General features: G+C 68.8%; 55 protein-coding genes, 4 tRNA genes and 1 pseudogene (2 of these 60 running past the window's edge). 12 read left to right on the top strand and 48 right to left on the bottom strand.

Annotated features, from left to right (window positions below):
- From rpsE to rpsL, 23 genes are all read right to left on the bottom strand, one after another.
- A protein-coding gene (rpsE, locus tag AHOG_RS02920) for a 30S ribosomal protein S5 (RefSeq protein WP_093939980.1) crosses the window boundary here: on the bottom strand, positions 1-6 show its 5' end (the start). The gene continues 600 nt to the left of window position 1, outside the view; 6 of the gene's 606 nt are visible here — the first part of the coding sequence; its start codon is at positions 4-6; the stop codon falls past the left edge of the window.
- A 40-nt stretch (positions 7-46) separates the two neighbouring features.
- Positions 47-457, bottom strand: coding sequence for a 50S ribosomal protein L18 (gene rplR / locus AHOG_RS02915; RefSeq protein ID WP_169725800.1), 411 nt, complete (start codon positions 455-457; stop codon positions 47-49).
- Between the two features lie 2 nt (positions 458-459).
- Complete coding sequence (gene rplF / locus AHOG_RS02910) at positions 460-999, bottom strand: 50S ribosomal protein L6 (RefSeq protein WP_093939978.1); 540 nt, start codon at positions 997-999, stop codon at positions 460-462.
- A 16-nt stretch (positions 1,000-1,015) separates the two neighbouring features.
- Positions 1,016-1,414: a 30S ribosomal protein S8 gene (gene rpsH / locus AHOG_RS02905; RefSeq protein ID WP_093939977.1), complete on the bottom strand. Its 399-nt coding sequence runs from the start codon at positions 1,412-1,414 to the stop codon at positions 1,016-1,018.
- 111 nt (positions 1,415-1,525) lie between these two features.
- A complete protein-coding gene (locus AHOG_RS02900) occupies positions 1,526-1,711 on the bottom strand; it encodes a type Z 30S ribosomal protein S14 (protein WP_075738702.1) in 186 nt (61 codons plus the stop codon).
- Positions 1,712-1,732: 21 nt separating this feature from the next.
- Entirely contained in the window at positions 1,733-2,308 is a 576-nt protein-coding gene (gene rplE / locus AHOG_RS02895) for a 50S ribosomal protein L5 (protein WP_093939976.1), read from the bottom strand.
- Positions 2,309-2,310: 2 nt separating this feature from the next.
- Positions 2,311-2,625, bottom strand: coding sequence for a 50S ribosomal protein L24 (gene rplX, locus AHOG_RS02890; protein ID WP_093939975.1), 315 nt, complete (start codon positions 2,623-2,625; stop codon positions 2,311-2,313).
- Entirely contained in the window at positions 2,625-2,993 is a 369-nt protein-coding gene (gene rplN, locus AHOG_RS02885; protein WP_075738696.1) for a 50S ribosomal protein L14, read from the bottom strand. The genes rplX and rplN overlap by 1 nt, the downstream gene beginning before the upstream one ends.
- Positions 2,994-3,170: 177 nt before the next feature.
- Positions 3,171-3,449, bottom strand: a complete 279-nt coding sequence (gene rpsQ, locus AHOG_RS02880; protein ID WP_093939974.1) for a 30S ribosomal protein S17 — start codon at positions 3,447-3,449, stop codon at positions 3,171-3,173.
- Positions 3,446-3,700 carry a 50S ribosomal protein L29 gene (rpmC, locus tag AHOG_RS02875; RefSeq protein WP_069846398.1) on the bottom strand — a complete coding sequence of 85 codons (255 nt, stop codon included), beginning with the start codon at positions 3,698-3,700 and terminating at the stop codon, positions 3,446-3,448. The genes rpsQ and rpmC overlap by 4 nt, the downstream gene beginning before the upstream one ends.
- The gene (gene rplP / locus AHOG_RS02870) at positions 3,700-4,119 is read right to left on the bottom strand and encodes a 50S ribosomal protein L16 (protein ID WP_093939973.1); all 420 of its coding nucleotides are present in this window, start codon (positions 4,117-4,119) and stop codon (positions 3,700-3,702) included. The genes rpmC and rplP overlap by 1 nt, the downstream gene beginning before the upstream one ends.
- Positions 4,120-4,122: 3 nt before the next feature.
- The gene (rpsC, locus tag AHOG_RS02865) at positions 4,123-4,956 is read right to left on the bottom strand and encodes a 30S ribosomal protein S3 (protein WP_093939972.1); all 834 of its coding nucleotides are present in this window, start codon (positions 4,954-4,956) and stop codon (positions 4,123-4,125) included.
- Positions 4,956-5,387 (bottom strand): 50S ribosomal protein L22, encoded by a 432-nt coding sequence (gene rplV / locus AHOG_RS02860; RefSeq protein ID WP_093939971.1) that lies wholly within the window; start codon positions 5,385-5,387, stop codon positions 4,956-4,958. The genes rpsC and rplV overlap by 1 nt, the downstream gene beginning before the upstream one ends.
- 52 nt (positions 5,388-5,439) lie before the next feature.
- Positions 5,440-5,721 (bottom strand): 30S ribosomal protein S19, encoded by a 282-nt coding sequence (gene rpsS / locus AHOG_RS02855; RefSeq protein WP_093939970.1) that lies wholly within the window; start codon positions 5,719-5,721, stop codon positions 5,440-5,442.
- Between the two features lie 18 nt (positions 5,722-5,739).
- Entirely contained in the window at positions 5,740-6,573 is an 834-nt protein-coding gene (gene rplB, locus AHOG_RS02850; RefSeq protein ID WP_093939969.1) for a 50S ribosomal protein L2, read from the bottom strand.
- A gap of 45 nt (positions 6,574-6,618) precedes the next feature.
- Positions 6,619-6,918 carry a 50S ribosomal protein L23 gene (gene rplW / locus AHOG_RS02845; RefSeq protein WP_093939968.1) on the bottom strand — a complete coding sequence of 100 codons (300 nt, stop codon included), beginning with the start codon at positions 6,916-6,918 and terminating at the stop codon, positions 6,619-6,621.
- Positions 6,915-7,625: a 50S ribosomal protein L4 gene (rplD, locus tag AHOG_RS02840; RefSeq protein ID WP_093939967.1), complete on the bottom strand. Its 711-nt coding sequence runs from the start codon at positions 7,623-7,625 to the stop codon at positions 6,915-6,917. The genes rplW and rplD overlap by 4 nt, the downstream gene beginning before the upstream one ends.
- Positions 7,625-8,275: a 50S ribosomal protein L3 gene (gene rplC, locus AHOG_RS02835; protein WP_093939966.1), complete on the bottom strand. Its 651-nt coding sequence runs from the start codon at positions 8,273-8,275 to the stop codon at positions 7,625-7,627. The genes rplD and rplC overlap by 1 nt, the downstream gene beginning before the upstream one ends.
- A 34-nt stretch (positions 8,276-8,309) precedes the next feature.
- Positions 8,310-8,615, bottom strand: a complete 306-nt coding sequence (gene rpsJ, locus AHOG_RS02830) for a 30S ribosomal protein S10 (RefSeq protein WP_016698486.1) — start codon at positions 8,613-8,615, stop codon at positions 8,310-8,312.
- A 475-nt stretch (positions 8,616-9,090) separates the two neighbouring features.
- A complete protein-coding gene (gene tuf, locus AHOG_RS02825) occupies positions 9,091-10,284 on the bottom strand; it encodes an elongation factor Tu (protein WP_093939965.1) in 1,194 nt (397 codons plus the stop codon).
- A gap of 229 nt (positions 10,285-10,513) precedes the next feature.
- Complete coding sequence (gene fusA, locus AHOG_RS02820) at positions 10,514-12,613, bottom strand: elongation factor G (protein WP_093939964.1); 2,100 nt, start codon at positions 12,611-12,613, stop codon at positions 10,514-10,516.
- A gap of 142 nt (positions 12,614-12,755) precedes the next feature.
- Positions 12,756-13,226 carry a 30S ribosomal protein S7 gene (rpsG, locus tag AHOG_RS02815; RefSeq protein ID WP_093939963.1) on the bottom strand — a complete coding sequence of 157 codons (471 nt, stop codon included), beginning with the start codon at positions 13,224-13,226 and terminating at the stop codon, positions 12,756-12,758.
- A gap of 2 nt (positions 13,227-13,228) precedes the next feature.
- Complete coding sequence (gene rpsL, locus AHOG_RS02810) at positions 13,229-13,603, bottom strand: 30S ribosomal protein S12 (protein WP_025361387.1); 375 nt, start codon at positions 13,601-13,603, stop codon at positions 13,229-13,231.
- 381 nt (positions 13,604-13,984) lie between these two features.
- Here rpsL and AHOG_RS02805 point away from each other — a divergent pair, with 381 nt between their 5' ends.
- The gene (locus tag AHOG_RS02805) at positions 13,985-14,362 is read left to right on the top strand and encodes a hypothetical protein (protein WP_093939962.1); all 378 of its coding nucleotides are present in this window, start codon (positions 13,985-13,987) and stop codon (positions 14,360-14,362) included.
- Between the two features lie 437 nt (positions 14,363-14,799).
- Here the strand turns inward: AHOG_RS02805 and AHOG_RS02800 are convergent, their stop codons facing one another.
- The 9 genes from AHOG_RS02800 to rplJ form a co-directional block, all read right to left on the bottom strand.
- On the bottom strand, positions 14,800-15,042 hold the full coding sequence (locus tag AHOG_RS02800) for a hypothetical protein (RefSeq protein WP_093939961.1): 243 nt from the start codon (positions 15,040-15,042) through the stop codon (positions 14,800-14,802).
- 381 nt (positions 15,043-15,423) lie between these two features.
- Positions 15,424-16,029 carry a response regulator transcription factor gene (locus tag AHOG_RS02790; RefSeq protein ID WP_093939959.1) on the bottom strand — a complete coding sequence of 202 codons (606 nt, stop codon included), beginning with the start codon at positions 16,027-16,029 and terminating at the stop codon, positions 15,424-15,426.
- Positions 16,026-17,204, bottom strand: coding sequence for a sensor histidine kinase (locus AHOG_RS02785; protein WP_093939958.1), 1,179 nt, complete (start codon positions 17,202-17,204; stop codon positions 16,026-16,028). Before AHOG_RS02785 ends, AHOG_RS02790 begins: the two co-directional genes overlap by 4 nt.
- Before the next feature lie 514 nt (positions 17,205-17,718).
- Positions 17,719-17,961, bottom strand: coding sequence for a DUF397 domain-containing protein (locus AHOG_RS02780; protein ID WP_245856527.1), 243 nt, complete (start codon positions 17,959-17,961; stop codon positions 17,719-17,721).
- Positions 17,962-17,974: 13 nt separating this feature from the next.
- Positions 17,975-18,835 carry a Scr1 family TA system antitoxin-like transcriptional regulator gene (locus tag AHOG_RS02775; protein WP_093939956.1) on the bottom strand — a complete coding sequence of 287 codons (861 nt, stop codon included), beginning with the start codon at positions 18,833-18,835 and terminating at the stop codon, positions 17,975-17,977.
- A gap of 389 nt (positions 18,836-19,224) precedes the next feature.
- Entirely contained in the window at positions 19,225-23,136 is a 3,912-nt protein-coding gene (locus tag AHOG_RS02770) for a DNA-directed RNA polymerase subunit beta' (protein WP_093939955.1), read from the bottom strand.
- Between the two features lie 117 nt (positions 23,137-23,253).
- Entirely contained in the window at positions 23,254-26,748 is a 3,495-nt protein-coding gene (gene rpoB, locus AHOG_RS02765) for a DNA-directed RNA polymerase subunit beta (RefSeq protein ID WP_093939954.1), read from the bottom strand.
- 390 nt (positions 26,749-27,138) lie between these two features.
- Positions 27,139-27,525 carry a 50S ribosomal protein L7/L12 gene (gene rplL / locus AHOG_RS02760; protein ID WP_093939953.1) on the bottom strand — a complete coding sequence of 129 codons (387 nt, stop codon included), beginning with the start codon at positions 27,523-27,525 and terminating at the stop codon, positions 27,139-27,141.
- A gap of 71 nt (positions 27,526-27,596) precedes the next feature.
- Positions 27,597-28,157 carry a 50S ribosomal protein L10 gene (gene rplJ, locus AHOG_RS02755; protein WP_093939952.1) on the bottom strand — a complete coding sequence of 187 codons (561 nt, stop codon included), beginning with the start codon at positions 28,155-28,157 and terminating at the stop codon, positions 27,597-27,599.
- Positions 28,158-28,738: 581 nt separating this feature from the next.
- On the opposite strand from rplJ, the gene AHOG_RS02750 reads away from it, so the two are divergent.
- Positions 28,739-29,866: a hypothetical protein gene (locus AHOG_RS02750; RefSeq protein ID WP_093939951.1), complete on the top strand. Its 1,128-nt coding sequence runs from the start codon at positions 28,739-28,741 to the stop codon at positions 29,864-29,866.
- A 459-nt stretch (positions 29,867-30,325) separates the two neighbouring features.
- On the opposite strand, the gene rplA is transcribed toward AHOG_RS02750, so the two are convergent.
- From rplA to AHOG_RS02730, 4 genes are all read right to left on the bottom strand, one after another.
- A complete protein-coding gene (rplA, locus tag AHOG_RS02745; RefSeq protein ID WP_093939950.1) occupies positions 30,326-31,045 on the bottom strand; it encodes a 50S ribosomal protein L1 in 720 nt (239 codons plus the stop codon).
- Between the two features lie 117 nt (positions 31,046-31,162).
- Positions 31,163-31,960, bottom strand: coding sequence for a transcription termination/antitermination protein NusG (gene nusG / locus AHOG_RS02740; protein WP_093939949.1), 798 nt, complete (start codon positions 31,958-31,960; stop codon positions 31,163-31,165).
- Between the two features lie 73 nt (positions 31,961-32,033).
- Positions 32,034-32,444, bottom strand: a complete 411-nt coding sequence (secE, locus tag AHOG_RS02735; protein ID WP_093939948.1) for a preprotein translocase subunit SecE — start codon at positions 32,442-32,444, stop codon at positions 32,034-32,036.
- 34 nt (positions 32,445-32,478) lie between these two features.
- A tRNA-Trp gene (locus AHOG_RS02730) sits at positions 32,479-32,551 on the bottom strand.
- Positions 32,552-32,768: 217 nt separating this feature from the next.
- Between AHOG_RS02730 and AHOG_RS02725 the strand changes: the two genes are divergently transcribed.
- Positions 32,769-34,010 carry a pyridoxal phosphate-dependent aminotransferase gene (locus AHOG_RS02725; RefSeq protein ID WP_093939947.1) on the top strand — a complete coding sequence of 414 codons (1,242 nt, stop codon included), beginning with the start codon at positions 32,769-32,771 and terminating at the stop codon, positions 34,008-34,010.
- Positions 34,011-34,282: 272 nt separating this feature from the next.
- On the opposite strand, the gene AHOG_RS02720 is transcribed toward AHOG_RS02725, so the two are convergent.
- The 7 genes and pseudogenes from AHOG_RS02720 to AHOG_RS02690 all read right to left on the bottom strand — a co-directional run bounded on the left by AHOG_RS02720 (position 34,283) and on the right by AHOG_RS02690 (position 39,957).
- The gene (locus AHOG_RS02720) at positions 34,283-34,708 is read right to left on the bottom strand and encodes a MaoC family dehydratase (protein WP_093939946.1); all 426 of its coding nucleotides are present in this window, start codon (positions 34,706-34,708) and stop codon (positions 34,283-34,285) included.
- An 86-nt stretch (positions 34,709-34,794) separates the two neighbouring features.
- Positions 34,795-35,247: pseudogene (locus AHOG_RS02715) on the bottom strand (FAS1-like dehydratase domain-containing protein); the annotation flags it as partial.
- 201 nt (positions 35,248-35,448) lie between these two features.
- Entirely contained in the window at positions 35,449-35,613 is a 165-nt protein-coding gene (gene rpmG, locus AHOG_RS02710; protein ID WP_069846347.1) for a 50S ribosomal protein L33, read from the bottom strand.
- Between the two features lie 75 nt (positions 35,614-35,688).
- Positions 35,689-35,764 (bottom strand) — tRNA-Met (locus tag AHOG_RS02705).
- A gap of 68 nt (positions 35,765-35,832) precedes the next feature.
- Positions 35,833-35,908 (bottom strand) — tRNA-Thr (locus AHOG_RS02700).
- Between the two features lie 79 nt (positions 35,909-35,987).
- Positions 35,988-38,612, bottom strand: coding sequence for a putative bifunctional diguanylate cyclase/phosphodiesterase (locus AHOG_RS02695; RefSeq protein ID WP_093944098.1), 2,625 nt, complete (start codon positions 38,610-38,612; stop codon positions 35,988-35,990).
- A gap of 853 nt (positions 38,613-39,465) precedes the next feature.
- Positions 39,466-39,957 carry a YajQ family cyclic di-GMP-binding protein gene (locus AHOG_RS02690; protein WP_093944097.1) on the bottom strand — a complete coding sequence of 164 codons (492 nt, stop codon included), beginning with the start codon at positions 39,955-39,957 and terminating at the stop codon, positions 39,466-39,468.
- 145 nt (positions 39,958-40,102) lie between these two features.
- On the opposite strand from AHOG_RS02690, the gene AHOG_RS02685 reads away from it, so the two are divergent.
- Positions 40,103-40,184, top strand: a tRNA-Tyr gene (locus tag AHOG_RS02685).
- A gap of 268 nt (positions 40,185-40,452) precedes the next feature.
- On the opposite strand, the gene AHOG_RS02680 is transcribed toward AHOG_RS02685, so the two are convergent.
- Both AHOG_RS02680 and AHOG_RS02675 read right to left on the bottom strand, forming a co-directional pair.
- Complete coding sequence (locus AHOG_RS02680) at positions 40,453-40,962, bottom strand: anthrone oxygenase family protein (protein WP_093939944.1); 510 nt, start codon at positions 40,960-40,962, stop codon at positions 40,453-40,455.
- 9 nt (positions 40,963-40,971) lie between these two features.
- A complete protein-coding gene (locus AHOG_RS02675; protein ID WP_093939943.1) occupies positions 40,972-41,889 on the bottom strand; it encodes an NAD(P)H-binding protein in 918 nt (305 codons plus the stop codon).
- Between the two features lie 88 nt (positions 41,890-41,977).
- Here AHOG_RS02675 and AHOG_RS02670 point away from each other — a divergent pair, with 88 nt between their 5' ends.
- Both AHOG_RS02670 and rfbA read left to right on the top strand, forming a co-directional pair.
- A complete protein-coding gene (locus AHOG_RS02670) occupies positions 41,978-42,919 on the top strand; it encodes an AraC family transcriptional regulator (RefSeq protein ID WP_093944096.1) in 942 nt (313 codons plus the stop codon).
- Between the two features lie 277 nt (positions 42,920-43,196).
- Positions 43,197-44,087, top strand: a complete 891-nt coding sequence (gene rfbA / locus AHOG_RS02665) for a glucose-1-phosphate thymidylyltransferase RfbA (RefSeq protein WP_093939942.1) — start codon at positions 43,197-43,199, stop codon at positions 44,085-44,087.
- 313 nt (positions 44,088-44,400) lie between these two features.
- On the opposite strand, the gene htpX is transcribed toward rfbA, so the two are convergent.
- Both htpX and AHOG_RS28215 read right to left on the bottom strand, forming a co-directional pair.
- The gene (htpX, locus tag AHOG_RS02660) at positions 44,401-45,273 is read right to left on the bottom strand and encodes a zinc metalloprotease HtpX (protein ID WP_093939941.1); all 873 of its coding nucleotides are present in this window, start codon (positions 45,271-45,273) and stop codon (positions 44,401-44,403) included.
- Between the two features lie 734 nt (positions 45,274-46,007).
- The gene (locus AHOG_RS28215; RefSeq protein ID WP_157736601.1) at positions 46,008-47,087 is read right to left on the bottom strand and encodes an ADP-ribosylglycohydrolase family protein; all 1,080 of its coding nucleotides are present in this window, start codon (positions 47,085-47,087) and stop codon (positions 46,008-46,010) included.
- A gap of 587 nt (positions 47,088-47,674) precedes the next feature.
- On the opposite strand from AHOG_RS28215, the gene AHOG_RS02650 reads away from it, so the two are divergent.
- The 4 genes from AHOG_RS02650 to AHOG_RS02630 all read left to right on the top strand — a co-directional run bounded on the left by AHOG_RS02650 (position 47,675) and on the right by AHOG_RS02630 (position 51,569).
- A complete protein-coding gene (locus AHOG_RS02650; protein WP_093939939.1) occupies positions 47,675-49,252 on the top strand; it encodes an alpha/beta hydrolase in 1,578 nt (525 codons plus the stop codon).
- 338 nt (positions 49,253-49,590) lie between these two features.
- On the top strand, positions 49,591-49,815 hold the full coding sequence (locus AHOG_RS02645; protein WP_157736600.1) for a hypothetical protein: 225 nt from the start codon (positions 49,591-49,593) through the stop codon (positions 49,813-49,815).
- A gap of 530 nt (positions 49,816-50,345) precedes the next feature.
- Positions 50,346-50,903 (top strand): AAA family ATPase, encoded by a 558-nt coding sequence (locus AHOG_RS02635; RefSeq protein ID WP_245856526.1) that lies wholly within the window; start codon positions 50,346-50,348, stop codon positions 50,901-50,903.
- Positions 50,904-51,164: 261 nt separating this feature from the next.
- Positions 51,165-51,569 (top strand): RidA family protein, encoded by a 405-nt coding sequence (locus AHOG_RS02630; protein WP_093939935.1) that lies wholly within the window; start codon positions 51,165-51,167, stop codon positions 51,567-51,569.
- 518 nt (positions 51,570-52,087) lie between these two features.
- Here the strand turns inward: AHOG_RS02630 and AHOG_RS30315 are convergent.
- On the bottom strand, positions 52,088-53,806 hold the full coding sequence (locus AHOG_RS30315) for a PP2C family protein-serine/threonine phosphatase (RefSeq protein ID WP_483855345.1): 1,719 nt from the start codon (positions 53,804-53,806) through the stop codon (positions 52,088-52,090).
- A gap of 204 nt (positions 53,807-54,010) precedes the next feature.
- Here AHOG_RS30315 and AHOG_RS02620 point away from each other — a divergent pair, with 204 nt between their 5' ends.
- Together AHOG_RS02620 and AHOG_RS02615 are read left to right on the top strand one after the other, a co-directional pair.
- Positions 54,011-55,849: an N-6 DNA methylase gene (locus tag AHOG_RS02620; protein ID WP_093939934.1), complete on the top strand. Its 1,839-nt coding sequence runs from the start codon at positions 54,011-54,013 to the stop codon at positions 55,847-55,849.
- 67 nt (positions 55,850-55,916) lie between these two features.
- Positions 55,917-56,331, top strand: partial view of a serine/threonine-protein kinase gene (locus AHOG_RS02615; protein WP_093944095.1) — the start only. The gene runs 488 nt beyond the window's last position; 415 of the gene's 903 nt are visible here — the first part of the coding sequence; the start codon lies at positions 55,917-55,919; its stop codon lies off the right edge, out of view.

The raw sequence follows: 56,331 nt of genomic DNA, 5'->3' as shown, positions 1-56,331 counted from the left end.
TGGCATCAGACGACCCTCTCGCTCTGCTTGATCTTCTGCATCTCTCTCAGAACTCCAGCCCCGCCTCGCGCGCCGCGTCAGCGAGTGCGGCCACCCGACCGTGGTACTCGTAGCCGCCGCGGTCGAAGACGACCCCTTGGATGCCCGCGCCCTTGGCCCGGTCGGCGACCAGCGCGCCGACCTTGGCCGCCCGGGCCTTCTTGTCGCCGTCCAGCCCTCGGACGTCGGCCTCCAGGCTCGACGCGGAGGCCAGCGTGACGCCCGCGAGGTCGTCGATCACCTGGGCGACGATGTGCCGCGAGGACCGAGTGACGACCAGACGAGGACGCTCGGCAGTGCCCGCGACCTTCTTCCGGATACGGAAGTGCCTGCGCGCCCTGGCCACCCGACGCACCGTGGAGACGTCCTTGCCAACAGGCTTGCGCTTGGCAGCGGTGGTTGCAGTGCTCTCGCTCATGCTCACTTACCCGTCTTTCCGACCTTGCGGCGGATGACCTCACCCGCGTACCGCACACCCTTGCCCTTATACGGGTCAGGCTTGCGCAGCTTGCGAATGTTGGCCGCAACCTCGCCAACCCGCTGCTTGTCGATGCCCTGGACGGAGAACCGAGTGGGGCTCTCCACCGCGAAGCTGATGCCCTCCGGGGGCGTGATCTTCACCGGATGGCTGTAACCGAGCGCGAACTCGAGCTCGCCGCCCTTGAGCGCGACGCGGTAACCCACGCCGTGGATCTCGAGCTTCTTCTCGTAGCCCTGGCTGACCCCGGTGATCAGGTTGGCCACCAGCGTGCGGCTCAGTCCGTGCAGCGCACGGCTCTTCCGCTCGTCGTCCGGACGCTTCACCACAACCGCGCCGTCCTCCGACCGCTCCGCGGTGATCGGCTCGGCAAGGGTGTGCGACAGGGTGCCCTTGGGACCCTTGACCGTCACCATGCGGCCGTCGAGGGTGACCTCGACGCCGGAGGGCACGGTTACCGGCAGTTTTCCGATGCGCGACATTCCGATACCCCCTTTCTCACCAGACGTAGGCGAGGACTTCCCCGCCCACACCCTGCTTGCCTGCCTGCCGGTCGGTCACGAGACCACCGGAGGAGGAGATGATCGCCACTCCGAGACCGCCCAGCACCTTGGGCAGGTTCGTCGACTTGGCGTAGACCCGAAGACCGGGCTTGGACACACGCCGCAGACCCGCGATGCTGCGCTCGCGGTTCGGGCCGTACTTCAACTCGACGACCAGGTTCTGGCACTTCTCACCCTGCTCGACGCGATGCCCCGCGATGTAACCCTCACGCTTGAGGATCTCCGCGATGTTCGCCTTGAGCTTGGAGTGCGGCAACACGACCTCGTCGTGGTATGCCGAGTTGGCGTTACGCAGACGAGTCAGGAAGTCTGCGATCGGGTCGGTCATGGTCATGGTGACCTGGTCAACCTTTCTCGCCCTGGTTCCCAGCCTGTCGACTGGGCCTGGAGCGAACTGGATGGTCAGTGTGCCGGTTCGTCACCCGCGCCGCGAGGCGCGGACGGATCACCAGCTGGACTTGCGAACGCCCGGCAGCTCGCCCGCGTGCGCCATCTCGCGAAGGCACACCCGGCAGAGACCGAACTTGCGGAACACGGCGTGCGGGCGACCGCAGCGCTGGCAACGGGTGTACGCCCGCACCGCGAACTTCGGCTTCCGCGCCGCCTTGGCGACCAGTGACTTCTTAGCCATCGGCTCTCCTCGTCCTTGTCCTCATCGTCCGCTGTCAGCGGACTTGAAGGGAAAACCGAGGTGCCGCAGCAGCGCCCGCCCCTCCTCGTCGTTGATCGCGGTGGTGACGATCGTGATGTCCATGCCCCTGGGGCGATCGATCGAGTCAGGGTCGATCTCGTGGAACATCGACTGCTCGCTCAGCCCGAAGGTGTAGTTGCCGTTGCCGTCGAACTGACGGTCCGACAGACCGCGGAAGTCACGGATACGCGGCAGCGCGATGGTCAGCAGCCGGTCCAGGAACTCCCACATCCGGTCGCCGCGCAGCGTCGCCCTGGCGCCGATCGGCATGCCCTCGCGCAGCTTGAACTGCGCGATCGACTTGCGCGCGCGCCGCACCTCGGGCCGCTGACCCGTGATGGTGGCCAGATCGCGCACCGCGGGCTCGATCAGCTTGCCGTCGCGGGCCGCGTCGCCGACGCCCATGTTGACGACGACCTTCACGACGCCCGGCACCTGCATCACGTTCGAGTAGTCGTACTGCTCACGCAGAGCGCCGACGATCTCCTCGCGGTAGCGGAGCTTGAGCCGGGGGACGATCTTCTCAGCAGTCGTCATGATCAGATGTCCTTACCGTTGCGGCGCGAGATGCGAATCCTGCGCCCGTCCTCATCCGTCCGGTAGCCGACCCTGGTCGGGGTACCGTCCGAGTCCACCACCTGAACGTTGCTGACGTGGATCGGCGCCTCCTGGGTCACGATGCCACCAGACTGCGCGCCACGCTGAGTGCGGCTGATCTTGGTGTGCTTCTTGATCCGGTTCACGCCCTCGACCAGGACCTTCGACGTCTGCGGGTAGGCCTGGATGACCTTGCCCTTGGCGCCCTTGTCCTTGCCTGCGATGACCACGACGGTGTCGCCCTTGTGCACCTTCATCAGAGCACCTCCGGCGCCAACGAGATGATCTTCATGAACCTCTTGTCACGCAGCTCGCGGCCCACCGGGCCGAAGATGCGCGTCCCGCGCGGCTCGTTGTCCGCCTTGATGATCACGGCGGCGTTCTCGTCGAACCGGATGTACGAGCCGTCCGGACGACGGCGCTCCTTCACGGTGCGCACGATGACGGCCTTGATCACGTCACCACGCTTGACATTGGCGCCCGGGATCGCTTCCTTCACGGTCGCGACGATGATGTCGCCGATGCCCGCGTACCGCCGCCCCGAGCCGCCCAGCACACGGATGCACAAGATCTCCTTGGCTCCGGTGTTGTCAGCGACGCGGAGCCGCGACTCCTGCTGAATCACGTCAACTCCTGACCTGCGTGTTGCCCGCCGGATTTCCGACCCGACGGGCGCGGTCGTCTCTAGTGGTGCCTCTGGTCGGCCCGGACCTCATCGAGATCCGAACCCGGCGCCGCCGCCGCACCTTACTGACCGGCGCGGCTTCGGCAGGGAACCACCCCTGCCGAAGCGCCGTGATTCCTACCTGGCCTTCTCAAGGATCTCGACAAGACGCCAGCGCTTGGTCGCCGACAGCGGTCGAGTCTCCATGAGCAGCACTCGGTCGCCCACGCCTGCGGAGTTCTGCTCGTCATGCACCTTGACCTTGGTGGTGCTCCGCAGAACCTTGCCGTACAGCGAGTGCTTCTTACGGTCCTCAAGCTGCACGACGACCGTCTTGTCCATCTTGTCCGAGACCACGTAGCCCTCGCGGACCTTGCGGTTGTTCCGCGTCTCGGTGTTCTGCTCGTTCTCGCTCATGCCGCACCTTCACTCGTGGTCGCGTCCGCCTGGTCCGGCGAGACGGACAAGCCCAGCTCGCGCTCACGCATCACGGTGTAGATCCTGGCGATGTCATGCCGCACGACGCGCAGCCGACGGTTGTTCTCCAGCTGTCCGGTCGCCATCTGGAAGCGGAGGTTGAACAGCTCCTCCTTGGCCTCCCGAAGACGCTGAACGAGCTCGCTCTCGGTGAGCTCACGCAGCTCGGCTGCGGTGCTGACCGCTGCCATCAGAACTCACCACCCTCACGTGTGACGATGCGGCACTTCATCGGAAGCTTGTGAATCGCGCGCAGCAACGCCTCGCGGGCGACCGTCTCGTTCGGGTAGGTCATCTCGAACAGCACCCGACCGGGCTTCACATTGGCGATCCACTGCTCCGGCGAACCCTTACCGGAACCCATGCGGGTCTCGGCAGGCTTCTTGGTCAGCGGACGGTCCGGGAAGATGTTGATCCAGACCTTGCCACCACGACGGATGTGCCGGTTGATGGCGATACGAGCGGATTCGATCTGCCTGTTGGTGACGTAAGCGGGCTCCAGCGCCTGGATACCGAACTCACCGAAGGTGACCCGCGTCCCGCCCTTGGCGGCGCCGCTCCGGTCGGGGCGGTGCTGCTTACGGAACTTGACCTTACGCGGGATGAGCACTTCTCAGCCCTCCGTCTTCTCACCGGCGGACGGCGAGCTCGCGACCGCCGTCTTGTCCGCCGTCTCGGCCGCGGCGCGTCCGGCCTCGGTGCCCGCCGCGGTCGTCCCGGAAGCACCGGAGCGACGACGGTTCGGACGGTCCGGGCGGTCCGAACGATCCCGGCGAGGTGCCCGAGACTCGGCAGCCTGGGCCTCACGGGCCTTCAGGCCGCCGACCAGCTCACCCTTGTAGATCCAGACCTTCACGCCGATACGGCCGAAGGTCGTCTTGGCCTCGAAGAAGCCGTAGTCGATGTCCGCACGCAGCGTGTGCAGCGGGACGCGACCCTCGCGGTAGAACTCCGAGCGCGACATCTCCGCACCGCCGAGGCGGCCGCTCACCTGCACCCGAATGCCCTTGACCTGCGGCGAGCGCATGGACGACTGCATCGCCTTGCGCATCGCACGCCGGAAGGAGACCCGGTTGGAGAGCTGCTCGGCGACGTTCTGCGCCACCAGCTGCGAGTCGGACTCGGAACCCTTGACCTCGAGGATGTTGAGCTGGATCTGCTTCTTGGTCAGCTTCTCCAGCTCACCGCGAATGCGGTCCGCCTCCGCGCCTCGGCGGCCGATGACGATGCCGGGCCGTGCGGTGTGGATGTCGACGCGGACCCGATCCCGGGTGCGCTCGATCTCCACCTTGGAGATGCCTGCCCGCTCCATGCCCTTGGAGAGCATTCGGCGGATCTTGACGTCCTCCGACACATACTCGGCGTACTGCTTGTCGGCGTACCAGCGGGACTTCCAGTCGGTGGTGATCCCCAGCCGGAAGCCGTGCGGGTTGATTTTCTGACCCACTACCGGGCACTTCCCTTCACGCTGGACTTGCGAGCCCGGCCCGTGGCCTCCGGCCGGGACTCGACCTCGACGGTGATGTGGCTGGTCCGCTTGCGGACCCGGTACGCGCGGCCCTGAGCCCGCGGCCGGATGCGCTTGAGCGTCGGCCCCTCGTCCACGTAGATGCTGCTGATCCAGAGCGTCTCCGGATCAAGGTCGAGGTTGTTCTCGGCGTTGGCGATGGCGCTCGCAAGCACCTTCTCCACCGGCTCGCTGGCAGACTGCGGCGCGAACCGGAGCACGGCCAGGGCCTCCTGCGCGTGACGGCCCCTGACGAGATCGACCACGCGGCGCACCTTCATCGGCGTGGCGCGGACATAGCGGGCCCGCGCCACGGCGCGCGATGGCGTCTCTTCGCCTTCCGGCGCCACAGCGTCGTTTCGGGCGTTCATCGCTGTTTCCCCTTGCTCTTGCTAGTCCGTGAATCTCGCGTCGAAGCCCGCGTCAGCGGCGGCGAGACCTGCGGTCTTCCTTGACGTGACCTTTGAAGGTGCGGGTCGGGGCGAACTCGCCCAGCTTGTGACCCACCATCGCCTCGGAGACGAACACCGGGACGTGCTTGCGACCGTCGTGCACGGCGAACGTGTGCCCGAGCATGTCCGGAATGATCGTCGAGCGCCGGGACCAGGTCTTGATCACCGTCTTCTTGCCGGACTCGTTCAGTGCGTCCACCTTCTTGAGCAGGTGGTCGTCGACGAACGGGCCCTTCTTCAGGCTGCGTGGCATCCTTCACTCCCTCCCTGCTCAGCGCTTCTTGCCGGTGCGGCGTCGGCGGACGATGAGCTTGTCACTCGGCTTGTTACGACGTGTGCGTCCCTCGGGCTTACCAGCCGGGTTCACCGGGTGGCGACCACCGGAGGTCTTGCCCTCACCACCACCGTGCGGGTGGTCGACCGGGTTCATGGCGACACCGCGGACGGTCGGGCGCTTGCCCTTCCACCGCATCCGGCCTGCCTTGCCCCAGTTGATGTTCGCCTGCTCGGCGTTGCCGACCTCACCGATCGTGGCGCGGCAGCGCACGTCCACGTTGCGGATCTCGCCGGACGGCATCCGAAGCTGGGCGTAGGGCCCGTCCTTCGCGACCAGCTGCACACTGGCACCCGCCGACCTGGCGATCTTGGCGCCGCCGCCGGGCCGAAGCTCGATGGCGTGCACCACGGTGCCGGTCGGGATGTTGCGCAGCGGCAGGTTGTTACCCGGCTTGATGTCAGCCCGGGGACCGCTCTCGATCGCGTCGCCCTGGCGCGTCTTCTCCGGGGCGATGATGTAGCGCTTCTCGCCGTCCGCGTAGTGCAGCAGCGCGATGCGGGCGGTGCGGTTCGGGTCGTACTCGATGTGCGCGACCTTGGCAGGCACGCCGTCCTTGTCCGACCGACGGAAGTCGATCAGACGGTAGGCGCGCTTGTGGCCACCACCCTTGTGCCGGGTCGTGATCTTCCCGTGCGCGTTACGGCCACCGCGGCCGTGCAACGGACGGACCAGCGACTTCTCCGGCGTCGACCGAGTGATCTCGGCGAAGTCGGCCACGCTGGCACCACGACGACCCGGTGTCGTCGGCTTGTACTTGCGGATGCCCATGTCTGTGCAGTCCTCAGTCGTTCAGTCCGGTTCGGTCCGGCCGCGTCACGCGGTCGGTCCGCCGAAGATCTCGATCGGCTTGCTCTCCGGGTGCAAGGTCACGATCGCCCGCTTGGTGTCCTTGCGCTTGCCGTACCCGGTGCGGGTGCGCTTGCGCTTACCCTGACGGTTGAGCGTGTTCACGCTCGCGACCTTCACGCCGAAGACCTGCTCGACGGCGATCTTGATCTGCGTCTTGTTGGCGTCCGGAACCACCACGAAGGTGTACTTCTTGTCCTCGAGAAGGCCGTAGCTCTTCTCGGAGACGACCGGAGCAACCAAGATGTCGCGAGGGTCGGGGATCACTTCCCAGCCTCCCCATCTGAGTCGGACTCGGTAGCGTCGGCGCTCGCGCCGGACCGAGCGGTGGCCTTGCCGGACCGCCGGACCGAACCGGAGAGGAAGCTCTCCAGAGCCGCCTTCGTGAACACCAGGTCGTCGTTGACCAGCACGTCGTACGTGTTGAGCTGGTCGGGCGCGATCAGGTGCACGTCGGGAAGATTGCGCAGGCTCTGCCAGCCGAGGACGTCCTCACGGTCGAGGACGACCAGCACCCGACGGGCCTCGGTGATCGTCCGCAGCGCCTGACGAGCGAACTTCGTCGAGGGCTTCTCGCCGTCGACCAGCGAGGTGACGACGTGCAGCTGTCCCTCACGGGCCCGGTCGGAGAGGGCACCGCGCAGCGCGGCGGCCTTCATCTTCTTCGGCGTCCGCTGGGCGTAGTCGCGCGGAGTCGGGCCGTGCACGACACCGCCGCCGACGAACTGCGGCGCACGAACCGATCCCTGACGGGCGCGGCCGGTGCCCTTCTGGCGGTACGGCTTGCGCCCACCGCCGCGGACCTCGCCGCGGGTCTTCGTGTCGTGCGTGCCCTGCCGGGCCGCCGCCTGCTGTGCGACCACGACCTGGTGCATCAGGGCCACGTTCGCCTGGACGTCGAAGACGTCCGCAGGCAGCTCGATGCTGCCGTCGGCCTTGCCCTCCGGGGTCTTGATCTCAACGTTCGCGCTCATCAGACACCGCCCTTAGCAGCGCTCTTGACCAGCACGAGGCCGCCCTTCGGGCCGGGAACGGCGCCCTTGAGCAGGATGAGACCCGCCTCGAGGTCGACCCGGTGCACGGTCAGGTTCTGCGTGGTGACCCGCACGTTGCCCATGCGCCCAGCCATCCGCACGCCCTTGAAGACGCGACCCGGAGTGGCGCAGCCGCCGATAGAGCCGGGCGAGCGGTGCTTGCGCTGAGTACCGTGGCTGGCGCTCAGGCCGGCGAAGCCGTGCCGCTTCATGACACCGGCGGTGCCCTTGCCCTTGCTCGTGGCCACGACGTCGACCAGCGTGCCCTGATCGAACACGTCGGCCGTCACCTCCTGGCCGACCTCGTACTCACCGGCGTTGCTGCTGCGCAGCTCGACCAGGTGGCGGCGAGGGGTCACCTTCGCCTTGGTGAAGTGGCCCGTCTCGGGCTTGTTGACCTTGCGAGGGTCAACGGCGCCGTAGGCCAGCTGGACGGCCGAGTAGCCGTCCTTCTCGTCGGTCCGGATCTGCGTGACGACGTTCGGGTCGGCCTTGACGACCGTGACCGGAACGATCCGGTTGTTCTCGTCGAAGACCTGGGACATACCAAGCTTGGTACCCAGGATCCCCTTGATCTGCCTGTCAGACATGGGTCTCGTTATCTCCGCCGCTCTAGCGCCCGATTCACTGAATGTTGACGTCGACACTGGCCGGCAGGTCGATGCGCATCAGCGCGTCCACCGTCTTCGGCGACGGGTCGAGAATGTCGATCAGACGCTTGTGCGTGCGCATCTCGAAGTGCTCGCGCGAATCCTTGTACTTGTGCGGCGAGCGGATGACGCAGTACACGTTCTTCTCGGTGGGCAGCGGCACAGGTCCGACGACCCGAGCGCCGGTGCGCGTCACGGTCTCGACGATCTTGCGCGCGGACGCGTCGATCGCCTCGTGGTCGTAGGCCTTGAGCCGGATGCGGATCTTCTGTCCCGCCATAGTGGCTTGCCGTTCCTCTAATCTCGTGCCGCTTCTGACTAACACGCTGCGGTTGCCTCGCGTTGATCCCCGACCTGGAGATCCTCCCGGCCCGTGCTGCTCCCCTGCGTAAGGAGACACCCTATTCAGGAAAAAACACTGCCAGTCGTCACCGCCACCCGGTCCACGCGGTCGGGCGTGTCGCGCCCAATGCTCAGACCGATGCCAGTGACGTCATCGGTGGTGTGGATCTCTCGACCCCATGCACCCCGCAGAGCCCGTCAACGAACCGGCGGCTCGCGCGACCTCGGCCGACATCGAACTCACGTCGACCCACGAGGCCTCGGACACGGGGTGCTCGCGCCGAGGCTGCCGGTTCGCACTGCTTCACCGACAGCCTCCGACGAGCAACCGTTACAGGATGCCATACCCCGAGGTAGGCCTCCAAATCGGGGGTGGGGAGGGCTCCTGAGTCAGGAGCCCTCCCCACGGTGAGTCACTTGTTGATCTTGGTGACGCGACCCGCGCCGACGGTACGACCGCCCTCGCGAATCGCCAGACGCAGACCCTCGTCCATCGCGATGGGCTGGATCAGCTCCACCGAGATCGCGGTGTTGTCGCCGGGCATGACCATCTCGGTGCCCTCGGGCAGGGTGACCACGCCGGTCACGTCGGTCGTCCGGAAGTAGAACTGCGGACGGTAGTTGTTGAAGAACGGCGTGTGACGGCCACCCTCGTCCTTGGAGAGGATGTAGACCTCGGCCTCGAAGCTGGTGTGCGGGGTGTTCGAGCCCGGCTTCGTGACGACCATGCCGCGCTCGACCTGCTCGCGCTTGATGCCGCGGAGCAGCAGAGCGGCGTTGTCGCCCGCCTGACCCTCATCGAGGAACTTGTTGAACATCTCGATGCTGGTGACGGTCGTCTTCAGGGACTTCTCCTTGATGCCGACGACCTCCACCTCCTCGTTCACCTTGACGATGCCGCGCTCGATGCGGCCGGTGACGACGGTGCCACGGCCGGTGATGGTGAAGACGTCCTCCACCGGCATCAGGAAGGCCTTGTCGACCTCACGCTGCGGCTCGGGGATGTTCTCGTCGACCGCGTCCATCAGCTCGAGGAGCTTGCCGCCCCACTCGGGGTCGCCCTCGAGCGCCTTGAGCGCCGAGACGCGCACGACCGGGAGGTCGTCGCCGGGGAACTCCTGAGCCGACAGCAGCTCACGGACCTCCATCTCGACGAGCTCGAAGATCTCCTCGTCGTCCACCATGTCGGCCTTGTTCAGGGCCACCACGATGTAGGGGACGCCGACCTGACGGGCCAGCAGCACGTGCTCGCGAGTCTGCGGCATCGGGCCGTCGGTGGCGGCGACCACGAGGATCGCACCGTCCATCTGCGCCGCACCCGTGATCATGTTCTTCACGTAGTCGGCGTGGCCGGGGCAGTCGACGTGCGCGTAGTGGCGCTTCTCCGTCTGGTACTCGATGTGCGCGATGGAGATCGTTATGCCGCGCTGCTTCTCCTCGGGCGCCTTGTCGATCGAGTCGAAGGCCATCAGAGGGTTGAGGTCCGGGAACTTGTCGTGCAGGACCTTGGAGATCGCCGCGGTCAGCGTGGTCTTGCCATGGTCGATGTGACCGATGGTGCCGATGTTGACGTGCGGCTTCGTCCGCTCGAACTTCGCCTTCGCCACTGGTTTGTCCTCCTGGACTTAATCTTTCCGCCGCACGGACTGTTGTATGTGCTCGACGGTTTCGATTTTCGCCGCCCATACGAGGCGGACGATGACATTTCCCACTCGGATGGCTCCGGAACCCGACGGGCCCCGGAACACGTACCGCTGGATTTGCGTCGGCTGGTCGAGCCGCTCACCAGCGGCCTACCGGGGATGACTCCCCGGCGGACCGCGTCACTGGTGAGACTCACTCACCGGTGGCCTTCGCGATGATCTCCTTTGCGACGTTCGTCGGAACCTCGGCGTAGGAGTCGAACTGCATCGAGTAGTTCGCCCGACCCTGCGTCCTGGAACGCAGGTCGCCGACATACCCGAACATCTCCGACAGAGGAACGAGCGCCTTGACGACGCGCGCGCCGCTGCGCTCCTCCATGGACTGGATCTGGCCACGGCGCGAGTTCAGATCGCCGATGACATCGCCCATGTAGTCCTCGGGGGTGGTCACCTCGACGGCCATCATGGGCTCGAGCAGCGTCGGAGACGCCTTACGAGCGGCCTCCTTCATCGCCATCGAGCCGGCGATCTTGAAGGCCATCTCGGAGGAGTCGACCTCGTGGTAGGCACCGTCGAGCAGGGTGAACTTCAGCCCCACCAGCGGGTAGCCCGCCAGCACTCCGTACTGCATCGCGTCCTGGGCGCCCGCGTCGACCGACGGGATGTACTCCCTCGGCACCCGACCACCGGTGACCTTGTTCTCGAACTCGTAGAGCGCGCCCTCGGTGCTCTCCAGCGGTTCGAGCTTCACGATCACCCGAGCGAACTGGCCCGAGCCACCCGTCTGCTTCTTGTGGGTGTACTCGACCTTCTCGATCGTCTTGCGAATCGTCTCCCGGTAGGCCACCTGTGGCTTACCGATGTTCGCCTCGACCTTGTAGTCGCTCTTCATCCGGTTGACGAGCACCTCGAGGTGCAGCTCGCCCATGCCCGCGATGATGGTCTGACCGGTCTCGTCGTCGAGCTTGACCTGGAAGGTCGGGTCCTCTTCGGCGAGCTTCTGGATCGCCGTGCCCAGCTTCTCCTGGTCGCTCTTGGTCTTCGGCTCGATCGCGACCTGGATGACCGGCTCCGGGAAGCTCATCGACTCCAGGACGATGGGCTTCTGCGAGTCGGCGAGCGTGTCACCGGTGGTGGTCTCCTTGAGACCGATCACCGCGTAGATGTGACCCGCCTGGGCCTCGTCGACCGGGTTCTCCTTGTTGGAGTGCATCTGGAAGAGCTTCCCGATGCGCTCCTTCCGGTCCTTGGTCGCGTTCACGATCTGCGTGCCGGAGCTGAGCTTGCCCGAGTAGACCCGGATGTAGGTCAGCTTCCCGAAGAACGGGTGCGCGGCGATCTTGAAGGCCAGTGCGGAGAAGGGCTCGTCGACACTGGGCAGCCTGGTGGCCGGCGTCTCGCCGTCGGGCAGCAGGCCCTCCATCGCCGGCACGTCCAGCGGCGAGGGCAGGTAGTCGATGACCGCGTCGAGCATGGGCTGCACGCCCTTGTTCTTGAACGCGGAGCCGCAGAGCACCGGGTAGGCATCCCGCGCGATCGTGATCTTGCGGATGCCTGCCTTGATCTGCTCCAGCGTCAGCTCTTCACCGCCGAGGTAAGCCTCCATGAGCTCCTCGTCGGTCTCGGCGACGGCCTCGACGAGCTTCTCCCGGTACTCGGCGGCCTTCTCGGCCAGCTCCGCCGGGATCTCCTCGATCGTGTAGTCCTCGCCCTTCTGAACGTCACCGCGCCAGGTCAGCGCGCGCATGTTCACCAGGTCGACGACACCAGCGAAGTCGTTCTCGGCGCCGATGGGCAGCTGGATGACGAGCGGGCGAGCACCGAGACGCTCCTCGATGGTGCGCACGGTGAAGTAGAAGTCCGCACCGAGCTTGTCCATCTTGTTGACGAAGCAGACTCGCGGAACCTCGTACTTGTCCGCCTGCCGCCAGACCTGCTCGGACTGCGGCTCGACGCCCTCCTTGCCGTCGAAGACCGCCACCGCACCGTCGAGCACGCGCAGCGACCGTTCCACCTCGACGGTGAAGTCGACGTGCCCGGGAGTGTCGATGATGTTGATCTGGTGGTCTGCCCAGAAGGTGGTGGTGGCAGCCGAGGTGATGGTGATACCCCGCTTCTGCTCCTCCTCCATCCAGTCCATCGTCGCCGCGCCGTCGTGCACCTCGCCGAGCTTGTAGTTGATTCCCGTGTAGAAGAGAATCCGCTCGGTCGTGGTGGTCTTGCCCGCGTCGATGTGGGCCATGATCCCGATGTTGCGGACCTTGGCCAGGTCAGTCAGCACGTCGCGTGCCACGAGAGTCTTCCCCGTTCCTGATCAGCTGTGTCTAGCTGTCTTTAGGGGTGGCCGAAGGCCCGACAACAGCGGACCTCGAACCGGGTGTCCGGTCCGAGGCGGAGCCGTGATCGACCAGGTCGATCATGTCGGGCATCCTCGATCACCAGCGGTAATGCGCGAAGGCCTTGTTCGACTCGGCCATCTTGTGCGTGTCTTCGCGGCGCTTGACGCTCGCCCCGAGTCCGTTGCTCGCGTCCAGCAGCTCGTTCGTCAGGCGTTCGACCATCGTCTTCTCACGACGCTGACGGGCGAATCCGACCAGCCACCGCAGAGCCAGCGTGGTGGAGCGGCTGGCCCGCACCTCCACGGGCACCTGGTAGGTCGCGCCACCGACACGGCGGCTGCGCACCTCCAAGGCGGGCTTGACGTTGTCGAGCGCGCGCTTGAGCGTGACGACCGGGTCCGTGCCGGTCTTCTCGCGGCTGCCCTCCATGGCCTCGTACACGATCTTCTCAGCCACCGAACGCTTGCCGTCGACCAGCACCTTGTTGATGAGCTGGGTCACCAGCGGCGAGGCGTACACCGGGTCGGAGATAAGCGGCCGCTTGGGGGCCGGTCCCTTGCGGGGCATTGTTAGCTCTTCTCCTTCTTCGCACCGTACCGGCTGCGGGCCTGCTTGCGGTTCTTCACGCCCTGCGTGTCAAGGGAGCCACGGATGATCTTGTAACGAACACCGGGCAGGTCCTTCACACGGCCGCCACGAACGAGCACCATCGAGTGCTCCTGCAGGTTGTGGCCCTCACCGGGGATGTAGGCCGTCACCTCGATGCCGCTGGTCAGCTTGACACGCGCGACCTTGCGCAGCGCCGAGTTGGGCTTCTTAGGGGTGGTCGTGTAGACGCGGGTGCACACACCGCGCCGCTGCGGGCTCCCCTTGAGCGCCGCGGTCTTGGTCTTCGCGACCTTGTCCTGGCGGCCCTTGCGGACCAGCTGCTGGATCGTGGGCATGGACCGGCTACTTCTTCCGTTCGCTACGTAAAGATGCTCCTTTGAGCACCTCAGGCTATAACCGACCCTCGCGGGTCGTGTCTGGAGTCACGCGGCCGTCCCCCGTAACCCGAGGTCGGGCGTGTCGCGCCCTTCCACGCCCACAGGCGTGAACCCCTCGGCCAACCCGGAAGACTTCCACCGTCCTGTGGTTACGGAGGCGATGAGCCAACGATCACAGGCACGCAGACCAGCCCAACACAAGTCGGGCCCAGGCAGCAAAGATACCTGTCCCCGCTGGGACGGGTCAAAACGGGGTCGCCACACCCGATGTCAGGCACGTGTGGGGAGCCTACGCCGAACTCGGACGCGCGTCTGAGGAGTCCGTGCCAGTCTGAGCAGATGAGCGCGGAGAAGGACATCTGGAACATCGAGCTGACCGACGAGCTGGTGGCCAGCCTCGATCAGCTCCCCCCGGAACGGCGCCATGAGGCCCTCGACCACCTCAATCGGGGCCGTGCCGCGATGGCGGCGGCACGCGACGCGCTGGTGGCCTCGGCTCGGGACATGGAACGGATGGTGGACCACCTCCGGCCCATGCTCATCGCCGCCGAGACCGAGGACCGCCGGGAGGCCGTCCTGGACATGATGATGTGTGCCCAGCTGTCCGCGGAGGCCGCCCTCGCGCTGGTTCGCGCCGACCGCGAGGCCTCCGCGGCACACCAGCGGTCGGTCGAGGAGCACGTGCAACGGCTCCGGGATCGTATGGACCGACGCTGAGTCCGCCGGATCACCGCGACCGCTCGAGCCGGCAGCGCCCGACGGCGGAACCCCGACTCGCCAGCCGGCCGGCCCGACAACCGTCCGACCCGGTGGCCGCCCGGCCCCACGGCCCGCAGACCCCGCTACCCCACGGCCCCGCGGCAGGTCGGCCCCACGGCACGTCGGCACGTCGACATCTCGGCAGGCGAACCCGGCACACGAGTACCTCGGAGCAGACGCAGGCTCCCGTGTCCGATGGCGCACGACGCCACGTCCTCGCCGCCGAACCGTCGTTCGTGCCCCGCGGAACCGGCGAGCCGGGGCGGCACCATCGCAGGTGAAGCCGGGTGGCGTCGTGCCCTTCGCAACTGCCGGTCTCCGTCTCGGGATGCTCGGCTGCCGCGGACGGACGCGGACCGCGGGCCCGTCCCCCGCAGCGATCCCCGAGGACGGCTTCACTCGGCGGACCGCTCCAGTCGTCGCCGCAGCGCGTCCACCGACTCCCGGTACTCCTCGGCTCGGGAGGTCAGCAGCTCGACGAGACGGTTCCCCACCTCGATGGCCTCGACCATCGCATGCCGATCGGGCTCGGCGTGCTCGGACTCGGCCTCGATCCCTGCCTCGCCCGCCTGCACCAGCAGGTCGGAGTATGCCGAGATGAGGCTCTGTGCTTCCTCGCCGAAGGTCAGCTCACTCATTCCCTCACCATGCCGGCCCCGACGAGCCCCGGCCGGACGCCGCCTCCCGGCATCGGCACTCGCCTCGCCGCGGAACCGGCCGCCACGCCCTCGCCCGCCACACGCCGTCCCGCCGACGCAGACCTGCCGTCACCGTCCCGCCGTCGCGTCGCCGACCAGCCCACCTCGTGCTCCCGCGACGGCGTGTCGCAGGCAGTGGCGTGCACCCACGCGAGATCACGCTTCATGCACCGGCCACGAGCGGCGAGATCTGTCGCCGGAAGGGGCGACACCGCGTGCCCCGCCCGCGCCCGCCGTCGTCGAGGGAGGCCCAGGCCTGCACGACCAGGCGGAGACGGCGGCCACCCCGGCACCGAGACACCGGACGTGCCCGCCGATCACTCAGATCCATCCGTGATCTCGGGCGATGCGTGCGGCTTCCGCCCGGGTTCGCGCGGCGAGCTTGGTCATCGCCGAGGAGAGGTAGTTGCGCACCGTCCCGGCGGACAGGTGGGCCAGCCGGGCGATGTCGGCCGCGGTGCGGGAGTCGGTGACCATCGCCAGGATCTCGCGCTCGCGGCAGGTCAGCGGGCACGGCCATTCCGCCAGCGCGTCGGCGGCCATCGACTCGTCGACGTGGCGTCTGCCCGCACGCACCTGTCGGATCGCCTCCGCCAGTTCGGCGACCGGCACGTTCTTCGGCAGGAAGCCCCGCGCCCCGGCGGCGAGGGCCCGCCGTAGCACTCCCGGACGGGCATGCCGGGTGAGGATCACGCATCGGATGCCCTCGGCCGACGCCATGATGCGTTCGACCACTTCCGGGCCCTGGAGTCCGGGCATCTCGACGTCCAGCACCACGATGTCCGGAACCAGCTCCAAGGCCAGCCGCACGGCCTCCTCGCCGTCCGCCGCCTGGCCGACCACGTCGAGATCCGGTTCCAGCGCGAGCAGCGCCGCCACCGCGTCTCGGGTCAGCCGCTCGTCGTCGACCAGCATCACGCGGATCACCGCGCACCGCGCAGGGAGGCCGCGGGCAGCGACGCCGCCACCTGGAATGTGCCAGGCCCTGGCCCCGGTCCGGCCGACACCGTGCCGCCGTGCTCGGCCAGTCGCCTGGCGAGCCCGGCCAGCCCCGTGCCTTCCGGCCTCCCATCGGAGTGGTCGACCGTTCCGTCGTTGACGACGGTCAACGAGGAGTCCCTCCGATTCGTGACGAGTTCGATCCGACAGCGGGCGGGTTCGGCATGACGCAGCAGATTCGTCGTCGACTCGCGCAGGACCCGGCCGAAGAGCCTGCGCGTCAGCTGATCGAAGTCGGCGGGATCTCCCTGGACGTCACACGTGATGCCCGCCGCATCCAGCAGGGCGACGACGCTGCGGAGTTCCACGACCAGATCCGTCTCCTGCCGTTCCCGGACCAGTTCCCGCACCTCCTGCAACGAGTCTCTGGCCAGGCGCTGCACCTCGGCCATCTCCGTTCTCGCGCGCTCCGGGTCCGCCGACCCCAGCCTGGTGGCCAGTTCGGCCTTGAGCGCCACCACCTCCAGGGTGTGGCCCAGCATGTCGTGCAGATCCTCCGAGAGACGCAGCCGCTCGCGTTGCGCGCCGATCTCCGTCGAATGACGACGCGCGGTGTCCAGTTCCATCATCGAACGCCAGCTGCTCAGCGAACTGGGCTCGCTGTAGACCATCCCGCCCACCAGGAAGAGCACCAGTCCGCCGACGAGGGCGAGCCGACCGGCATCGGCCGGAGCCTGCTGCCAGGCGACGAGCACGGCGCTCATCCCGGCCAGACAACCTGCGACGACGACGAAGACCCGGACGACGCCGATGGGTCGGCCGATCGACAGATCGGCCACCGCGAATCCGATGACGACGAACCACAGCCAGCCGACGGCGGACTGCGCGCTGCCCAGCAGCGCGAGGAGCACGGAGAGCGCCAGCAACGGCACCGTCACCCGTCGCGTCACCGGCGTGGCGGGGGAGCGCAGGCCCGACCGCAGGCAGTACCAGTGCAGCGGCATGAACGCGACGGAACCCAGGATGAGCACGACGTCCGCAGGGCCGGTCGCGCCATGGGAGAGGATCAGCACCACGGGCAGCATGGCGGCCGTGACGGCGGAGCCGGCGATGGTGACCGCGGTGCGGCGGCGCAGCACCTCGATCGGCGGAGTCACGGTCATGAACTCACCGTAATGAGCCGTTCGTCGCCTCAGCGGCGCGCGACCGGAACTCATGACAGTTGTCATAGGCATTGCTGACAACTGTCATAAACCGCCCGTATCCGCACGCCGACCAGCGGAGACATCGCGCCGAAGCCGAGACCGGGAACCGGGCGACCGCCGGCACCGACGCCGTCGCTACCGCCGAACACGGCGGCCCAGACCTCCCCCACGGGCGCGATGTGCCCCGGCGATCCGCTCGGGGACGCCGGGAACCCCGGCGCCCTGCTGCTCCCCCGCTCGACGGCACGAGAGCGAGGCTCAGGCAGGCGGCGCCGTGTGCGGCAGCCACGCCCCGACGGAGTCGGCAGGCGTCCGACGACCCGCCGAGCTCGACGCCGTCCGGCCCGTGTTCGACAGAGGGGGCGCGTGCTCGATGACCGCCGCGAGCCGATGACCGAGGAGGACCGAGAACCGACGATGACCGGGGACTCCGCGCGGCGCTGCGCGGGCCCGCCCGATAGGCGACTGGCGACTAGAACCGCCCGTCCTTCACTGCGGTCAGCAGGCCTGCGAAGGTCGACGGCGACACCCGAAGCACCACGTCGTGCGAGGAGCCGAACTCGACCTTGCTGTCACGCAGACCGACCACATCGGTCAGCCGCGCGACCTCGACACAGTTATTGCCGTTCTCGCCGCTGTAACTGGACGTACGGAAGTCGAACCGAGAGAACTCAGTCGGCTTGGCTTTCATGTCCTGGGCTCCATAGCTGGTCATGGTTGACGGCCTCTCAACAGTACTCATCGGCCACCGCCCGCAGAAATCCGCGTGAGTCCTCGAAGCTCAGTGCCGCGCCGGCCAATCGGGCCCAGGCCGTGTCCAATATGGCCACCGTCCGCTTGTCGTCCAGGTACCGCAGTTCGGCCTCGTTCTCGGTGTAGGCGAACTCCAACGGGCCGGCGACGCCCGGCGACGGGATGCGCAGGAGCACGAAGCCGTCCCTGATGGACGCGCTCTGCACCCTGGTCTTGAAGGGAAGCACCTGGAGACGGACGTTGGGCAGCGTGGACAGGCCGATCATGTAGTCGATCTGCTCCCGCATGACCTCCGGCGGGCCGTACTGTCGCCGCAAGGCCGACTCGGAGATCACGAACGCCGCCTGCGGCGGGTCGGCCTTGTGATAGATCGCCTGTCTGGCGAGCCGGGCCTGCACGCGGTCGTCGAGATCAGGCCCGGTGTGCGCATAGGAGTAGAGCGCCCTGGTGAACGCCTCGCACTGCAACAGTCCTGGCGGCACCTCGCACTCGACGGTGCGGATCAGATCGCAGTGCTCCTCGAGGTCGACCAGGGTCCGGAAGTCCTCGTTGTAGAGACTGCGAATGCCGGTCCATCTTCCCCGCTGATGATTGCCCCGGCGTAACTCCAGCAGGGCGCTGATGTGCTGCTCCTCGGTGACGCCCAGACCGTCGAGCAGCAGCCGCAGGTCGCCGGGGGTGATACTCGCCTGGCCGGACTCCAGGGCGGTGAACTGACTCTGGCGCTTCTCGATCAACGCGGCGGCTTCGCTCTGGGACAGCCCCGCGCGATCTCGCAGGTAGGCGATCTCGCGGCCGAGCAACAGCTTCTTTGCGGTTGGCGTGACCTTCGCCATCGGAGTCGCCTCTTTCTTGACGAGTGAACTGACGACCTAATCTTCTCCGGTCCGCGCTCGTATTCAAGCAAGATCAGTCGCACCGGCCTCGACGATGCCGGACGATTCCGGCGGGGTCGCCCGCATCCGTCGCCGCCGCGGGGCACAGGCCTGCGTGAAGGGCACCGTCGGGGTCCTTGGCGGCCCGCGAGACCATCCGCCGATCGCCCACCGCAGGGCCGGCGGTCCGACGTCCCCGGGCTGTTCGGATCGGCGATCGTTCCGGTGAACCGGCCCGCCGGGTTGCTCACCCCGGTTCAGCAGGCAGGCCGGACGATCGGCGGACACGCCGACGGCCCCGAGGCGGTCGCCCCGGGGCCGTCGGATCAAGCGGATGAAGCTCTTCTACCTCAGCGGAAGTCGCGGCCGAAGTCGTAGTCGTCCAGCGGCACCGCGGCACCCGTGCCGGTGCCGAACACGTCCGGGGTGTAGTAGCCGTCGTCGTAGGACGGGATCGCGTACGCCGCGGCCCGCGCCTCCTCGGTCGGCTGCACCTGGATGTGCCGGTACCGGTTGATGCCGGTGCCCGCCGGGATCAGCTTACCGATGATCACGTTCTCCTTCAGGCCGACCAGCTTGTCGCTCTTGCCGTTGATCGCGGCATCGGTGAGCACCCTGGTCGTCTCCTGGAAGGAGGCCGCCGACAGCCACGACTCGGTGGCCAGCGACGCCTTCGTGATGCCCATCAGCACGGGACGACCCGACGCGGGCTCGCCGCCCTGCGCCACCACCCGACGGTTGGCAGCCTCGAACACGCTGCGCTCCGCCCAGGAAGCGGGCAGGAACTCCGTGGAGCCCGAGTCGATGACCGTGACTCGGCGGAGCATCTGCCGGACGATGACCTCGATGTGCTTGTCGTGGATCGACACGCTCTGCGTCCGGTACACCTTCTGCACCTCGCGCACCAGGTGAAGCTGAGCCTCCCTGGGACCCATGACCCGCAGCACCTCGTGCGGGTCCACCGCGCCCTCGAGCAGCTGCTGACCGACCGTCACACGGTCGCCGTCCTGCAGCGGACGCTCACTGTCGTCCACCTTGATGGTGGCCAGCCACTGCCGCCGGGACAGCTTGTCGTGGACGATCTCCTCGCTGCCGTCGTCCGGAATGATGGTGATCTTCCGGAAGCGCTCGCCCTCCTCCATCTGGATTCGGCCGTCGACCTCGGAGATCGGCGCCTTGCCCTTGGGGATGCGAGCCTCGAACAGCTCCTGCACGCGAGGCAGACCCGTGGTGATGTCGTCACCGGCGACGCCGCCCTGGTGGAACGTACGCATCGTCAGCTGCGTGCCGGGCTCACCGATCGACTGCGCGGCGACGATGCCGACGGCCTCGCCGATGTCGACCAGCTTGCCGGTCGCCATCGAGCGGCCGTAGCAGACCGCGCACACGCCGACGGCCGACTCACAGGTGAGCACGCTGCGCACCTTGAGCTTCGACACGTTCGCCGCGAGCAGCGTCTCGATCGCCGAGTCGCCGAGATCCGATCCGCGTGCCAGCAGCACGTTGCCGTCCTCGTCGGTGACGTCCTCCGCGGAGCTGCGCGAGAAGACGCTGGTCTCGACGTGGACGTCCCAGACGAGCTTTCCGTCGGGGCCGCTCTCGCCGATCGGCATGATGATGCCGCGCTCGGTCCCGCAGTCCGTCTCGCGGATGATGACGTCCTGCGAGACGTCCACCAGACGCCGGGTCAGGTAGCCCGAGTCGGCGGTACGGATGGCGGTGTCGGCGAGACCCTTTCGCGTGCCGTGCGTGGAGATGAAGTACTCCAGCACCGACAGGCCTTCGCGGAAGTTCGCCTTGATCGGCCGAGGGATGTACTCACCCTTGGTGTTGGACACCACGCCACGCATACCGGCCAGCTGCACGACCTGCGTCATGTTTCCGGCGGCACCGGACTTCACGATCGTGGGGATCGGGTTGTCCTCGGGGAAGTTCTTCTCCATCGCTTCCGCGACTTCGTCCTTCGCCCGCTGCCAGACCTTGACCAGCTCGCTGTTGCGCTCCGTGTACGAGAGCGCGCCACGCTGGTAGCGCTTCTCGATCCGGCTGGCCTCCAGCTCGTACTTGTCGAGGATCTCCTGCTTGTCCGCCGGGACCACCACGTCCGAGATGGAGATCGTGATGCCCGAGCGGGTGGCCCAGTGGAAACCCGCGTCCTTGAGCTTGTCCAGGGTCTGCGCCACGACCACCATCGGGTAGCGCTCCGCGAGGTCGTTCACGATCGCGGCCTGCTTCTTCTTCGGAAGCAGCTCGTCGATGAACGGGTAGTCGGCGGGCAGCAGATCGTTGAACAGCACGCGCCCGAGGGTGGTCTCGGCCAGCCAGGGCTTGCCCGGCTCCCAGTCCTCGGGTTCCCTGCCCTTCGGCGGGACCCGGTCGGTGACTCGGATCTTCGCCTTGGCGTGCAGCGAGAGGAGCCCCCGGTCGTAGGCCATGATCGCCTCGGACGGGGAGGAGAACGCCTGGCCCTCGCCCGCCGACCCCTCACGCAGCTTCGTGAGGAAGTAGATGCCGGTGACCATGTCCAGCCGCGGCATGGCCAGCGGACGACCCGACGCGGGCGACAGGATGTTGTTGCTGGACAGCATCAGGATGCGCGCCTCGGCCTGCGCCTCGGCCGACAGCGGCAGGTGCACCGCCATCTGGTCGCCGTCGAAGTCGGCGTTGAAAGCCTCACAGACCAGCGGGTGAAGCTGGATGGCCTTGCCCTCGACCAGCTGCGGCTCGAAGGCCTGGATGCCCAGCCGGTGCAGCGTCGGTGCCCGGTTCAGCAGCACCGGGTGCTCGGTGATGACCTCTTCCAGGACGTCCCACACCTGGCCGCGCTGCCGCTCGACCATCCGCTTCGCCGACTTGATGTTCTGCGCGTGGTTGAGATCGACCAGCCGCTTCATCACGAACGGCTTGAACAGCTCCAACGCCATCTGCTTCGGCAGACCGCACTGGTGCAGCTTCAGCTGGGGGCCGACCACGATGACCGAACGGCCGGAGTAGTCCACCCGCTTGCCGAGCAGGTTCTGCCGGAACCGGCCCTGCTTGCCCTTGAGCAGGTCGGACAGCGACTTCAACGGTCGGTTGCCCGGACCGGTGACGGGGCGACCACGGCGGCCGTTGTCGAACAGCGCGTCGACGGCCTCCTGGAGCATCCGCTTCTCGTTGTTGACGATGATCTCGGGCGCGCCGAGGTCGATCAGTCGCTTGAGGCGGTTGTTCCGGTTGATCACCCGGCGGTACAGGTCGTTCAGGTCGGAGGTGGCGAACCGGCCGCCGTCGAGCTGAACCATCGGACGCAGATCCGGCGGGATCACCGGGGTGCAGTCCAGGACCATGCCCTGCGGGCTGTTCCCGGTGGCCAGGAACGCCGCCACGACCTTGAGCCGCTTCAGCGCCCGGAGCTTCTTCTGTCCCTTGCCGCTGCGGATGGTCTCCCGAAGGATCTCCGCCTCGCGGCCGATGTCGAAGGTGCCCAGCAGCGACTGGATCGCCTCCGCGCCCATGCCGCCGGTGAAGTAGTCGCCGTACCGGTCGTAGAGCTCGCGGTAGATCAGCTCGTCGGGGACGAGCTGCTTGGGCTCCAGCTTGGTGAAGGTCGTCCAGATCTCGTCGAGCCGGTCCAGCTCACGCTGAGCGCGGTCGCGGAGCTGGCGCATCTCCCGCTCGCCGCCCTCCTTGACCTTGCGGCGGACGTCGCTCTTGGCGCCCTCGGCCTCCAGCTCGGCGAGGTCGGCCTCGAGCTTCTGCGCGCGGGCCTCGATGTCGGCGTCGCGCTTCTCCTCGACGCGCTTGCGCTCCACGCCGAACTCGTTCTCCAGCGTGGGCAGGTCGTTGTGCCGCAGCTCGGTGTTCACCGAGGTGATCACGTACGCCGCGAAGTAGATGATCTTCTCGAGATCCTTGGGCGCCAGGTCGAGCAGGTAGCCCAGCCGGCTGGGCACACCCTTGAAGTACCAGATGTGGGTGACCGGGGCGGCCAGTTCGATGTGGCCCATGCGCTCACGACGGACCCTGGACCGGGTCACCTCGACGCCGCATCGCTCACAGACGATGCCCTTGAATCGGACACGCTTGTACTTGCCGCAGTAGCACTCCCAGTCCCGCATGGGACCGAAGATCTTCTCGCAGAAGAGCCCGTCCTTCTCCGGCTTGAGCGTGCGGTAGTTGATGGTCTCGGGCTTCTTGACCTCGCCGTAGGACCACTGACGAATGTCGTCTGCCGTGGCCAGGCCGATACGGAGTTCATCGAAGAAGTTGACGTCCAGCACGCCGGTTCTTCTCCCCTGATAGTTGGTTCAGATCCTTGACGGACCTGTGGGGCAGGGCCAGGTCGGGCGGACACCGATCCGGTTGCCCGGATCGATCCCCGCCCGACGTCAGCGAGGTCAGTTCACGACATCGTCGACAGACGGCGACTCATTGCGCGAGAGGTTGATGCCCAGGTTCGCGGCGGCCCGCTCCAGGTCCTCGTCCTCGGTGTCGCGCATCTCGATCGCGGCGCCGTCGGTGGAGAGCACCTCGACGTTCAAGCACAACGCCTGCAGCTCCTTGAGCAGCACCTTGAAGGACTCCGGGATGCCGGGATCGGGGATGTTCTCCCCCTTCACCACAGCCTCGTAGACCTTGACCCGGCCGACCACGTCGTCCGACTTGATCGTGAGCAGCTCCTGGAGCGTGTAGGCGGCGCCGTAGGCCTGCATGGCCCAGCACTCCATCTCGCCGAACCGCTGACCGCCGAACTGCGCCTTACCACCGAGCGGCTGCTGGGTGATCATCGAGTACGGGCCGGTGGACCGAGCGTGGATCTTGTCGTCCACCAGGTGCAGCAGCTTCAGGATGTACATGTAGCCGACCGCGACCGGGTAGGGGTACGGCTCGCCACTGCGTCCGTCGAACAGCTGAGCCTTGCCGTCGGCCTTGACCATCCGCTCGCCGTCCCGGTTGGGCAGCGTCGAGCCGAGCAGTCCGGTGATCTCCTCTTCCCTGGCACCGTCGAACACCGGGGTGGCGGTGTTCGTACCAGGCTCCGCCGAGTACAGGTCCTCAGGAAGGCGGGCGGCCCAGTCGGGCTGACCCTCGACGTCCCAGCCCTGCTTCGCGATCCAGCCGAGGTGTGTCTCCAGGACCTGGCCGATGTTCATCCGTCGCGGCACACCGTGGGTGTTCAGGATGATGTCGACCGGCGTGCCGTCGGGCAGGAAGGGCATGTCCTCGGCAGGCAGGATCTTGCCGATGACGCCCTTGTTGCCGTGCCGACCGGCCAGCTTGTCGCCGTCCTGGATCTTCCGCTTCTGCGCCACGTACACGCGGACCAGCTCGTTCACGCCGGGGGGCAGCTCGTCGTCGTCATCCCGGCTGAACACCCGGATGCCGATGACCTTCCCGTTCTGGCCGTGCGGCACCTTCAGCGAGGTGTCCCGCACCTCGCGGGCCTTCTCGCCGAAGATCGCCCGCAGCAGCCGCTCCTCCGGAGTCAGCTCGGTCTCGCCCTTCGGCGTGACCTTGCCGACCAGGATGTCGCCGGGCCGGACCTCGGCGCCGATGCGGATGATGCCGCGCTCGTCGAGGTCGGCCAGCACGTCCTCGGAGACGTTCGGGATGTCCCGCGTGATCTCCTCGGCACCCAGCTTCGTGTCCCGAGCGTCGATCTCGTGCTCCTCGATGTGGATCGAGGTCAGCACGTCGTCCTGCACGAGACGCTGCGACAGGATGATCGCGTCCTCGTAGTTGTGCCCCTCCCACGGCATGATCGCCACGAGCAGGTTCTTGCCCAGGGCCATCTCGCCCTCGTCGGTGCACGGCCCGTCGGCGATGACCTGGCCGATCTCGACGCGCTCGCCCTCGGAGACGATCGGCTTCTGGTTGGTGCACGTCCCCTGGTTCGAACGGCGGAACTTGTGCAGCCGGTAGGTCTGCCGCGTCCCGTCGTCGGCCATGACGGTGATGAAGTCGGCGCACACCTCTTCGACGACGCCCGCCTTGTCGACCACCAGCACGTCACCGGCGTCGACGGCGGCCCGCAGCTCCATGCCCGTGCCGACCAGCGGCGACTCGCTGCGCAGCAGCGGCACCGACTGCCGCTGCATGTTGGCGCCCATCAGGGCACGGTTGGCGTCGTCGTGCTCGACGAAGGGGATCATCGCCGTGGCGACGGAGACCATCTGCCGGGGCGAGACGTCCATGTAGTCGACGTCCGACGGCGGGATGTAGTCCAGCTCGCCGCCCTTCCGCCGGACCAGGACTCGGTCCTCCAGGAAGGTGCCGTCGTCGGCGATCGGCGTGTTCGCCTGCGCCTTGACGAAGCGGTCCTCCTCGTCGGCCGTCAGGAAGTCGACCTGGTCGGTGACCCGACCCTCGACGACCTTCCGATACGGCGTCTCGATGAAGCCGAAGGGGTTCACCCGGCCGTAGGACGACAGCGAACCGATCAGACCGATGTTCGGGCCTTCCGGCGTCTCGATCGGGCACATGCGGCCGTAGTGCGACGGGTGGACGTCACGCACCTCCATGCCCGCACGCTCCCGGGACAGACCGCCCGGCCCGAGCGCCGAGAGACGACGCTTGTGGGTCAGACCCGCGAGCGGGTTGGTCTGGTCCATGAACTGGGAGAGCTGCGAGGTGCCGAAGAACTCCTTGATCGCGGCCACGACGGGCCGGATGTTGATCAGGGTCTGGGGCGTGATGGCCTCGACGTCCTGCGTGGTCATCCGCTCGCGGACGACCCGCTCCATCCGAGACAGGCCGACTCGGATCTGGTTCTGGATCAGCTCGCCGACCGTCCGAAGCCTGCGGTTGCCGAAGTGGTCGATGTCGTCGCTCTCGACGGGCACCTCGACGGCGTCCTCGCCCTGACCGACGGTCATCTTGTCGTCGCCCGCGTGCAGGCGGACCAGGTACTCGATCGTCGTGACGATGTCCTCTTCGATCAACGTGCCCGCCTGGACGGGCTCGTTGATGCCGAGCTTCTTGTTCAGCTTGTATCGGCCGACCTTGGCGAGGTCGTAGCGCTTGTCCTTGAAGAAGAGGTTCTCCAGCAGGGTCTGCGCGCTCTCCCTGGTCGGAGGCTCGCCAGGACGCAGCTTGCGGTAGATGTCGAGCAGCGCCTCGTCCTGCCCGGCGGTGTGGTCCTTGTCGAGCGTGGCGATCAGCGTCTCGCTGAAGCCGAAGCGCTCGCGGATCCGCTCCGCGGTCCAGCCGAGGGCCTTCAGCAGGACGGTGACGGGCTGCCTGCGCTTGCGGTCGATCCGAACGCCGACCGTGTCGCGCTTGTCGACATCGAACTCCAGCCAGGCTCCACGGCTGGGAATGATCTTTACGTTGTAGACGTCCTTATCCGTCGTCTTGTCGACGGCGTGATCGAAATAGACGCCTGGCGAGCGGACCAACTGGGAGACGACGACTCGCTCGGTGCCGTTGATGATGAACGTGCCCTTGTTCGTCATCATCGGGAAATCACCCATGAACACCGTCTGGCTCTTGATCTCGCCGGTGGTGTTGTTGGTGAATTCCGCGGTGACGAACAACGGAGCCGCGTAGGTCATGTCCTTGTCCTTGCACTCCTCGACGGAGGCCTTGACCTCGTCGAAGCGCGGGCTGGAGAAGGAGAGGGACATCGAGCCGGAGAAGTCCTCGATCGGGGAGATCTCGTTCAAGACCTCTTCGAGCCCACCGACCGGGAGGTCCTCGCCCGCGTCGATGCGGCGCTGGAACCAGGATTCGGCCCCGGTGAGCCATTCAAAGGACTGGACCTGAAGGTCCAACAGATCGGGCACCCCGAGCGGCTCACGGATCTTCGCGAACGAGACCCGCTTGGGTGCCCCAGGGATCCCCGACATGGAGTTGGTCGCAGCAGTGGCCTGGGTCGCGCGGGAGACTGCCAAGATGCGTCCTTCCAGGGACTGGTAGCTGGCTAAGCAGCGGCGCTAGCAGCCGACTAACACAGCTGTCAAGGGTGCAGTGGTGCCCAGCATCCTACGCCCCGACAGAGGGCAGGCGGAAAGTGGGCAGCGCAAAGAGCCAGTCTAGCCGCAATCCCGGCGACTGTCGAGTGGCAACGGCAGTATCGCCACTCGCATGACAACAGGGTGACTCCGGTCCGCGCTCGAGTCAAGACGGCACGCGCCGATCACTCGCGTGGCCCAGCAGACCGTCACCTGGTGTCACCATCGTCCGTCGGAGGGCGGCCGGTCGACTCGGTGGTGGACACATGTCGGGGGGTGGTTCCCACTGGAAGCCACCCCCCGACACGCGGTGTCGCATCAGCGATCAGGTCACTTGACGGTGACCTTGGCGCCCGCGGCCTCGAGCTTCTCCTTGGCGGAGTCGGCGGCGTCCTTGGCGACGGCCTCGAGGACGGCCTTCGGCGCGCTCTCGACGAGCTCCTTGGCCTCCTTCAGGCCCAGGCCGCTGACGAGCTCACGCACGACCTTGATGACCTGGATCTTCTTGTCGCCCGCGGCCTCGATGACCACGTCGAACTCGCTCTGCTCCTCGGCGGCCTCGGCAGTGGCGGCGGCCGGGCCCGCGGCGACCACGGCGGCAGGCGCGGCGGCCGTGACGTCGAAGGTCTCCTCGAACTCCTTCAGGAACCCGGAGAGCTCGAGAAGGGTCATCTCCTTGAACTGGTCGAGCAGCTCTGCGTTGGACAGCTTCGCCATGGTGGCGGTTCCTTTCTCGCTCACCCGGCCGGTGTTCGGCTACCGGACGGGCTGGTGGTATGGGTGGGTGCTCAGGCTTCGGCCGGAGCGTCGGCGGCCTCGGCCGCCGGGGCCTCGCCTGCCGGCTTCTTCTCTTCCAGGGCGACGAAGAGCCTCGCCGCCTTGGTGGCCGGTGCCGCGAAGGTGGCGGCGGCCTTGGACAGGTTCGCCTTCAGCGCACCCGCCATCTTGGCCAGCAGCACCTCACGGGAGTCGAGGTCAGCGATCTGGTTGACCTCGTCCACGGACAGCGCGCGGCCGTCCATGTACCCGCCCTTGATGACGAGCGCCTTGTTGTCCTTCGCGAAGTCACGCAGGGCCTTGGCAGCGTCGACGGGCTCGCCGTCGACGAAGGCGATGGCGGTCGGACCGGTGAACAGGTCGCCGAGACCGTCCACTCCGGCGTCCACCGCGGCACGCTTGGCCAACGTGTTCTTCGCGACCCGGTACGTGGCGCCCTGGCCCAGTGCACGGCGCAGCTCGTTGAGCTGTGCCATGGAGAGCCCGCGGTACTCGGTGATCACCGCCGCCGAGGCGGAACGGAACCGGTCCGAGATCTCGGTGACCGCGTCGACCTTGTCGGACTTGGCCATGTCGCCTCCTCTCTGCGCATCGAATGTCGTCCGGCGCGCCGGACGACAGGTGCTCGGGTCTGCTGATTCCGAAGCGAGAGACCCGGTAGAGAAGACGAACGCCCCGGCGCTGGACGGCACGGGGCGTGGAGACGGCAGCCGCTGACGGGCTGACACGTGAAAGCCTCGTTCCTCCTGCGCGGGCCGACCGTCTTCGACGGGCCTTCGTCGTGGCGCAGTCGCCTGCGGCCACGAAACCAGCGGTCTTCGGTAGAACTGGCGTCAAGGATAGCGCACGACGCGGCGAGGCCGGAGCAGGCCCTCCCGGCGCCGGGTTCGTCGGTGCGGCCCTCCGGGTCCAGCGTCGCACGGCCGTCGCCCCGTCGGCGTCGCGCGCGGCGGCCCGGCCGCCGGCCACGCCTACTCGGAGGCCACGCCCACACCCCCTGCCGAGGTCCGTGGGGCGCCCCGCCGCCCGCGGCCTGCTCGGCGCCGCCCGACCGCACGACCCCGGGCAGCCGGCGCCGGAACACTCGCGCGCGACGAGCCTCGGCCCGAGCAGGTCACTACCTGCACCCGATCACGCACGGCATGATGGGAGCGTGGCCGATCTGCGACGCCCCGACGACTCCGATGAGGCACCTCCGAGCAACGCCGCGCTGCCCGCAGGCTCGGCGCCGAGTCCTGACCAGCTCGACGCGGTGCAACGGCGTGAGTTCGAGGACTTCCGCCGCTTCCAGGAGTATCAGCGCTTCCAGGCCGCGCAGAACGAGGAGAAGCCGCCGGAGAAGGCCGTCCCGCTGTGGCGGCGCATGCTGCGGAGGAGGTTCGTCCGCAGGCTCGTCATGTTCGCGATCCTGGTGGTCGTCGCCCTGCTGGTGCAGCAGTGCATGTTCGGCGGCGGGGGGTCCGCGAGCGGCCCCAATGCCCAGAGCCCCGGATTCGGCACCGGCGGGAGCGTCCGACCCGACAACCCTCGGGAGACCGTCCGCACCGTCTACCACTACATCGGGCATCACGAGACGGGCGATCGACGCCCCTGCACGCTGTTCACCGCCTCGGCCGCCGCCGAGTTCGCCGAGGCGCACGGCGCCGAGGACTGCACGGCCGCCGTCAGGGGACTGGCGGCCGAGGTCACCGATCCCGAGCAGTACGCGAGCCCGCAGTTCGGCTCCGGCGTCGGCCGGGTCGACGGCGACACCAAGGAGATCAGCTCGTGCCGCTCGATGACCGTCCGGGGCGGGCCGTCGCTCGGCACGTTCGCGCTGGCCCGGCATTCCGACGGCGGCTGGCAGGTCACGGGCTACACGATCGAGGAGGACTGCGCCCAGGCGCCGCCCTCGGAGTCGGAGTCGGAGTCGGCCGCCGATCCCACGGTCACCGGCAGGCCGTCGGAGACCGTCCGGCTGCTGCACACCCACGTGGTCTTCGGGCCAGCCTCCCAGGGCTGTGCCCTCTTCTCCGCCGAGGCCGCGGCGGCCTTCGCCACCGCGTTCGGCGCCCCCGACTGTGCGTCGGCGGTGCGGACGCTCGGGGAGGACGTCGAGACGAGCTACCGCAGTCCCGGCTTCCCCGACTCGGCGAACAGCTCCACCGACGGCGTCGCGATCATCAGCTCCTGTGAGATGACCATCGCGGGCGGACCGCCCCTGGGGATCTTCGAGCTGACGTACCAGGACGACACCCGGTCATGGCTCATCACCGATCACCAGTCGGAGGACTGCGGCTAGCGCCTGGAGAGCCGGGCGGTGACACCCGCCCGGCGGCGCGCGCACTCCCCGTCGGCTCGCGTTCGGTTCCCCGAGCGCCGCGCCAATCGAACACCGCGCCGGTCTATGCCCCGTCCGGCTGCGTCTGCTCGGACAGCGCCCTCCCCCGGGCGGATCGACCCGCGGCAGGCGACTACTCGGCACCCGCGTCGGAGTCGCCTGTGATCGGTCCGATCCACCGGGACCGACCCGCACGGACCGTCCCACCGTGGACTGGACGACACGAACCGGATGTGGAGGCGCCGACACCACCCCGTTCATGACACCCGCCCACCACCGGCCTGCCCACGAGCCAGGGCCGCCCACGGGCGCCGCCGACCGCACGGAGCACGGAGCACGGAGCACGGAGCACGGACAGACGAATCGGGCCCCCGCCGCAGGTACGCGGCGGGGGCCCGATCAGCTGATCGCCTGGGAACCTCAGGAGGCGTTCTCGTCGGCCAGCAGGTCGCGGGTGCGGTTCGGGTCGACCGGGATGCCCGGGCCCATGGTGGTGGAGAAGGTGATCTTCTTCAGGAAGCGGCCCTTGGCGGCCGACGGCTTCGCCCGCAGCACCTCGTCCAGCGCGACCGCGTAGTTCTCGACCAGCTTCTCGGTCTCGAACGACGCCTTGCCTATCACCATGTGCAGGTTGGCCTGCTTGTCCACCCGGAAGGCGATCTTTCCGCCCTTGATCTCGGTGACGGCCTTGGTGACGTCAGGCGTCACGGTGCCGGTCTTCGGGTTCGGCATCAGGCCACGCGGGCCGAGGATGCGCGCGATCCGACCGACCTTGGCCATCTGGTCCGGGGTCGCGATCGCGGCGTCGAACTCCAGCCAGCCGCCCTGGATGCGCTCGATCAGCTCGTCGGTACCCACGGCGTCGGCGCCCGCGGCCTCGGCCTCGGCCGCCTTGTCACCCGTCGCGAAGACGATCACGCGGGCGGTCTTGCCGGTGCCGTGCGGCAGGTTGACGGTGCCACGCACCATCTGGTCCGCCTTACGCGGGTCGACGCCGAGCCGGATCGCCACCTCGACCGTGGAGTCCTTCCGCGCCTTCGCGGTCTCCCGGGCCAGCTTGGTGGCCTCCAGCGGCGAGTAGAGCCGCGCGCGGTCGATGAGCTCTTCGGCCTGACGGTAAGCCTTGCTGCGCTTGGTCATGTCCTCTGTTCCTTCGATTCTGGATCAGTCGTGGTGACGGGCCAGCGCGTGGCCCTCCCACACCCGAGCCCCGCAGGACGCGGGGTCGGATTCGACAGGCGAACGAGTTCGCCGTGGTCAGATCTTGGAGACCTGGTTGAACGACAGCTCCACCGGAGTCTCGCGACCGAAGATCGACACCAGCACCTTGAGCTTCTGTGCGTCGGCGTTGACCTCGTTGATCGTCGCGGGCAGCGTGGCGAACGGCCCGTCCATGACGGTCACCGACTCCCCGACCTCGAAGTCGACCTCGATGCTCGACTTCGCGGCCGCGGCGGCGGCCTTGCCCTTCTCCGGCTTCGCCTCCTCGACCTGCGGCACGAGGAACTTCAGCACCTCGTCCAGCGTGAGCGGCGAGGGACGCGAGGTCGCCCCGACGAAGCCGGTGACGCCCGGCGTGTTGCGCACCGCGCCCCACGAGGCGTCGTTCAACTCCATGCGAACCAGGATGTAGCCGGGCAGCACCTTGCGCTGCACCTGCTTGCGCTGGCCGTTCTTGATCTCGGTGACCTCTTCGGTCGGCACCTCGACCTGGAAGATGAAGTCCTCCACGTCGAGGGTCTGGACCCGGGTCTCCAGGTTGGTCTTGACCTTGTTCTCGTAACCGGCGTAGGAGTGCACCACATACCACTCGCCGGGCGCGCTCGCCAGCGCGGCGCGCATCTCGGCCACCGGGTCGAACTCGGGCTCGTCCTGGCGCTCCTCTGCCGACTCGCCTGCCGAGAGCGCTTCGGCAGCAGCACCGTCGGTGGCCTCCGTGGCAGTCTCGCCGGCCTCGGCGGACTCGACAGCCGTCGAGCCCTCATCGGCGCCCTTGGCGTGCACCTGCTCGTCGGACAGGCCGGTCAGCTCCTGGCTGTCCTCATTGGAGGTCACTGTCGGTCCCGCTTCCTCTCGTGTGTCGCGGTCGCGGTCCGTCCACCGACCTGCGATCCGCAACGGATCGAGATCAGCCGAACAGCCACAACACGCCCCGGCTGAAGGCGATGTCCAGTCCCGCCACCAGCGTCACCATGAAGGAAACGAAGACCAGCACCACCAGTGTGTAGGTCACCATCTGCTTGCGCGTGGGCCAGATGACCTTCCGGAGTTCGGCCACGACCTCGCGGACGAACCGCCCAAGCCTACGCGGCAGTGACGGGCGCTTGCCCTTCCCGTCGCGCGACTCGGTCGGCCGCCCCTTCCTCGGGGTGCCCGAACTCACTACCTCGCCCTTGGACGACTCGGCGTCGCCGCCGCGTCGATCCTTCCTGGCAGCCGGGCGCGCGGAGGCGCGTCGCTCGCGACGCTCGGCGGCGCTGCGTGGTCGGGAGGCGTCGTCGCCCTCCCCGTCCCGCTTGTGCTCGCGGTCCTCGCTCACGCTGCGCTCCTCCGCTCAGCCGTCGGCTTCGACGCAGGGGTGACAGGACTTGAACCTGCAACCTGCGGTTTTGGAGACCGCTGCTCTGCCAATTGAGCTACACCCCTTCGGCGAACGAACCGGTTGGTTCACCGCCGTCCGGACATCCTCCCGCATCCTCCCCGCCGCATGCGCAGGCGGGTCTGAAGCAGACAGGCTGCCTAGGAACGGAAGTGTACGGTACGCGACCCGCATTACTCCAACCCCATCGCCGACCGACGTTCGCCCGCGGCGACTCCAGGGGCAGGCTCATCGACAGAAGGCCAGGTCTGGGAGCATTCCGGCATGGCCGTTCCACAGACAGACAGCCCAGTTCCCAACCCGCACCGCCCCCGGATCTCGGCGCGGGTGAGCGGCATCCGCGAGTCCGCGACCCTGGCAGTGGACGCCAAGGCCAAGGCCCTGAAGGCAGCGGGCAGACCAGTCATCGGCTTCGGCGCCGGGGAGCCGGACTTCCCGACGCCGCCGCACATCGTGGCCGCGGCCGAGGCGGCCTGCGCCGAGCCGAGGAATCACCGTTACACCCCGGCGGGCGGCCTGCCCGAGCTGCGCGAGGCGATCGCCGAGAAGACGCTGCGCGACTCCGGCTACCAGGTGGACCCCGGTCGGATCCTGGTCGCCAACGGCGGCAAGCAGGCCGTCTACCAGGCCTTCGCCACCCTGCTGGACCCGGGTGACGAGGTGCTGCTGCCCGCGCCCTACTGGACCACCTATCCGGAGGCGATCACGCTCGCGGGCGGTGCGGCCGTGGTCGTGCCCACCGACGAGTCGACCGGCTACCTGGTCAGCGTCGAGCAGCTCGAGGTCGCCAGGACGGCCGCGACGAAGGTGCTGCTGTTCTGCTCACCGTCGAATCCCACCGGTGCGGTGTACCCGCCCGAGCTGGTCACCGCCATCGGCCGCTGGGCGGCGGAGCACGGGATCTGGGTGATCACCGACGAGATCTACGAACACCTGGTCTACGACGGCGTGCAGGCGCTGTCGCTTCCGGTCGCCGTCCCGGAGCTGGCCGACCGCTGCATCGTGGTCAACGGGGTCGCCAAGACCTTCGCGATGACCGGCTGGCGAGTGGGTTGGATGATCGGGCCGAAGGACGTCATCAAGGCGGCGGGCAGCCTTCAGTCGCACCTGACCTCCAACGTGGCCAACGTCTCGCAGCGGGCGGCACTGGCCGCCGTGTCGGGTCCGTTGGACGCCGTGACGGAGATGCGGACGGCGTTCGACCGCAGGCGGCGGACGATCGTGTCCATGCTGTCGGCGATCCCCGGCGTGACCTGCCCCACCCCGCAGGGCGCGTTCTACGTGTATCCCTCGGTCCGGGAGCTGCTCGGCAAGGAGCTGCGCGGCAGGCGGCTGACGTCGAGCGTCGATCTGGCGGAGGCCGTCCTGGAACACGCCGAGGTGGCCGTGGTGCCCGGTGAGGCCTTCGGCACCCCCGGTTACCTGCGGCTGTCCTACGCCCTCGGCGACGACGACCTGGCGGCGGGCATCGAGCGGATGAGCACGCTGCTCGCCGAGGCTCGCTAGATCGCCCCGCCCGGACGCGCACGGCCGAGGCAGCGCCGTTCGAGCCCGTCGACACCGCCGGAGGTCTCGCCCCCGGCGGTGTCGCGTTCCCGGCCTCACGGTCAGGCCGCCCTCACTCCGGCCGGGGCGTCCGGCGCCCGTGATCGGCGCGTTCCGTCTCTGCTGGTCCGCGTCGGTCGGGGATCGGACCGCGACCCTGCGGTCACCCGCCCGCGACGGCGACAGGCGCCGCGGCGGTCACCCGGTGAGATTCACCCGCCCAGGTGCGCCGATCAAGCCAGTCGCACGCGAGCGATCGCCCGACCCAGCACCGCCTGTCCTCTGCTGCGCGCCGTGACGGTGACCTTCAGCGTGCCGTCGTCCTCCCGGCCGCTCACCTTGCCGGACAGCTCGATGAGTCCGCCCGCCTCGTCGTCCGGCACCACCACCGGTCGGGTGAAGCGAACGCCGTACTCCACCACCGCGGCCGGGTCACCCGCCCAGTCGGCCACCAGCCGCGCCCCCTGCGCCATGGTGAACATGCCGTGCGCGATGACGTCGGGCAGGCCGACCGCACGGGCCACTCGCTCGTTCCAGTGGATCGGGTTGAAGTCGCCGGACGCACCGGCGTAGCGGACGAGGTCCGCCCGGCTGACCGACACCCGCAACTCGGGAAGCAGGTCGCCGACCTCGACGTCCGCCGCGACACGCAGGCTCATGCCCTGGTTCCTTCCGATTCGCTCGCGGCACCGGCCGCTTCCGCCGAGTTCCGATCCTGGGCTGCCGATCCGTTCGAGCCCGGGGCGGGCGAGTCGGCCGTTCCCCTGGCGACCAGCATGGACCGGGCGACCGTCACGAGTTCGCCGTCCTCGGTGCCGATGTCGGCGCGAACGGTGATCATGTCGTTGCCCGCCCGGCTCACGATGCTCTCGACCGTCGTCGTGGTCAGCAGGCGGTCGCCGCCTCTGATGGGGCGGTGGTGGACGAAGCTCTGATCGCCGTGCACGACGCGGCTGTAGTCCAGGCCCAGTTCGGGATCGTCGGTCAACACCGTGGTCGCGCTCATCGAGAGGATGACGGCGAACGTGGGTGGCGCGATCAGGTCCGGATGCCCGGCCGCGAGCGCGGCGTCGACGTCGTGGTGCACAGGGTCCGCCGCACCGACCGCGAGGGCGAACTCGCGGATCTTCTCCCGCGCGACCTCGTATGGCGCGGTAGGCGGATAGACACGTCCGATGAAGGCTTGATCCAGGGCCACGCGTCTTACCGTACCGAGGGGTGGTGATCGAGGATGCCGTCAGGTTCGCCCGGCAGCGGGCCGTCTTCCCGCGACGCCCTCGCAGGCCCCGTCGCGAACGAGCGGGTCAGGACCCCGGACACGACCAGGGCCCCCACCGTGTCGGTGAGGGCCCTGATCTGGTCGTGTCGTGACGACGGGGGTGCGTGAGCACCGATCCGGTCAGCGGGTCTCCTTGTGCACCCGGTGGGTGTTGCAGTTCGAGCAGTACTTCTTGATGCCCAAACGGTCCGGGTCGTTCCGCCGGTTCTTCCGGGTGATGTAGTTACGGTGCTTGCACTCCTCGCACGCCAACGTGATCTTGGGGCGAACGTCGGTGGCGGCCACGGGGAGCCTCTCTCTCACTCGGTCTCGCGGGAACGAGATGGTCGACCACTGTCATGGACAGTGGACCATCTCACTTGGTAGCGGTGGCCGGACTTGAACCGGCGACGCAACGATTATGAGCCGTTTGCTCTACCAACTGAGCTACACCGCCAGGCAAACGTGACGCAACAAACACGACTCTGCCGCGACACTCAACTGCTCAGTGCCGCGACGAGATCGTGGAGCCCCAATACGGAATCGAACCGTAGACCTTCTCCTTACCATGGAGACGCTCTGCCGACTGAGCTATTGGGGCCTGCTCGGCTGGGAGCGATCCAGACTCTACACAACGATCGCCCCGATTGAGAAATCGGGGGTACCCGCGCCGACCTGCGCTAACCGACCAGTGTGAGCACCGTCTCATCGTAGAGGCCGCGGACCCGCACCGTGCGGGCCTGCAACCAGGCCTCGAAGCGGTCCAGCGGCAGCGGCCGCGAGATCAGATAGCCCTGCGCGATGTCACAGCCCATCTCGACGAGCTGGTCCCGCACCGCGTCCTCCTCCACGCCCTCGGCGACCACCACCAGGCCCAGCGAATGGCCCAGTTCGATGATCGAGCGGACCACCGCCATGTCAGACAGATCGGAACCCATGCCGAACACGAAGCTCTTGTCGATCTTGACCTCGTCGACCGGAAGCTGCCGCAGATACGCCAGGGAGGAGTACCCGGTGCCGAAGTCGTCGACGGCCAGCACGACGCCCAGCGCGTGCAGCCTGCGCAGCACCGGCAGCGCGCGTTCCGGGTCGGACATGACCCCGGACTCGGTCAGCTCGAAGGTCAACAGCTGCGGCGGCACCTCATGCCTGCTGAGCGCCTCGCCGACCCGCTCGGGGAAGCTCTCGTCCGCCAGGTTGCGCACGGACAGATTCACCGCGGCCGAGATCCGCAGTCCTCGGTCGAGCCAGCCGCGCACCTCGATCAGGGCGCGCTCCATGACGAAGGACGTCAGCGCGTCGACCAGGCCGGTGGCCTCCACCGCGGGCACGAACTCGTCCGGGTCGAGCCTGCCGAACTCGGGGTGCACCCATCGCACGAGCGCCTCCACGCCGACGACGGCTCGGCTGCGCAGCGCGATCTTCGGTTGGAAGTGCACCTCGACCTGGCCGGTGTCCAAGGCCTGCCGGAACTGGGTGACGAGCTGGAAGCGTCGGAGGAAGATCTGCCCCATGCTCGGCACGTAGCGCCGGACCCCGGCATCACCGGTCCTGGCGGCACGCATGGCGACGTCGGCCTGTTGGAGCAGCGCGTCGGCCGGTGACTCCTCCTCGGTCGGCTCCTCGTCCAGGCAGGCGTAGCCGACGACGGCGGAGGCCTCCACCGTCAGGCGATCCACCGGGTAGGGGCGCACCACCTCGGCCAGCAACAGCTCGGCGAGCGCGGCCAGCTCCTCGTCGCCGCGGTCCAGGACCAGGACCGCGAAGGAGCCGCTCTCCAGCCGGGCGAGCGGGGCGTCGGCCCCGAGCACGTCGCGGATGCGGCCCCCCGCGGCGACGACCATCCGGTCGCTCCAGGCGTGGCCGAGAGCGTCGCTGACCGTGGAGAGGACGTCCAGGTCCAGCCGCAGTATCGACGCCTGGCGCCCCGGCTCGATGCGGGCGTCCGCGGCCTCCCGGAACCCGGGACGGTTCAGCAGGCCGGTCAGCGGATCGTGATAAGCGTCATGTCGCAGTCTGCCCAGCAGCCTGCGGTTGTCCATCGTGGTCGCGAGATGGCTGGCCAGCGTGCGCAGCAGCCGGATGTCGGCCTGACCGAATCCGCGCCAGCGACTGATGCGGTCGTGCACCTCGACGGCACCGAGCAGCTGGTGAGCGCCGCGCAAGGGCACGATGAGCGCCTCGTAGGCGCCTCGACGCCCCAGGGCGGAGCGGATCTCCTCGACCGCGTCGATCGCGCGGAAGTACCGCACCTGCGTGCCGGGAAGCTGGAGAAGCGGGTCGTCCTTGAGCTCCCCGTTCGGGAACGCCGCCGAGGGAAGCGGCTCGCCGGAGACGACGCTGAACCGGTCACCGTCGGGATCGAGCCGCAGATGCAGCACGACCCGGGTGGCGTTGAGCTGATCTCTGATCCGGTCGGTGATCGACTGCCACTCGTCCCGGGAGTCCGCGACGGCAGGAGACCGTTCGCCCGCGGGCCTTCCCGCCACGTGCTGGCCGGAGCGCGCCACGGTGAGGCTCACATCGCTCAGCGCCTCCAGATCACGCCGTTCCCGCAGCAGACCCGAGTAGGCGCGGTAGAAGGCGGCCACCGCGAGACACAGGAAGACCAGCAGCGCCCATCCCCACGGCGCCCGGTCCGCCAACTCGAATCCGACCAGGCCCACCGACGTGTTCAGCAGCCCGACCGCGAGGATGTAGGCGGCCATGCGCACCGCGCCGGAGAAGCGGACCTCTCCACCGAGGACCCGCATCGCGGCCAGCGCCAGCAGCATGCTGATCAGCGGGGAGAACAAGGCGCCGAGCATGACCGGCAGCCAGCTCGGTCCCACGCCCTCCAGAAGCCTGCCGAACACCGCGACCATCGCGAAGGGCACCGCGACCTCCAGGCACATCACCCCCGCGTTGTAGATCGCGTGGCTGTAGGCCCGTCTGCTGATCAGCGTGCCCATCAACATGCCCATGCCCGCGAGCAGGTGGGCGATCAGCACCACTTCGAACGGTGCGATGAGCAGACCGATGACCAGTGGGATCTCGGTGAAGGAGACCGTCCAGCCGACCCGGTTGACGTCGACGTGGATGGTGAAGCGCTCCGCGAGGAGGAAGCCGACGGCCAGGAGCGGCGCCGTCCAGTAGAGATCGGAGCCGAAGTCGCCGGGCACCATGACGCTGACGAAGAAGGAGGAGAGCAGGCCGACCGTCAGCAGTCCACTGGAGAACCAGCGGAAGGCACGCTGATGCTCTTCGGCACGGTGGGGAGGGCTCGTCGACTCCTCGTCGAAGACCTGGCCGGGGCCGTCGGACATGCCATCCTCCTCATGCCCCGCCGGGCGCGCGGAGTAGGCCGAGGGTTCGCGCAGGCCGACCCACGAGGTCACATATGTTTTACCATAGAAATCCGGCTTCCTTTCATGACAGAGCGCTAGATCTCAACCTTTCCTGCCGTGACCGACAAACTACTCACGGCTATTGACCAGAATGGCGTGAGCCGGTAAGCGATTGCCTTTCGATCTTGAATCACGATCAGCGACCGGCCGACGACAGTGAGCATAAGGCCAGGTCAGATCGATTACGTCGCCAAGGCCGCCGCCGGCGGATCACCGACGACTCGGACACCATGACGCGAGCGGACAGGGCGGAGAATGGTCGGTAAATCGATTACGCGAACGCTTTTCGAGTCGCCGGGTCACACGCTCTTTCTTGACAGGCGAGACGATTAGTCGCTCCGTTTCACAGGAGAGGAAGATCGGCTTCCTGCCTCTGTCGACGCGATCGTCCGCGCCTCGGCCTCGCGCGGCTCGGCGGCTCCGCGTCTCGCCGATCGGGTGATCGAGTCCTGGGACGCCGGGAGACGGGGCGCGGGCATGGAACAGGGCCGGCCGGTACCGCGGTGCGACGGTGCCGGAGCCGGCGCCCGGCCGGAACACGCCGCGGCCGACGCCGGACGCATCGCATGCCACACGCCGCGGTACGAGGTTCAGCCGACGTGACAGCCGGGTGCCGCCGAGCCGATTCCGCGACAGTCGGACGCGGACCCCGGCCACCGCCGCCGCGGTCCCCCGGGGGACTCCCTCCGCACGGACCGCCGTGACCCGTCAGATCGGCGAGGCCGCGATGAACCGGCCGCGCACGATCCGACGCCCGCGGCACCCGCCCGGACTAGCGGTAGTTGGTGAACTGGAGCGCCAGGTCGAAGTCGCCGGCCTTGAGCAGGCTGATCACCGCCTGCAGGTCGTCCTTCTTCTTGCTGGTGACGCGAAGCTGGTCACCCTGGATCTGCGCCTGCGTGCCCTTCGGGCCCTCGTCGCGGATCTTCTTGGCGATCTGCTTGGCCTTCTCGGTGGAGATGCCCTGCACCAGCGTTCCCGTCACCCGGTAGATCCGACCCGAGACGGCGGGCTCGCCGACGTCGAAAGCCTTCAATGAGATGCCGCGCTTGATCAGCTTCTCCTTGAAGACGTCGATGGCGGCGGAGCAGCGCTCCTCGGTCTCCGCCTCGATGGTGATGGCCTCTTCACCCGACCACGAGACCTTCGCACCGGTCCCACGGAAGTCGAAACGGTTGGCGAGCTCCTTGCCCGCCTGGTTCAGCGCGTTGTCGACCTCCTGACGGTCGACCTTGCTCACCACGTCGAACGACGCGTCGGCCACGTCCACACCTCCGAAGAAGAAGACTGGTCACCCGGCTCCTTGGCGGGCCAAGACCAGGGGAACGCTACTCGGGTGGGCACCCCGCGCAGAGCCTGCCCCGTCGGTATGTATGCTGTGTCTCGCTGGTCGGCGCGCCGACCGGTCTGGCGGGTTGCCCGAGCGGCCAAAGGGAGCGGACTGTAAATCCGTCGGCTTCGCCTTCGAAGGTTCGAATCCTTCACCCGCCACACCACGGAGAACGCCCCGATGACCTGGGAAGACAGGGTCATCGGGGCGTTCGTCGTCTCAGGGGTCCCGGATTGCTGAGGACGGCTCGCCACGGGCGGCTGTGCCAGATAGTGCCCGCAGAGCGACGCCTTCGGCGCCCCGGGCCGACGCCGTCCGCGCACCGGCCGCGTCCTCGTCCTCGCCGACGCGGCGCCTGACCTCTCAGCAGCACAGCCGCGGAGTGCCGCGCCGATCGGACGCCGCGCCCATCGGACGGGGGCGGCCGGGTCATCCGCCCGTGAACGCCGTCCCGCCGTAGTGGATCAGCGCGATGACCAGGCAGCCTGCCGCCGAGGTCGACACCACGGCGCGGACGACGTTCCATCGCGCCCACCGCGCCTCGAATCGAGAACGCGCGGCCGTGAGCTCGGCCGCGGGCGACGAGCCGTCGACCCGTGCGAGCTCGTCGTTCATCGGCACGTTGACGAGCAGCGTGATCATGATCACCATGAGGTTCAGAGCGAGGGCCGCGAGCAGCCAGCCCGACGCGGCCGAGGGATCGTCCGCCAGGTGGACCGCGGCGGCCGAGGCGGTCAGCAGCGGCGCGCCCGCGAAGCCGAGGGCGAACCAGCCGTTGAGGATCGCCACGTTGATCCGCTGCATGGCGTGGACGAACGTGCGGTCATCGGCCGTACGCAGTCCCGGCATCACGGCACAGGCGAAGCCGTAGAACAGCCCGGCCGTCAGCGCCGTCGTCAGAGTCGCGCCGACGAGCGCAAGGGTCGACAACGGGGGCACGGATGCTCCTCAGCTCAGCGGGGCGGATGTCGAGGCCTCGGCCGGGCCCGACGCGCGGTCGTGGGCGCCTGCGGCCTCGGCCGCGGTCCTCGGAGACCAGACACCGGTGGCCGCCGTGCGTCGCGCGTAGTCGGCGAAGTCCACGGGCTCCCGACCCAATGCCTGCCGGACGCCGTCGGTCAGGTGGGCGTTCCGGCCGTCGAGGACGGTGGTGAACAGTTCGGTCAGTGCGGCGACCTCGTCGGCGGGGACGCCATGGGCGGCGGCCTCGGCCGCGTACTCCTGCGGACCGACCGACCGGAATCGGATGTCGCGGCCGGTGGCGGCGCTGATCTCCGCCGCGGCGTCGGCGAAGGTCAGCAGGCGCGGACCGGTGACCTCGTAGAGCAGCCCCGCATGCCCCGGCTCGGTGAGTGCGGCGACCGCGACGGCGGCGACGTCGTCGGTGTCGACGAACGGTTCGCGCGCTGTCGACGCGGGAAGCGCGATCTCCCCGTGGCGCACCGGCTCCAACAGGAAGTGCTCGCTGAAGTTCTGGTGGAACCAGCTTGCTCGGACGATGGTCCAGTCGACGCCCGCATCGCGCACCGCCTGCTCCGCCCGCAGCGCGCCCGCCTCCCCTCGTCCGGACAGCAGGACGAGTCTGCGGACTCCACCGCGTACCGCGAGGCTGACGAAGGACTCGACGGTCTCGGCGGCACCGGGAAACGCGAGATCGGGGTGGTACGCGATGTAGACCGCGTCCACGCCGTGCAGCGCGGCCTGCCAGGTGGCCGGGTTCGTCCAGTCGAAGGCGGGCGAGGCGGTTCGGGAGCCGATCCGCACCGCCAGGTTCAGTGCGGCGAGGCGGGCGGCGACGCGGCGACCGGTCTTGCCGGTGCCGCTGAGGACGAGGACGGGACGCTCCGAGGAGGCGGGTTCTGTCATGGCGACCAGTGAAGTCGACCGAGATGAGACGATCCATAGCCGACGGTCTTGATTCCATCATCCATCGTCTACAGTGCGGTGTATGGGCATGGACGCGCTCGCGGCACTGCTGGACGGTCCGAGGGCCCGTGGCGCCTTCCTGCTGCGTTCGGTGCTGAACCCGCCCTGGTCACTGCGGATCGAGGATCACGCACCGCTCACCCTGGTGTCCGTGGTCCGCGGCACGGCCTGGGTGGTGCCGGACACGGGACAGGGCGTCGAACTGGCCGCGGGCGACGTCGCGATCGTCCGGGGTCCTGGTCCGTACACGGTCGCCGACGATCCGATGACACCGCCGCAGGCCGTGATCCATCCGGACCAGCGTTGCAGCACCCCGACCGGCGAGCCGCTGAGCGAACTGCGAGACCTGGGCATCCGGACCTGGGGCTCCGATCCGAACGGGTCGACCATGATGCTCACCGGGACGTATCAGGTGGACGGCGAGGTCAGCAGGCGCCTGTTGACCGTGCTGCCGCCGCTGGTGGTCCTCCGGGAGGACGCCTGGGACTGCCCGGTGCTGCCGCTGCTCGGCGACGAGATCGTCAAGGACGCGCCCGGGCAGACCGCCGTCCTCGATCGCCTGCTGGACCTGCTGCTCATCGCGGCCCTGCGTGCCTGGTTCGATCGGCCGGAGTCGGCGGCGCCCGGCTGGTATCGCGCTCAGTCCGATCCGATCGTCGGCCCCGCCTTGCGCATCCTGCACAACGAGCCCGCCCGACCGTGGACGGTCGCGTCCCTGGCCGCCGCGATCGGCGTGTCCCGGGCGGCACTGGCGCGGCGTTTCCACGAGCAGGTCGGCGAGCCGCCCATGCGCTTCCTCACCGGATGGCGGCTCGCCGTCGCCGCCGATCTGTTGCGCGGTCCGGACGAGACGCTCGGCTCGATCGCCAGGAAGGTCGGCTACAGCAGTTCCTTCGCCCTCAGCACCGCGTTCACCCGAGAACACGGGATCAGCCCCACGCGGTATCGAACCGGCCCGCGCGCAGGGTGAGTCCGCGACGCGCATCCGACCTCGGCGGCCGGTCGATCCCCGGCGACGATCGACCGGCGGCCCGTGACGGCATCGGCTGCCTGTCGCGGCGCAGGCACCCGGCGGCATCGGTTTCTGTCGCGGCGCGGCGCCGGGCACCCGGCAGGGCGCCGATCGACGGATGGTCGTCGGCACGAACGCGGCACTGCGATCGGGGCATGGGGGCTAGGGTTGGCGCGGCAGACTGTTCGCGTTCGAGCACCCGGGCCGCGAGCAGGATACGAGTCAGGGGGTTGCGGTGAAGGGAATCGTGCTCGCGGGCGGCAGCGGCACACGGCTGCACCCGATCACCCAGGCGGTGTCCAAGCAACTGCTCCCGGTCTACGACAAGCCGATGATCTACTACCCGCTGTCGGTGTTGATGCTGGCGGGCATCCGGGAGATCCTGATCATCTCCACGCCGGAGGACCTGCCGCTCTTCCGGAGGCTGCTCGGCAACGGGGAACAGCTGGGTCTGAGACTCGAGTACGCGGTGCAGCCGCAGCCGAACGGGCTGGCCGAGGCCTTCGTGATCGGCGCGGACTTCATCGGTGACGACTCGGTCGCGCTCGTCCTCGGCGACAACATCTTCTACGGCCACGGCTTCCCCCGGATGCTCGCGGAGCAGGTCACCGACATCGACGGCTGTGTGCTGTTCGGCTATGCCGTGCAGGATCCGGAGCGCTACGGCGTCGGCGAGGTGGACGCCCGCGGCAGGCTGATCAGCCTGGAGGAGAAGCCCGCCGTCCCCAGGTCGAACAAGGCCATCACCGGGCTCTACTTCTACGACAACGACGTGGTGGAGATCGCCCGCGGCCTGCGGCCGTCGCCCCGGGGGGAGCTGGAGATCACCGACGTCAACCTCGAGTACATGCGACAGGGCCGGGCCAAGCTGGTGAATCTCGGACGAGGTTTCGCCTGGCTGGACACCGGAACACATGACTCGATGCTGGCGGCGGGCCAGTTCGTTCAGGTGTTGGAGCATCGGCAGGGCGTCCGGATCGCCTGTCTGGAGGAGATCGCCCTTCGGATGGGCTACATCGATGCCGAGGCATGCCATGCGCTCGGAGCCAAGCTTGCCAAGTCGGGCTACGGACAGTATGTGATGGCCATCGCGGCCGGGGGCGGCACCGCGAACGAGGCGCTCTGAGCCGTCGGGGCGACGGCAGACGGGGCCGACGGACGGACGGCGGATCACCTCGGTCGGCGGCCGCGCGAGCGATCCGATCGAGCACCGGGGCGAGGGCCGCGCGCAGCACGCCGGCGGCCTCGGCTGCGTGCCGTCCTCGGCGAGCGACGGGCCGTGTCGGATGAGGTGTCGGCAGGCGATCGGGACCGCAGGGCCACCCGGGTTCGGAGGCTTCTCTCCATGACATGGGGACGTCCGATGTGTGCTGCGGCTGCCGCCGTGCGGCACGGCTCGGGCTTCCGCCGTGCGGACGAGCATGCGTCCGCATCGGGTATCACCAGGGCAGTTGACGGCCTGCCAGCTCTTCGAGCCTGCGGATGCGATCCTCGATCGGCGGGTGAGTGGAGAAGAATCGCGCCATCCGCTCCCCGGGACGGAAGGGGTTCGCGATCATCAGGTGAGATTCGGCGACGAGCCGAGGCTCGGGAGCCAACGGCGTGGCCTGGGTGCCCAGCTCCAGTTTGCGTAGTGCGGACGCCAGCGCCAGCGGGTCTCCCGTCAGCTCGGCGCCGGAGGAGTCGGCCTGGTACTCCCTGGACCGGCTGACCGCCATCTGGATCACGCCCGCCGCGATCGGGCCGAGCAGCGCGATCAACAGCAGTCCCAGCGGGTTGGGTCGGTTGGCTCCGCCACCGCCGACGAAGTTGAAGATCATCGCGAAGTTGGCCAGGAAGGTGACCACGCTGGCCAGCGCGCCCGCCACCGAGGAGATCAGGATGTCCCGGTTGTAGACATGGGCGAGTTCATGTCCGAGGACGGCACGCAGCTCACGTTCGTCGAGCAGGCGGAGGATGCCCGAGGTGGCGCAGACGGCGGCGTTGCGCGGGTTACGGCCGGTCGCGAAGGCATTGGGGGCCTCCGTGGGGCTGATGTACAGCCGGGGCATCGGCTGCCGGGCCGCGGTGGCGAGTTCGCGGACGATCCGGTACATGGCAGGCTGCTCCGCCTCGGACACCGGCCGGGCCCGCATCGCCCGCAGCGCGATCTTGTCGGAGTTGAAGTAGGCGTAGCCGTTGGTCGCCAGCGCGATTCCAAGACCGACGACCAAGCCGGTTCGGCCGCCGATGACCCCGCCGATGACGACGACGATCCCGCCGAGACCACCGAGGAGCAGAGCGGTCTTCACTCCGTTCCAATGCTTGTGCACGTCGCTTCGCCTCCGGTCGTCGTCCCGCGCTGACCAGTACGGCCAGGCCTGTCGAACTCCTTCGTTCCCACCACTGCTGCCCCCGGTCAACGATCCGGGCGACCAGGTCGTTCCCCGTCCGGGCGCCGCTGACCCGGCCGGGTCGGCACGCCATGGCGGGCAGGCACCGGACCGAGGCGGGAGGGCCGCGATCGAGTGACGAAGGACTCCCGCCCATTCCTCGGTCGGCGTGCCCGCTCGGGCGTTCCGACGTCGTCTCTCGGGCGGCCGTCCATCGCCAGGCGTCCGAAGGCTCCGTGGCGCCTTGCGCGCCTGCCGTGATCGGGTCGGAAGTCACCCGAATCGCGGATCCGTCCGCGGGCATCCGGCGGCGGGGCGGACGAGCGGCGTCCGATGCACGGCCTTCGTTCGCCCGGGTCGACCACGCCGGGCCGCTCGACGAGAAGTCACGGCGGCGCTGGGAGCCGCCGAGCCGGTGGCGCGAAGGAATAGTAATAGTCACTGATTCCACTGATGCCGGGAGTCAGTGGAGCCGTCGACGACATGTCGGGGTCGGAACGCAGGCGGAGTTCAGGCGACTCGCAGGGTTCCGCCGTCCTCCGACGTCGGGACTCCGCACGTCCCCTGCCTCGAGCGCGAGAGTGAGGTGTGGCGCGAACACCGGGGGCCGACGGCCGCGGCGAGGGACGGCGTCCGGGAGGATCGACAGCCGCGACCGCCCGTGCCCACCAGCATCACGCCTCGCGGATGGACGCCAGCTCCTCGCGGTAGCGCGGCTCCAGCCGGTCGACCCAGAGCTCCGGCCAGACCATGCCGCGGCCGGCGCCGAGCATGCCGCCCGCGACGGCCGCCAGCGAGTCGGAGTCGCCGCCGGTGGCCGCCGCTCGCCGAAGCCCGTTCTCCGGGTCGTCGGCGAAGGCGGTCGCGATGAGCAGCGAGGTGGCCAGGGCCTCCTCGGCGATCCAGCCGTCCCCGCCGTACTGGCACGGATCGAACTCCCACGGCTGGGCACGCAGGGGCGCGAGCCCGGCCCGAGCCCGGTCTAGCGCGCCCGCGACCTCGGTCCAGCCCACGTCCAGATAGTCCTGGGCGCTGGAGCGTCCCTCCCGTTCCCAGACCGTGCCGAGAACGTCGACGTCGACACCGGGCCGACCGTCCACGTGATCGATCGCCCAGTCGAGCGCGTCCGCGAGTTCGAGCCGACCGGCGAACAGCTCCCTCGTGATCCGCGCCGTGACCACCGCGGCGACCGTCGCGGTGGCGTGCCCGTGGGTGAGCACGGATTGAAGCGCGGCCGCGTCCCCGACCTCCGCGTCCGTCAGCCGTGAGTCGACGCCGAGCCAGGGGGCGCGCATGACGGTGCCGCAGCCTTTGGAGTTCGTCACCGAGGCATCCGCCCAGAACTCCACGCCGAGTCGTTCGACCGCGTACAGCGCGGTCAGACAGGCGTTGCCCGGCGCCCGGTTGTTGTCCGGATCATGCAGCCAGTCCAGGAATCGGGCGAGCAGCCTGCGGCGCAGCTCCGCCGGGCGCAGCGGTGTGAGTCCGCCCACGCCTGCCGTGTCGTCGAGGGCACGTGCGACGGCGATGCTCAGCTGCGTGTCGTCGGTGACCGCGGCCAGCCTTGGGAAGTCGGGGCCGCGCTTGCCGTAGACGTTCAGAATCCGCTGGTAGGACGCGAACTCCACCCCGAAGCCCCAGGCATCGCCGAAGGCCAGGCCGTAGACCGCACCGGCCCGTCGATCAGCGTGGTCGGATGGCGAGCGGTCGCCCGCCGCCCATGATCCGGTACCGGACGTGCAGGGGTTCTCCACGGTGCTCCCTCGGGCTGACTCGTTCCGTCCTGTTCGACGGCGGCGCCGCGCACGCCGATGTGGCCCGCATTGTGCAGCGCCGATGCCCCTCCGCGGGCCGAGACGCCGAATGTCGAGACCGATCCTTGACCACGGGGCGACCCTGTCTCCATCAACTTCTGGAGTCCGGCCCTCGTTTCGAGGCCGCCGACGTCCGTCCTCACCGGGCCGCATACGTCGTCCTCGGTGGGAGCCGACCGGATGTCTGCCGCAGCGGAGGCGGTCCGCCGCCGAGGACGGCGTGCCCGCTCGTCCGGCCGGGCACGATGCTCGGAGCCCGATCCGGCCGTGATCCGCCGGAAACAGCGAGGGCCGTCGTGGCATCGTGCACCCGACGCCACGACGGCGGCGCACCAGCCGACCGTGATCTGTTGCCCTGCGAGGCCGCTCGCGGGCGACGGCGGTCGTCACCGGGAGTCGTCGCGCCGGACGGCGCCCGAGCTCTGCCGACGGCCCCGCGCCGGAAGGAGGGGCTATGACACTTGTCAGGAAATAGTCATGACAGTTGACACTACCGCCGCGCCGTGGCGTTCTGTGATCCTCTCCGCATGGCATATCACTCCTGGTCAACGTCCTGTCGCGTGCTCACCGTCGCGGCGGCGGCCGCCCTGTTCACCACGGCGTCGGCGTGGGGTCCCGCTCCGGAGTCGACCGCGCTGCCGGACATCACGTGGTCACCCTGCGTCGATGACACCGCCTTGGACTGCGCGACGATCCCCGTACCACTGGATCACGCGTATCCGGACGGCGCGAAGATCGACGTGGCGCTGGCCCGCGCTCCCGCGACCGATCCTGACGCCCGGCTCGGCTCGCTGGTGCTGCATCGCGGCGGCCCGGGATACGGCTCGGGCGAGTATCTGCGGCTGATCCGAGCCGGTGCCGTCGCCGCTCCGGTCACCGACGAGGTGATGGCTCGATACGACCTCGTCACGGTCGATCAGCGCGGGACGGGCGAGAGCCGGCCCGCCGTCGCCTGCTTCGACTCCCCCGAGGACGCGGCGGCGTTCGGCGCCGGGCTGTCGCTCTACCCGACGACCGAGGCCGAACGCGTGGATCGGCTCGACCGAGATCGCCGGTACGTCGATCGCTGTCAGGAGAGATCCGGCGAACTGCTGGAGCACCTCGACACGCCGAGCGCGGCCCGCGATCTCGACCTGGTGCGGTCGGCGCTCGGTGAGGAGCGACTGAACTTCCTGGGTCAGTCCTACGGCGCGCATCTCGGCACGGTCTACGCACACCTGTTTCCCGAGCGGGTCGGTCGGACCGTCCTCGACAGCGTGCTCGGCTCCGAGGCGCAGTCCGGCAAGCCGACAGAGCCGCTGAGATCGGCCCGCATCGGCTCGGACGTCGAGGCCGATGCGGCCTTCCAGCAGTTCGCCGCTCGATGCACGGCGGAGGAGTTCCCGTGCGACTTCGGAGCGGGAGACCCGGTCGGGGCCTTCGACCGGCTCCAGGCCGAGCTGGCGGCCGAGCCGGTCGAACTGATCACGGAGGACGGCCGGGCGGCGACCCTGACCGACAGCTACCTGCCGAAGGTCACGGCCGCGTTCCTTTACCAGCCGACGATCTGGCCGTCGGTGCTGGCCCCGATCCTGACGGCCGTCGAGGAGGCCGTGGCGGACCCGACGTCCGAGTCCGGACGGTTCATCGCGGCGGACCTCGTGGACGGCAGCGGCGCCCTCCTCACCCCGTATGGCGACATCAGAGACCCGTATCACGCGGTGACCTGCACCGACGGCATTCATCCTGCTTCGCCGAGCGCCTTCGTCGATGCCGTGGAGGATCGCAGGACGCATTCACCCCGCTTCGCGGAGACCCGGGCCTGGGAGGACAGCGTGTGCTCGGTCTGGCCCGTCGGCGCGGACGATCGCTTCGACGGTCCCTGGGGAACCGACACCGCGACACCGGTACTGCTCATCAGCAACAGGCTTGACCCGGCGACGCCGCTCGCGGGCGCCGAACGTGCTGCCGAGCTGCTCACCGACAGCAGGCTGCTCGTCAACGAGGGACCGGGCCACATCGCCTCGCAGCAGTCCGGCTGCATCGTCGAGCGGGCAGGCGAGTACCTCATGAGCGGCACGCTGCCCGCCGAGGGGGCCGTCTGCGAACCTGATCCGCTGCCGTGATCGACGGGCCCGGGCCGGTCATCGACCGAGGAGTCCTCCGCAGAGAAGGCGGCGAAGCTATTACCACCAGGACGACTTCTTCGCAGCGCGAAGGCCTGATAACGTCGTCACGAAGATCATTCCGCGAGATCGCGGCGGACGGTCATGGACTGGTGGAGTTTCGTGACACACCGAGCACCTTTTCGTTGCGTCACGCGACGGTTCATACGAATTGTGGTCCGGGACCCGCAGAAACCGGGGCCCGTCCGCGAGGTGATCGATCGTCGGTCCGATGGACGAGAACACGGAGACGATCTGCCATTCCGGGACACCGCCTCAGATCTGACATGCTCGATCGCATGCCGGACACCGACTACGTCGTGATCGACGACATCCCGCTCGCAGGCACCCTGGTCGAATCGCTGCCCCGGGTTCAGCTCGTCCTCTCCGAATGGGAGGAGCATCGCAAGCGACACGTGAACCGCATTCGCCTTAAGGTATTGGCAGAGAAGAGTGCGACCCCGATGGTTCGCATCATGGCCCTCACCGAGGACACCGGTGCCGACGATCTGGACGCCGTCTGATCGATGGGCACTCGGTCGAGGCTGTCCCGGCCGAACCGCGAACGTCCGTCGTGCGGGTTCGATCGGCACGGCCTCGGCGTCGGCGGCCTCGGGCTGTCACGACGTCGACGTCCGGTTCGACGGAGTGTCGGCGCCAACGGCGGCGAGGCCCGGCCGCGGTGGAAGCCCACGCAGCGGGCAGTCGTGTTCGTCCTGTCGGTGAGAGGACGCGGGCGCGTCGGTGCGCAACGGGGCCGCGGGCGCCCGTGCTGAGGCGGGCCCGGGATGGGCTTCAACCGGCTGAGCGGACGACGCGCGCGCAGACAGGGAGACAGGGAGACAGGGATAGGCTGATCGTCTCGATCCGCGAAGGCGGTGTGGGTGCGAAGGCGGGCGCTGATCCTACGGCGCGGTGACGACCCGGGGCCGGCCCCGCTCGGATACGCGCCGACCGTGTCGATCCGCAGAGGAAGTTCGCCACGCCGCGAACGCACCCACCTGCCCGCACCGAGCCTGACCAGAACACGATGCCAGGAGGAAGGCATGCCGGCGTGCCGTCGATAGACCGCTTCGTCGTCGTCACCGGCGGTCCCGGTTCAGGGAAGAGCACGCTGCTCGACGCCCTGCACGCCGTCGGTTTCGCCCGCAGTGAGGAGGCGGGCCGGGGAGTCATCCGGGATCAGACGTCGATCGGCGGCCGCGCGCTTCCCTGGGAGGACCGGGAACTGTTCGCGGAGGCGATGCTCTGTTGGGAGCTGCGCTCGTTTCGGCTCGCCGCCGAACAACCCGGCACGGTGTTCTTCGACCGGGGTGTTCCCGACATCATCGGCTATCTCCGGTTGGAGGGACTGCCGGTTCCCGAGCACGTCCATGTCGCGGCACGGCGATTCCGATATCACCGGCGGGTTCTGATCGCACCGCCGTGGCCCGAGATCTACACGAGAGACACCGAACGACGCCAGACGCCCGAGGTGGCCGAGCAGACCTATGAGTCGATGGTCGCCACCTACAGCGACTACGGTTACGAACTGGTACCGCTTCCCCGTGTCTCGGTGGAGGAACGTCTGCGCTTCGCGACTTCTGTGCTGCCCTCTGATCCGTCCCTCTGAGGCGACGAGCGGCCGTGAGCGCGAGGGCGGCCGCACAGCCGAGGAGGCGCCTGCGCGTTCCGACGGTCTGTCTGCCCGCAGTCGATGTTCGCCGACCGTGTCGATGACGATGCCGTCGCGAACCGAACGGCCGGACCGACGGGATGGTGCCCGGCGGGCAGAACACTCCGCCGGGCGCGGCCGGCCGCCGCGTCGGCGTCGGTGTCTCTCCAGCACGGAATCCGGTGGCAGCGGCGGTGGGGCCGCACATAGATTCTCGTCATGACCAGTGCCGTACGTCTGATCCGCAGCCCCGAACTGTCCGATGTCGCCGAATACGCCTATGCCTCCACCGTCGACGCCCCCGCACGCTTCGTCTTCGCCGCAGGCGCCTGTCCGTTGGACGCGGAGGGCAACACCGTGGCGATCGGCGACTACGCGGAGCAGGCCCGCCAGTCGATGCGCAACCTTCGTGTCGCGCTCAAGGACGCGGGCGCCGACCTCTCCGACGTGGTGAAGAGCACCGTCTATGTCGCGTCCAGCCGCCAGGCCGACCTGGTGACGGCCTGGGAATGCGTGCGGGAGGCCTTCGGCGATCACGACGCGCCGAGCACCCTGCTCGGCGTCACCGTCCTCGGCTACGACGACCAACTCGTCGAGGTCGAGGCGGTCGCCGCCGTCCGCTGACCGGAGGCGGCGCCGGTGGCCGGTGCGATCGGCCCGGGTCGATGATCCGCCTCCGTCGACGTCATACCCGCGTCGACGGCCTGCGCCGATCGAGGACACACCTCGGTCGATCGCGCCGCCAAGCACATCCTGCGGCCCCGCAGGCACCCCGCCCGTTCGACGGCCCGGCCGGACAGCCCGGCCCCACGGCTCACGCTGGCCCCACAGCCCGGCCCGCTCGGCCTCACAGTCCCGCCCGACCCGCCCCACAGCACGGCCGGCGAACGGCTTGTCCCCGTCCGCCGGCCGATTCGCTGGACGACGCACTCCGGGTGCGATCCGGCGTGAACGGTGATCCACTGTGGAGGGTGCTTCGCGCCGGTCGTCGCCCGGCCGGATCGACGCCGCGATCTGATCGGTGACCCAAGCCTGATCGACGCCGCGGCATGATCGACACGGCTCGCGGGCAGTCCGCCTGACCGGCCGCCCGCTCTGATCGCCTTCGGCAGCGGTCGACAACCTCAGCAGGGCCGGGTCGCTCAATCGCCGAGGAGCCGCCGGAACCAGCGGGGCAGCCGGAGCGAACGTCGCCGTGGCACCTCGGTGTTCTCGCAGGCAGCCGAATGTTCCGTGTGCGATTCGGTCGCGCCGGGATCGGGGGGCTGCGGCGGTCGGGAACCGACTCTGACGGCTGTCGACCGTCCGGGCCCGTCTCCCAGCACAGGTCCGAACCCGGTTCGAGGGTCGGTCGAGCTCCCAGAGCCGGTCACGCTCCCAGAGCCGGCCTCAGTCACGGGGCCGGTCTCAGTCACGGGGCCGTTCCGAGCCTCAGGATCGGTGCCGGCTCCCGAACCAGCCCCAGCTTCAGGGCCGGGTCTGGTCGCCTGGCCGATTCCGGGCCCCCCGACTCTGGGCTCAGACCCCGGCACGGATGTGACGGCGGTTCCAGCTCGGATTCCCGGTCCCGCTCCGATTCCCGATCCTGCTCCGACGGCACCCGATCGGCGGCGGTCGCCCGCCGAAGGCGCTGGCAGCCTGCCGGCCGCCTCGGGTCGGGACGCCGCCGCGCCGAAGACGAGGCTCGGTGCCGTCGCCGGTCCGACATCACCGCACCGCAAGGCCATTCCCGGCGGCCTGTCGGGCCGGGTGGCCTCTACCACCCGCACGTCCCCCAGCACTCGGGCATCGCCCGACACCCACACGTCGCCCCAGGCCGGGGCGACGCCTGTCGTCGAAGCCCATCCAGCCGGCGGCCCGCAGGCTGCCCCCAGCCCTGACCCGGTGCCTACGCCGGCTGCCATCGGTCCCGTCCCCCCGCCTACGCCCCCTGCCGTCGATCCCGGCACGGTGACCGCGGCACGGTCTGGGTCGGAGTGCTGCGCCGCCACGCCGGCCCGCGTCAGCCCGCCGACGCCGGCACTGCCGACGACACCACCGGTCGCACCGGTGTCCGGGCTGGTGACACCACCGGCGGCACCGACGGCGGAGCCCACGACGGCCCTCTCCTCCCCTGTCATGCCCGTACCCACGCCCGCGGCGGCACCCCGGCCCGCGCCGCCCACACCGGCCCCCGATCCCCCACCGCGACCGGCGCTCACACCGCGCCCCGCGCCCCCCGGTGCACCGACTGGCGCCGAGACCACGTCCGCCACGAGACAGGTGATGTTGTCCGGACCGCCGCCCCGGTTGGCCAGGTCGATGAGTCGGGCGACGGCCTCGCGGGGCTCGGGGACGCCGGACAGCACGTCGGCGATCGCGTGGTCGGAGACGACGGCGGTCAGGCCGTCCGAACAGACGAGCAGTCGGTCGCCCACCGTGATGTCCAGGAGGAACAGGTCCGGCTCGGGTTCCGGGCCGCCGCTCTGCAGGGCGCGCACCACGATCGACCGTCGGGGGTGGTCTTCGGCCTCCGCCTGCGTCAGCCTGCCCGCGTCGATCAGGGACTGGACCAGGGTGTGATCGCGCGTGATCTGCCGGAGCACGCCTCCCGAGTAGCGGTAGGCCCGGGAATCACCGATGTGCGCGACGCCGAGTCGGGAGCCGTCCCAGGCCAGCGCCGTCAGGGTCGAGCCCATGCCCGCCGCCTCCGGCCGCGCCTCGCCGAGGGCGTTCAGTCGGGCGAAGGCGTCGGTCACGCCGTCCGCGAGCATGCGCAGCAGGTCTCGCCCTGGGCGCGGATCGGACAGGCTCGCGTCGAGCTCGTGGAGCGCGGCCACGACGACCGAGCAGGCGATCTCGCCGTGGGCATGGCCGCCCATTCCGTCGGCGACCGCGAGCAGCCGCGGGCTCGCGTACGCCGAGTCCTGATTGACGGAGCGTCCCCGTCCCGTATCGGTTCCGCCCGCGTACGCGAGCCACCGCCGATCACCGTGTCCCATGCACTCCAGTAGAACAGTTGTGGACACTGTTCACAAGCATCAGGCTTGTGGGGTCTTCTCGCGACGCGAACTAGGCTGGGCCTCGTGAATCCAGAGCCCACCGTCAGCACCGGCGACATCGCGCGGCTCGTCGACATGGGCCGGGCTGCCGTCAGCAACTGGCGGCGGCGGCACGACGACTTCCCGCAACCGGTCGGCGGCACGACGTCCAGCCCCCTGTTCTCCCTCCGTGAGGTGGAGGCCTGGCTGCGTCGACACGGCAAGCCGGTAGCCGTGTCCCTGGGAGATCGGGTCTGGCAGCACCTCCGGGCGAGCGCCGACGATCTGCGGCTGGGCGAGTCCGTGGCCGCCGCAGGCGCCTTACTCCTGCGCCTCCACGACGGCGACGACCACCGCGTCGCGCGACTGCCGGGCGGCGGCGACGGACCCGCGCGTCAGGCCGTCGACGGCGACTCGGCTCAGCTGCTGACTCGGCTCGCGGCGACGGAGGGGTGCCTGGAGGCCTTCGAGTTCCTGTGCGCCCGCTACCAACAGGCGCATTCCCGCAGGCTGCTCGCCACCTCCGACGAGCAGGCCGCCCTGATCGCCCGGCTGACGTTCCCCTCGGACGGCACGGTGTTGGACCCGGCCTGCGGGCTCGGCAGTCTGCTGTGTGCCGTCGCCGCCGACCAGGCCTGGGGTCAGGAGGTCGACGAGTCCTCCGCGGTCATCGCTGCCGTGCGCCTGCTGCTTCGCGACATCGACGCGACGGTGGTCGCCGGTGATTCGCTGCGCCGGGACTCGATCGGGCCCCGATGCGCGGACGGCGTCGACGTCGTGGTCTGCGATCCGCCGTTCAACGACCGTGCCTGGGGGTACGACGAGCTGACCGGCGATCCCCGTTGGGAGTACGGGCTGCCACCGCGTGGCGAGCCGGAACTCGCCTGGGTGCAGCACTGTCTGGCCCGGGTCCGAGCGGGTGGTCTCGTGGCGATCCTGATGCCGCCGTCGGCGGCGAGCCGCAGGCCGGGCAGACGGATTCGCGCCAACCTGCTTCGAGCGGGGGCGCTGCGGGCCGTGATCAGCCTCGGCGCCGGGCTGTCCGATCTGTGGCTGTTGCGGCGCCCGGAGTCGGCCGATCGCGCGCCGCGGCACGTCCTGCTGCTGGAGTCCGAGGGCGACGCCGCCGAGATCGAGGCGGCGTGGGACCGGGTGCAGGCCGATGCTCCGTCAGCCGACGATCCGATGGTGGCGGTCATCGACCTGCTCGACGACGACGTCGACGTCAGCCCGGCTCGACATCGGGCGCGGGCCACCGCGGAGGTGGGCGCCGAGTTCCAGGCGGCGTCGGAACGGTTCCGCGCGACCTCGATCGTGCCGCCGGAACTGACGGTGCTCGACGAGCGGCGTGCCCTGCCGATGACCACGATCGGCGAGCTGACGAAGGCGGGCCTGATCCTGGTACGGACGGCACCGCCGCACATGGTCCTGGGCGCCGGGGACGTCCCCGTCCTGACCAGTGTGGACCTGGAGAGCGGCGGGCCCGCCTCCGGGCTGACCCGCTCGAGCGATGACCTCGTGTCGGTGGAACCCGGCGACGTGGTGACCGCGCCGACGGGGCCCGTGCGGGTCGCCGCCCACGGGGGTGCGGTACTCGGCCCGCACCTCACGGCGTACCAGGTGGACCGGACTCGACTGGACCCCGACTTCCTCGCCGGCTTCCTCCGGCACGCGGGCAGGCTCGCGCCGTCGGGCTCCAGTCGGCTGGACGCACGTCGGGTGCGGGTGCCGCGGCTTCCGCCGGCCGAACAGCAGGCCTATGGTCGTGCCTTCCGCGCACTGGTCGACATGGAGGACGCTCTCCGGCAGGCCGCCGAAGCGGGTGCGGCCCTGGTGCGGTCCGGGCTCGACGGCCTCGCCGACGGTCACCTCCGGCCAGGCTGATCTCAGGCCTTCGTCGGACGTGGGCAGAGGGTGCGGGTACCGGATCGCGTGTTTCGTGGGAGGGCGCATGCTCGTCGCCGATCGATATGAGCTGGAAGAGCTTCCGCTCGGTCGAGGCGGCATGGGCGCCGTGTACGGCGCTCATGATCGGCATCTCGATCGGCGGGTGGCGGTGAAGTTCCTGTATCTACCCGGTGGTCCCGACGAGGAGTCGGAACTGCGCTTCATCCGGGAGGCCCGCATCCTGGCGCGATTGCAGCACGCGGGCGCGCCGATGCTGTTCGACTTCGGCATGTTCGACCAGCGGCTCTTCCAGGTCATGCAGTTCATCGAGGGTGTCACGATCGCGGATCTGATCGCCGAGCACGGCCCGCTTCCGGTGGAGTGGGTCGCCTCCATCGGCGCGCAGGCCTGTGCGGTGCTCTCGGCGGCCCACCGCTTGTCGATCTGCCATCGCGATCTCAAGCCGACGAACCTGATGC

The organism is Actinoalloteichus hoggarensis (assembly GCF_002234535.1).
GTDB classification, from domain to species: Bacteria; Actinomycetota; Actinomycetes; order Mycobacteriales; family Pseudonocardiaceae; genus Actinoalloteichus_A; species Actinoalloteichus_A hoggarensis.
The sequence above is the reverse complement of the archived record's forward strand: the minus strand, read 5'-3'. Positions and strand labels throughout refer to the sequence as shown.

Excerpts from the sequence above, each read along its gene's own strand:
- rplR (WP_169725800.1), bottom strand. The coding sequence starts at position 457 with ATGAGCGAGAGCACTGCAACCACCGCTGCCAAGCGCAAGCCTGTTGGC.
- rplF (WP_093939978.1), bottom strand. The coding sequence starts at position 999 with ATGTCGCGCATCGGAAAACTGCCGGTAACCGTGCCCTCCGGCGTCGAG.
- rpsH (WP_093939977.1), bottom strand. The coding sequence starts at position 1,414 with ATGACCATGACCGACCCGATCGCAGACTTCCTGACTCGTCTGCGTAAC.
- AHOG_RS02900 (WP_075738702.1), bottom strand. The coding sequence starts at position 1,711 with ATGGCTAAGAAGTCACTGGTCGCCAAGGCGGCGCGGAAGCCGAAGTTC.
- rplE (WP_093939976.1), bottom strand. The coding sequence starts at position 2,308 with ATGACGACTGCTGAGAAGATCGTCCCCCGGCTCAAGCTCCGCTACCGC.
- rplX (WP_093939975.1), bottom strand. The coding sequence starts at position 2,625 with ATGAAGGTGCACAAGGGCGACACCGTCGTGGTCATCGCAGGCAAGGAC.
- rpsQ (WP_093939974.1), bottom strand. The coding sequence starts at position 3,449 with ATGAGCGAGAACGAGCAGAACACCGAGACGCGGAACAACCGCAAGGTC.
- rpmC (WP_069846398.1), bottom strand. The coding sequence starts at position 3,700 with ATGGCAGCGGTCAGCACCGCAGCCGAGCTGCGTGAGCTCACCGAGAGC.
- rplV (WP_093939971.1), bottom strand. The coding sequence starts at position 5,387 with ATGAACGCCCGAAACGACGCTGTGGCGCCGGAAGGCGAAGAGACGCCA.
- rpsS (WP_093939970.1), bottom strand. The coding sequence starts at position 5,721 with ATGCCACGCAGCCTGAAGAAGGGCCCGTTCGTCGACGACCACCTGCTC.
- rplB (WP_093939969.1), bottom strand. The coding sequence starts at position 6,573 with ATGGGCATCCGCAAGTACAAGCCGACGACACCGGGTCGTCGTGGTGCC.
- rplD (WP_093939967.1), bottom strand. The coding sequence starts at position 7,625 with ATGAGCGCGAACGTTGAGATCAAGACCCCGGAGGGCAAGGCCGACGGC.
- rplC (WP_093939966.1), bottom strand. The coding sequence starts at position 8,275 with ATGTCTGACAGGCAGATCAAGGGGATCCTGGGTACCAAGCTTGGTATG.
- rpsJ (WP_016698486.1), bottom strand. The coding sequence starts at position 8,615 with ATGGCGGGACAGAAGATCCGCATCCGGCTCAAGGCCTACGACCACGAG.
- rpsG (WP_093939963.1), bottom strand. The coding sequence starts at position 13,226 with ATGCCCCGCAAGGGACCGGCCCCCAAGCGGCCGCTTATCTCCGACCCG.
- rpsL (WP_025361387.1), bottom strand. The coding sequence starts at position 13,603 with ATGCCCACGATCCAGCAGCTGGTCCGCAAGGGCCGCCAGGACAAGGTC.
- AHOG_RS02805 (WP_093939962.1), top strand. The coding sequence starts at position 13,985 with ATGAGCGCGGAGAAGGACATCTGGAACATCGAGCTGACCGACGAGCTG.
- AHOG_RS02800 (WP_093939961.1), bottom strand. The coding sequence starts at position 15,042 with ATGAGTGAGCTGACCTTCGGCGAGGAAGCACAGAGCCTCATCTCGGCA.
- AHOG_RS02785 (WP_093939958.1), bottom strand. The coding sequence starts at position 17,204 with ATGACCGTGACTCCGCCGATCGAGGTGCTGCGCCGCCGCACCGCGGTC.
- AHOG_RS02780 (WP_245856527.1), bottom strand. The coding sequence starts at position 17,961 with ATGACCAGCTATGGAGCCCAGGACATGAAAGCCAAGCCGACTGAGTTC.
- AHOG_RS02775 (WP_093939956.1), bottom strand. The coding sequence starts at position 18,835 with ATGGCGAAGGTCACGCCAACCGCAAAGAAGCTGTTGCTCGGCCGCGAG.
- rplL (WP_093939953.1), bottom strand. The coding sequence starts at position 27,525 with ATGGCGAAGCTGTCCAACGCAGAGCTGCTCGACCAGTTCAAGGAGATG.
- rplJ (WP_093939952.1), bottom strand. The coding sequence starts at position 28,157 with ATGGCCAAGTCCGACAAGGTCGACGCGGTCACCGAGATCTCGGACCGG.
- rplA (WP_093939950.1), bottom strand. The coding sequence starts at position 31,045 with ATGACCAAGCGCAGCAAGGCTTACCGTCAGGCCGAAGAGCTCATCGAC.
- AHOG_RS02725 (WP_093939947.1), top strand. The coding sequence starts at position 32,769 with ATGGCCGTTCCACAGACAGACAGCCCAGTTCCCAACCCGCACCGCCCC.
- AHOG_RS02720 (WP_093939946.1), bottom strand. The coding sequence starts at position 34,708 with ATGAGCCTGCGTGTCGCGGCGGACGTCGAGGTCGGCGACCTGCTTCCC.
- AHOG_RS02695 (WP_093944098.1), bottom strand. The coding sequence starts at position 38,612 with ATGTCCGACGGCCCCGGCCAGGTCTTCGACGAGGAGTCGACGAGCCCT.
- AHOG_RS02675 (WP_093939943.1), bottom strand. The coding sequence starts at position 41,889 with ATGACAGAACCCGCCTCCTCGGAGCGTCCCGTCCTCGTCCTCAGCGGC.
- AHOG_RS02670 (WP_093944096.1), top strand. The coding sequence starts at position 41,978 with ATGGACGCGCTCGCGGCACTGCTGGACGGTCCGAGGGCCCGTGGCGCC.
- AHOG_RS02650 (WP_093939939.1), top strand. The coding sequence starts at position 47,675 with ATGGCATATCACTCCTGGTCAACGTCCTGTCGCGTGCTCACCGTCGCG.
- AHOG_RS02645 (WP_157736600.1), top strand. The coding sequence starts at position 49,591 with ATGCCGGACACCGACTACGTCGTGATCGACGACATCCCGCTCGCAGGC.
- AHOG_RS02630 (WP_093939935.1), top strand. The coding sequence starts at position 51,165 with ATGACCAGTGCCGTACGTCTGATCCGCAGCCCCGAACTGTCCGATGTC.
- AHOG_RS30315 (WP_483855345.1), bottom strand. The coding sequence starts at position 53,806 with ATGGGCGGCCATGCCCACGGCGAGATCGCCTGCTCGGTCGTCGTGGCC.